The following is a 40,640-nucleotide window of genomic DNA, read 5'->3' on the forward strand; positions in this document are numbered from 1 at the left end:
AGCTCGCCGACGGTTTATCGTCCTGTGCTGAAGGCGATTGATTTTGAAGGCGTCACCGGGAAGATTTCGTTTGATAATACCGGCGCGTTGAAGAGCGGTGCCTCCACGCTGTATCAGGTTAAAAGTGGGGGCTGGGTGCCGGTTGTAACCAAGAGCGGGAGTTAAGGTCTTTTTGCGTGCGCGGCGCCAGGTTGCGCCGCGTGCGTATCTACTTCAAAACCTTAACGATAACCACGGCATCCAGATCCCTCTGAATCCGGACCAGATCGGACTTCAAATCGGCAAACTCATCAGGGGAACACATCTGATGCCCAAATCCGGCCAGAAGGTGCCGCCTGATCTGCAATACCCGCGCCGCGGCATCCAACACATAGTGCGAAGAAAAATCTAAAAACCGATCCTTCACCACCGCATCAGGCGGCACATCCGTCACCTGGCCAAACCCTGGCAGCGTCATCTCCAGAATCTCATCGAACTGCCCGCCGATACACGCCCACGGCTGGGTCCGTGAAGGCTCCGCAAGCCACGCCTGCACCTGACTCTCCATGCCGCCAGACAAGCTGGTCAAAGCCGGCACAGCCGTCGTCCCGTCCTTCCAGACGAAATGCTCCACCCGTCCCTGCATCGAAGTAAAAAATGGCCCATTCGTAGCGGCCACAGCGCCCGTGCGCAATTGCGCAGTGCCATGCAATCCCGCCTGCAATAGACGGCTCGCGGCAATCTGCTGGGTCCGCTGCCGCGTCGCCCGGCGAAACATATTGCGCTCCAATTCAGCCGTCGAACCGGCATCCTCCACGCGATAAGCGTAATCAGCCGCCCCGCCCTCATCGATATCGATCTGCAAGCGCGCAGTCCGCTCACGCATCTGCGTGGCCGGCGTGCGCGACAGCACACCCTCGTCGACCAGCAACACGGGCCGGTCCATCACGCTCGGCGGCAAATAGCCAAAACCGACGCCGCCCGCGCTCGTGTCGGCATACAAGGACAACTCAGGAATCCAGACGATCGCATGATTGATCGCGCTCCCGCCATACCCCGGCACATCCGGCAAACTATAGTACGGGCCGAGATTGAGCAGCACGGCTTCACTGCGGATGCCGACCGCGGCCAGCAACGCGCCGTACAACGCAACGTGATCCTTGCAGTCGCCGTAGCGGTTGCGCAGGATGTCGACCGCCTTGTGCGGGATCGCCGCCGTCTCGCCGAGAAACAACGCGACGTAGCGAATATTCAAGCGCATCCAGTCGTACAGCACCTGCGCTTTCGCGCGCGGATCGGCGGCCTGTGCGGTCAGACCCTGCGCGAGCCGCACGATCGCCGGATCGCTCTTCGTCGGGTCGACGGCCGGGCCGCGATAGCGCGCCGCGAAACTCGCGAAGTCGGGCACCGTCGATACCATCAGCCGGTCACCCCAGTTCGCGTAGCCGACCGCGCCCGCTTCGAGCGGTGCATACGGGCCGTGCTGGTAATCGAACTCATAGCGGGTGCGGCCGTTCTCCGTGACCGGCGGCAGCGCGACATAGCCACGCGCGTCGGCATGAAACGGCACGTCGGCGGGCAAATCGAAGATCAGGCGCTGCATCTCGACCGGCTCGCGTGTCGGTTCGACCAGGTACGCAAAAGTGCCGGCTTGCAGAGGTTGGGTGCGTGTCTTGCGAAACGACAGATGCACGCGTGAGCCGGGTTCGACGCCCGGAAAGATCACCGTGCGCAATACGGCGTCTTCGAAACTCGGCGCACCCGCCGAGCGCGGCTCCTGCACGTCGCGGATCGCTTCCGGCCCGACCGGGTGCGCCACGCCGTTCGGGTCGATCGTTTCCGCGCCCAGCAATTGCACCTGCTCGATGTCCTTGTTGAACCACACGTAGCGTTGCGCGATATCGTCGACGCCGCTCGTCGTGTTGGCGCGCAAGATCGTATCGTCGTGTTCTTCGACGGAGCCGTCTTTCTGGATCACGAAGAGGTGGACGTCGCGCTCCATCGTCGACGGCGCGAGGTCATCGCCGGAAGGGCCGTCGCCGGCGTGCACGGCGGCGACGGCCGCACCGAGCGCTAACGCGGCGGCCAGCCTCATGAACGAGAAACACCGGGTCATGCGCGGCGCGCCCTGCCCCGCGCGCGCCATGTCCGCGGATTCGAAGCGAACTCCGCGCGAAACGCGTGATTGAAATTCGACAGATCGTTGAAGCCGCAATCCAGCGCGACGTCGACAATCTTCGCGCTGTCGTCGTGAAGACGCAGCGCCGCCGCTCGCAAACGCGCGCGTAGAAGATATTGATGCGGCGTCACGCCGGTCACCCGCTGGAAGGTCCGCAGGAAGTAGAACTCGCTCAGGCCTGCCGCGGCGGCGAGGCTCGCGAGCGTATGCGGCGCGCCAGGCGCGTCGTCGATCAGACGCACGGTCTGCGCCACGCGCGACCATGCCGCGGCGCTGGCCGGCTGCGCTGCACGCGTCAATGCACCGGTCGCATCCAGGGCCGCGACGGCCAGTTCGACAACGAGTTCATCCCACACCGGTTCGCCCACCTCCGAGGCCCCGGCGCAAGCTAGCGCGATCAACGGCGACAGCGAACGCAGTGACGGCACCCGCGCGCGCCTGAAGTTCAGATTGCCGTTCGAGATGCCTGCATCGGCGGCGATGTGCTCGAAGTAAGCCGGCGCATAACGGAACGCGATGCAGCGATCGCCTGCCCCATGCCGATGCCCGCACTCGAAACAGTCGCCGTTGTTGCCGAGCAGCAGCGCACCCGGCGTCAGCAGTTCGCGCCCCGCCGCTGCCCGGTAGCCGAACGAGCCGGCGACCACCATCGCGATGCACACGCCGCCGTGCCGTTCCTCGAACGGCTGGTCGCGTGGTCCGAACGTGCACAGAATGTCCGCGACGTCCCAGCCCGCGCCCTGCGCCAACGGGCGCGCGGCTGTGCTGCCGCGCGTGCCTTCGCGTGCGCGTTGCGCGAGCGCCTGCTGCAGAGTGACGGCAATTTTCCCCAAGATGCACCTCGGCTGAGTCCGTATTCTGTTTTTAGCACATCGGCGGCGCCTGCGGTTTTCCCGCTTTCGACGCCGCCGACTCGCTCAACACCCAAAGGAGGACACGCGATGAACATGCTGGACAACGAGATGGCGCGCGGTTTCCAGGACGCGCTGGGCGCGCCCGCGCGCGCCGCCGACATCGACGCCGCCGACGACGTCTATGGCTGGCTGATCGGCAGTTGGGACATGGACGTGGTGCACTATCGCGTCGACCTCGGCAGCGAACGCCGACGCGGCGAGATTCATTTCGGCTGGGTGCTGGAGGGCCGCGCCGTGCAGGACGTGTGGATCATGCCGCCGCGCGGCGAGCGCCACGCGGGGCTCGCCGCCATCGACAACATGTACGGCACCACGCTGCGCGTGTGGGATCCGGCGCTGCGCGCGTGGCGGGTCACCTATATCAATCCGCTGACTGGCCAGCGGGATGAACTGGTCGGCAGGCGTGTCGGCGACGATCTCGTGCAGATCGGCAGGCATGCCGACGGCACGCCGATTCGATGGAGCTTTACGGATATCACGCGGGATACGTTCCGGTGGCGTGGCATGGCGCTCGCGGAAGATGGCGTGACCTGGCGGCTGGAGGCGGAGTTCCATGCGCGGCGCCGGCGCGCCTGAATACCTGGGGTGTGTTCACATTTACGACTGGCCCAAGCGCGCAGGCAAGCGATGCAAACACGAGATAGCTCTTGGCGAGCTTGTCATATCGAGTGGAGGCGCGGCGAAAATACTTGATGCGCTTGGGCAAGCCTCAACCTGCTGATTCTACGGCCCGGTTCGTTGCTCTCCTGCAACATAGAATCTAGCCAGCACACGGCCCTTTTCATGGGGGAGTCACGGCGCTGCTGCCCGAATGGTTCGAAAAGTCGCTGTCAGGTTGCCTGGATTTCGAGAGATTCAAACTCGACGACCAGTTCGGCTCCAACGGTCGCCGCCACGAAGGCGATGTGACGTCCGGGCTTTTCGGAATACCTATCGGCCTTCGCCAACGCCGCCTGCGCCTCGCCGTAACGCCTATCTCCCGGTTGGATGATTGCGATGTCATACACGATGTTCAACTGGCCAAAGTGTTCGACCACGCATCGACGTGTGCCGACGAACTTCACGGTAGCGCGGCGATCTTGCAACTTAAGCCCTAAGGTCAGGCTGTCGCCGTCATCCGTCACGGCAAGGATGTCGATATACCAGTCGTGAAAATGTTGAAACGTCTTTAGTTCATTCATGATCGAAGCCTGTCAGTAAGGCAGGAGAGAAAAGGCATTCCCAAGATCACGGGTGTTGCCGTCCCAATTGTGCGAGTGAGGTGCCCCGAAACCGTGATCGTGGTCGAAGTCAAAATCGACTGCGGCGTTTCCGTTTGCATCATAGAGCCGCATCTGACCGCTTCCTGATGGGTTGACGACCCACGTATTAGCCGGGCCTCCCGTACGGGGCAACCATGCCAGCTTGCTATCGCCGCTTGGCAATGAGCGACCATCACCATATTCAAACGGTTGCGCGTCACCTAACAGCGACTGAGGTGCGTCGGTGGTGTTTGCGTATTTGCCTGTCCATCCCGCCGCGTTTCAGGGGCTAACCGGGCGACCGTGGAGATCCTTGCCGCCGAGGAGTTGGGCGCGATAGCCGTCCACTCAATACGGCAAGCTCGCCGAGAGCTATCTCGTGTTTGCATCGCTTGCCTGCGCGTTTGGGCCAGTCGTAAATGTGAACACGGCTTGGGGTGTCGGCCGGTTTCAATCCCCGATTTGTCCCAGCAGGGCCTGCAACTTCTCCACATGCCGCAACAACAAATGCCGATGCTTCTCAATCTGCTCGAGCCGCCCGGCAAGATCAGCCTGAATCGGGTCATCCAGATCAGCAGCGGCAATTACCTCTTCCACTTTCGACCGCATCGCCGCCAACTCCACCGGCGCATGGCTCAAATGCCGCTCAAAGCGCCGTACGTCCTGCACCGCCAGGTCGCGGACCTTGCGGAAATGCGCCTGGCGCCGATGCGCTTCGGCGTCGAGCGTCTCCTCTTCCACGCGCCTGGCCGGCCCCGCCTGACCGAAAATCGGTTCGGGCGGACGTAACACCGTTTTCTTGCGCACCGGATGCGCGGTGCCGCGAAACCGCGCGAGCGGCATTTCGTTGTCGATCGCCTCGCGCGCATTGGCCGGTATCTCCTGCTCCGTGTGCGGCGCGTTCATCCAGCCGTTCGGCAGGCCCGTGACCGCCTCGATGCCGCGCACGAATTCCTCGCTGAATTCACGCTGGCCGGACAATATCAATTTCAGGTAGCTCGCGGAGAAGGTCATCATGCGCGCGAGACGGGTCGCCGCGCCAACCTCACGGGTCAGCAGCACCAGGTTCGCTCGCCAGACCGGGAGCAACAATTCGTCGGAATCTTCCATCGCTGGGTCTTCCATCTCGTTTGCCCGAGGTACGGATGATGCGCTCGCACGCTCCATCGTCCTGAAAGGGTAGCCGCTTCACCGCATCGCGCGCAATCGCGGCGCACTTAGTTGGCGGCTGTCGATGTGCCGGGGTAACACGCGCCGGCGTACCGCCGTGCTTCGCCCGCCGGCACTGCCTCGTGCACCACTACCCCATAGACCTAAGGATTTTGTAATAAAAGGTCACCGGCAAATGTTGCGGCGCGCTATCCGGCCCTATACGTTCTGCGCGAAACCGGCGGCATGCAATCACGGACACACGCTGTTACACCTTTGCCGCGTAACTTGCCGCGTAACTTGCCGCGTAACTTGCCGCGTAACTTGCCGCGTAACTTGCCGCGTAACTTGCCGCGTAACGGCGGTCAGGTGATCAAGGCGGATGCTAGCAAACCGCGGACCAACGTAATCAATGCGCTGGCGGAGATGATACGAACGCTGACGCGGCGCCGGGGGTTGGCGCCGCTCGAAGGATACGCGTGTTGTGAGGCGCGTTGTGCGCCGCAGCGTAAATCGTCAGGCCGAGCCGACCCGCTCCAACGCGGTCGTCACCAATTTTTCCAGCAAAGGCTCGACCTTCGCGGCCAGCGTTTCGTCATACGCGTACGGCATCTGTTCTTCCATATACGTAATCTGCGACAACTCGAGCTGCACCGCGTGCACGCCCTGCGCCGGCTGCCCGTACTGGCGCGTGATATAGCCGCCTTTGAAGCGCCCGTTCGCGACCGCCGAATAACCGCCATGCCGCTCTACTACAGCGGCCAACTCCTCGCCCAGTCCCGCCGCCGCACTCGCCCCGTTGGACGTGCCAAAGTTGAAGTCCGGCAGACGTCCCTCGAAAAAGCGCGGCACGTGCGAGCGGATCGAATGCGCTTCCCACAGCAGCACCTTGCCGTGCCTCGCCTTCAACGCGGCAAGTTCGCCTTGCAGCGCCTCGTGATACGGCTTCCAGTACGCATCGCGCCGGCGCGCGACTTCGACTTCGGTCGGCAAATGGCCTTCGCGGTACAACGGTTCCTTGTCGAAGGTATCGACCGGCAGCAAACCGGTGGTGTCCTGGCCCGGATAGAGATTCGCGCCATCGGGCGGACGGTTCAGGTCGATCACATAACGCGCGTACGACGGCGACAGGATCGACGCGCCCATGCGCTTCGCGAACGCATACAGACGGTCGAGATGCCAGTCGCAGTCGTCGGTGCGCTGCGCGACGGGCGTCATCGTTGCGGCAATGTCGGCGGGAATCTGCGTGCCCAGATGCGGGATCGAAATCAGCAGCGGCAGGCTTCCTCGATGCAGCGTGACAACCGGCGCAATAGCCGGAGTAGTTTGAGTAGACGAAGCAGTCATGTCAGTCCGGAATCAATGGGATCGAAGGCTCAATCACTCTGTAACTCATTTCTATAGTTCACTTCTGTAGTTCACTCCTATAACTCGCTTCTATAACTCGCTTCAGCAATTCATCTCAGGAATTCACTTCAGCAAGCCGGCAAGCGCCACGCGATAGCGCGCATAGGCGCCCTCTTCGTCGCGATGCCGGCGGTTATCGACGACCTTGTCGCCGCCCGCGTAGACGTCGCGAATCGGCGTCTCGCCGTGCTCGCAGAATACAACGCCAGAAAACCAGGCGTGGGGGGCGTGCTCGGCGATGCTCGAATGATCCGCGTCGAGCACCAGCCAGTCGGCGCGCCGGCCGGCCCGCAAGGCGCCAACCGCGCGGCCCGTCGCGTGCGCGCCGCCTTCAAGGGCGGCGTCGAACAGGCGGTCGGCCACATGCGAGGCTTGCGCCGACGCCAGCACATTGCGTTGACGGCGCGTGAGGCGCTGGCCGTATTCGAGCAACCGCAACTCGGCGCGCCAATCGACGCCGATATGGCTGTCCGAGCCGACGCCGATACGTCCCTGCGCTTCGAGATACTCCTGCGCCGGGAAGATGCCGTCGCCGAGATTAGCTTCGGTAGTCAAACACAATCCGGCGACCGCGCCGCTTCTTGCGAGCGCCGGCGTTTCGTTCGCATCGACGTGCGTGGCATGCACGAGACACCATCGGCTATCGACATCGAAACGATCGAGCAGCCATTGCACCGGCCGCGCGCCTTCTGTTTCCAGACAGGCGTCGACTTCGGCGGTTTGCTCGGCGATATGAATATGAACCGGCGCGCTCGCCTCGATGCCGCCCAGCAGCGCGCGCATCGAATCCTCGGATACCGCGCGCAGCGAATGCGGCGCCACGCCGTAACGCAACGCGGCGCTTTCAGGGCGCGCCGCGCGCAACGTGCCGAGCAGTTCGAGCAGACTGTCGGGCGTATTGATGAAGCGCTGCTGATCTTCACGCGGCGCGCGCGAGCCGAAACCGCTGTACTGATACAGCACCGGCAGCATCGTCATGCCGATGCCGCTCGCCGATGCGGCGTCCACCACACGCTGCGCGAGTTCCGCCTGATTTGCATAGCGGCCGCCATCCGGCGTGTGATGCACATAGTGAAACTCGCAGACCGACGTATAGCCCGCTTTCAGCATTTCGATGTAGAGCCACTGCGCGACGGACGCAAGCCCTTCCGGCGTGATCTTTGCCGCGAAGCGATACATCAGATCGCGCCAGCTCCAGAAATTGTCGGTAGCCGCGGCGCCGAAAGCAGCGCGATATTCGGTGAGGCCTGCCATCGCGCGCTGGAACGCATGCGAGTGAAGGTTCGGCATGCCAGGCAGTACGGGACCGGCGGCCTTTTGCACGCCGGCAGGCACGGCCGCCGTATCGGGCGTGACCGACGTCAAGGTGCCGGTTGCGTCCCACTCCAGCAGCACGTTGCGGCGCCAGCCATCCGGCAGGTACGCATGGTCGGCGAATAACGATTGCTTCGATTGCGTCATCTTCAGGCCTTAGCTCAATTCACGCCGCGTATAAACCGTCTCGCCCGAGCGCACGACCCGCGCGCACAACGGACGCCCAATCCAGTAAGCCAACTCCGCGAGCGACTCGACCGACCACACCGCGAAGTCCGCTGCGCGCCCCGCTTCCAGCGAGCCGTGCGAATCCGCCTTGCCGAGCGCGCGCGCCGCGTGCGACGTTACGCCCTGCAGCACTTCGGGCACGGTCATGCGGAACAGCGTGGCCGCCATGTTCATCATCAGCAGCAGCGAGGTGGCGGGCGACGTGCCGGGGTTGCTGTCGGTGGAAATCGCGATCGGCACTCGATAGCGCCGCAGCAAGTCGAGCGGCGGCAATTGCGTCTCGCGGATGAAGTAGTACGCGCCGGGCAATAGCACGGCAACCGTGCCCGCTTCTTTCATCGCCGCGACGCCGGCTTCGTCGAGGAATTCGAGGTGATCCGCGGACAGCGCATGGTGACGCGCGGCCAAGGCCGTGCCGCCGCCATTCGACAACTGCTCCGCATGCATCTTCACCGGCAGCTTGTAGCGCCCGGCGGCTTCGAACACGCGCTCGCTTTGTTCAAGCGAAAAACCGATGCGCTCGCAGAACACGTCGACCGCATCGACGAGGCCTTCGTCAGCGAGCGCCGGCAGCATCGTGTCGCAGACTTCGTCGATGTACGCATCGGCGCGGCCTGCAAATTCAGGCGGCAATGCATGCGCGCCGAGAAAGGTCGTGTAGACCGACACCGGATAGTGTTCGCCCAGGCGGCGCGCGACGCGCAGCATCTTGCGTTCGCTCGCGAGGTCGAGGCCGTAGCCGGATTTGATTTCGACAGTGGTCACGCCTTCGGCGAGCAGCGGTTCGAGCCGCGCGGCGGATTGACGGAACAGCGAATCTTCGTCGGCGGCACGCGTGGCGCGCACCGTGGAAACGATGCCGCCGCCCTGCCGCGCAATCTCTTCGTAGCTGACGCCGGCCAGACGCTGCGCGAATTCGTCGGCGCGCTGGCCGCCGTACACCAGATGCGTATGGCAATCGACGAGACCCGGCGTCACCCACGCGCCGTGCAGATCTTCGCGCGGCCACGCGGCGTATTCGGCGGGTAGTCCGGAGGCTGCGCCGAGCCACGCGATCTTGCCGTCTTGCACAGCAATCGCGGCGTCGGGCAACGTGTGTTGGGGATCGCCCTGGGGGCAGAGTTTGAGGTGATGCCAGACGGTTTGCTTCATCGCGTGCTCTTTGCAGCTCGTTGCGTGTCTGTAGTGGTTCGCGGCGCGCTATCTCTTCCAGCGTGACCGCGCACCGTCGTCATCGTTGCGCGTAACGCAGGCTGATCGCGAGCAAGGCGCCCGCGCCTTCGACCGTGCATGACAGCGCGTTCGGCGTGTCGATGCGCAGCGTGTCGCCGGTATCGAGCGCGAACGGCTGAACCCCGGCGCCGGGCGAAATTTCAACCGGCCCGCTCGCGCAGAACAGCAGCACGACGTCGGCGGACAAGTCGCGCTGCGTATCGCCGCGCCATACTTCGACCTCGCTCGCCGCCGCGCCACGCCGCACCATCAGGTTGAAGTCGCGCGTCGCACCGTCGACCAGACGCGCGTCGATGTGCGCTTCGCCCGCGAACCGCGCGATATCGAGCGGTTGTGTCAACGCATGCGTATTCAGCACGCTCGCGTTATCCCTCGCGTTATCCGATTCATCGAGCAACATGCCCGCGCCGGACAACAGCACGAGCGTGCGGTCGATGCCCGCGAAACGCGAGAACGGCCCGGCCTGAGCCACGTCGGCCACGCTCACGCGCCACACGAACGTGTCGAGTCCGGCGCCTTCGGGAAACGCCGCCACTTCGCGCGTGATGCCGCCGCCGTTCTTCCACGGCGTCGCCACGAGGCCGGCGCCGCGGATCAGCGTGGTGCTGGCCGGCTGCGCCGTCGCGCTGTCACGCGTGCTGTCATGCGTGCCGTGAAGCGTGCTATGAAGCGTCATGATCAACGGCCCAGCATCGGCAACTTCAAGCCTGCCTCGCGCGCCGTTTCCTGCGCGAGTTCATAGCCCGCATCCGCGTGGCGCATCACGCCGGTCGCCGGGTCGTTGAACAGCACGCGGCCGAGACGCTCTTTTGCCGCATCCGTGCCGTCAGCCACGATCACGACGCCCGAGTGCTGGCTGAAGCCCATGCCGACGCCGCCGCCATGATGAAGCGAGACCCACGATGCGCCGCCTGCCGTGTTCAACAGTGCGTTGAGCAGCGGCCAGTCGCTCACTGCGTCCGAGCCGTCCTTCATCGATTCGGTTTCCCGATTCGGGCTCGCCACCGAACCGGTATCGAGGTGATCGCGGCCGATCACGATCGGCGCCTTCAGCTCGCCGTTCCTGACCATTTCGTTGAACGCCTGGCCCAGACGATAACGATCCTTCACGCCGACCCAGCAGATCCGCGCCGGCAGACCCTGGAACGCGATACGTTCGCGCGCCATGTCGAGCCAGTTGTGCAGATGAGGATCGTCGGGGATCAGTTCCTTGACCTTCGCATCGGTCTTGTAGATGTCCTCCGGATCGCCCGACAGCGCGACCCAGCGGAACGGACCCTTGCCTTCGCAGAACAACGGGCGGATATACGCCGGCACGAAGCCCGGGAAATCGAACGCGTTTTCGACGCCCATTTCCAGCGCCATCTGGCGGATGTTGTTGCCGTAATCGAGCGTGGCCGCGCCGCGTTCCTGCAGCGCCAGCATCGCCTGCACTTGCCTCGCCATCGACTGCCTGGCGGGCGTGACGATCGAATCCGGCGCGGTCTTCTGGCGCTCGCGCCAGTCTTCGACGCTCCAGCCTTGCGGCAGGTAGCCGTGAATCGGATCGTGCGCGCTGGTCTGGTCGGTCACGCAATCCGGCGTGATGCCGCGTGCGACGCATTCAGCGAACACGTCGGCTGCATTGCCCAGCAGGCCGACCGACACCGGCTTGCCGGCCTGCTTCGCTTCTTCCAGCATGGCGAGCGCTTCGTCGAGCGTCTTCGCCTTCTTGTCGACGTAACGCGTCTTCAGACGGAAATCGATGCGCGTCTCGTCGCATTCGACGGCAATCATCGAGAAGCCTGCCATCGTCGCGGCGAGCGGCTGCGCGCCGCCCATCCCGCCGAGGCCGCCCGTCAGGATCCAGCGGCCTTTCGGGTCGCCCTTGAAATGCTGGTTCGCCACCGCGAAGAACGTCTCGTAGGTGCCCTGCACGATGCCCTGGCTGCCGATGTAGATCCAGCTGCCCGCGGTCATCTGGCCATACATCATCAGGCCCTTGCGATCGAGTTCATGGAAGTGTTCCCATGTCGCCCAATGCGGCACCAGATTCGAATTTGCCAGCAGCACGCGCGGCGCGTCTGCATGCGTGCGGAACACGCCGACCGGCTTGCCCGATTGAATCAGCAGCGTTTCGTCTTCGTTCAGCTCCTTCAGCGACGTGAGGATCTGGTCGAAGCAATCCCAGTTACGCGCGGCACGGCCGATGCCGCCGTACACGACCAGCGCATGCGGATGCTCGGCGACTTCCGGGTCCAGATTGTTCTGGATCATCCGGTACGCGGCTTCCGCGATCCAGGTCTTGCAGGTCCTTTCCGCGCCGCGCGGTGCGCGGATCGTGCGGGTCGGGTCCAGACGCGGGTCGATGTGCTTCGGGTTGTTCATGATGGCCCTCGGAATGCTTGAAGATGTTCGGGAAATGTGCGGAAAAGGTCTGGAAAATGCGGCGAAATCAGAAATGTCCGGTGAAGCGATAACGGCTGCCGGGATGCCAGAGATTGGCGACCGAGGCGACCTGGCTTTGCGACCACGTGCGCCGATGCAGCACGAGGCAAGGCTCGGTGTCGTCCATCGTCAGCAACTGGCGCGTATCGGCGTCGGCGGCGAGCGCTTCGATGCGGTACTCCACGCGCTGCAACGGCGCCACTCTCACCAGATACTGATTCGGCGTGGTGTTCGTGAAGTCCTGCAACGCATACTCGGGCGCGACCGCCGGATTGACCCAGCGCTCTTCGAGCTGCACCGGCTCGTCGTTTTCGGAATGCAGCACGCGCGAATGAAACACCGGGCTGCCCTCGCTCACCTGCATTTCTTCGGCGAGCGCTTCGTCCGCGATGGTCGCGCCGATGTGCAGCACCTTCGCCTGATAACGATGACCGCGCGCGACGATTTCGTCGGAAATGCTGCGGATCGCCACCAGCGTCGATTCGTACTTGGGCCGGGCCACGAAGGTGCCCGAACCCTGCACACGCGTGAGGACCTGCTCCGAGGTCAGCTCGCGCAGCGCGCGGTTGACCGTCATGCGCGCGACGTTGAATTCGCGCGCGAGCTCGTTCTCGGAGGGCACCTGGTCGCCTTCAGCCCATTCGCCCGCATGGATGCGCGCGAGGATGAAGTCCTTGATGCCCTGGTAGGCCGGTGCGTTCATTGGCGTGTTCTGCCTGACTGTGTGCTGGGTGTGCGCTTACTGTTCGGACACGAACGAGAACGGGCTCAGCTTCGCGATGGTGCCGTCCTGCACGAGACGCGCAACGGCCGCGATGTCCGGCGCGAAGTAGTGATCGAGCTCGTAGTGCGCGACGTCCTTGCGCACCGCTTCCATCACCTTCTGCAGGCTCGGGCTGGTCTTGTGCGGCGCGCGCAGATCCACACCTTGCGCGGCGGCGAGCAGTTCGATCGACAGGATGTTCGCGGTGTTCTCAGCGATGTCGCCAAGCTTGCGCGCGGCGAAGGTCGCCATCGACACGTGGTCTTCCTGGTTCGCGGAAGTCGGCAGCGAATCGACCGAAGCCGGATGCGCGAGCGTCTTGTTCTCCGACGCGAGCGCCGCAGCCGTCACGTGAGCGATCATGAAGCCGGAGTTCACACCGCCGTCGCGCACGAGGAACGGCGGCAGGCCCGACAACGTCGCGTCGATCAGCAGCGCGATGCGGCGTTCGGCCAGCGCGCCGATTTCGGCGGCGGCAAGCGCGAGATTGTCCGCTGCGAACGCCACCGGTTCAGCGTGGAAGTTGCCGCCCGACAGCACTTCGCCGGTGTCCGGGAAAATCAGCGGATTGTCCGACACGGCATTCGCTTCCAGCAGCAGCACGTCGGCCGCATGGCGCATCTGGTCCAGACACGCGCCCATCACTTGCGGCTGGCAGCGCAGGCTGTACGGGTCCTGCACCTTGTCGCAATCGGCATGCGAGACGTTGATGCCCGAGCCTTGCAGCAGCGAACGGTAAGCGGCTGCCGCTTCGATCTGACCTTGATGGCCGCGCAGTTCGTGAATGCGCGCGTCGAACGGCTTGACCGAGCCTTCCGCGGCGTCCACCGACAAGGCGCCCGCCACCAGCGCGGTGCGGTACAGGTCTTCGATCGCGAACATGTTGTAGAGCGCGAGCGCGGTGGAGGCTTGCGTACCGTTCAGCAGCGCGAGACCTTCCTTGGCTTGCAGCGTGAGCGGCTTGAGGCCGACCAGCGCGAGGCCTTCGGTAGCCGGCATGCGCTCGCCCTTCGCGAACACTTCGCCGACGCCGAGCAACGCTGCCGACATATGCGCGAGCGGCGCGAGGTCGCCCGATGCGCCGACCGAGCCCTTGACCGGAATCACCGGCAGCACGTCGGCGTTGTACAGCGAAATCAGCGCTTCCATCACTTCGCGGCGGATGCCCGAATGACCGCGGCCGAGGCTCGACAGCTTCAGCGCGATCAACAGACGCACCACCGGACGCGACATCGGCTCACCCACGCCGACCGCGTGCGACAGCACCAGATTGCGCTGCAGCAGTTCGAGCTGGTCGTGCGGGATGTGCGTGCTGGCGAGGCGCCCGAAGCCCGTGTTGATGCCGTAGGCCGGTTCGCCCTTGGCGGCGATATCGGCCACGGCTTTCGCGCAGGCGTCGATGGCGGCGTGGCTGGCGGGATCGAGTTGCAGCGCGACATGTTCGCGGGCGATCTGGCGCAGTTGCGGAAGGGTCAGGTAGCCGGGCTTCAGAATCATCATGGTTTTGTGTCCTGTCTATACAATTTGAGAGAAGTCTAGCGGCACCACCTTGTATATACAACTTGTTTTTGCAGGTTTCGGCCCAGGGCTTTCCATTAGGGCGGGATGCTTGCGTGGCGCTTGGGCGGCGCCTGTTTGGCGCTTACCTGACAGCTTGCGTGGCTCTTGCGTAGCTGGAGTCGCCTGAACCCGGATTGCGCGCGCCGGGAGCACCCGGCACAGCATTCGGCCCCTCACGAACATTAACTTGTCTATACACGTTACACGTTCAAAATGTCCCCCGGCAAGCGGACAAAAAGATTTCGCTCGCCCGGCGCAACCCGCTCGAACTTCGCCCGCGCCGCCACGAGACAGGGTCCAGGCGCGGTGGCTGGCCCCTTGTGGGACTTCCTTCGGGGCGCCCCCCAAGGGGACTTCCTTCGGGGCGTAAGCTGTGTCAGCGGCGGCGTTGCGAATCCGTAAGCTCGGCTCGTTAGAATCGCGCCCAGTTAATAGTGCGCTTCGATCATCCGGGTCGCGCGCGAGCCCGGATTTGATCGATGAACTTGGCGCTGAACTTCGACTGGCTGACCAATCTTCTGGCGATTCTTTTCGTCGTGGCGTGCCTGTACGATGCACGCTACGACGAATACGGCACGCTGACACTGTCGGCGGCCGCAATGGGCCTCGCCGTGATGGCGATCGAAGTCTTCCTCAAGCCCGCGTTCGAGATGGCGCTATAAGCATCAAACCGCGACTTCCGGCGGCGCCCGGCGAAAGCCGCGCGTGAGCCAGCCGAGATAGCGGGGTGAATGCGAGAAACGCGCCGGGAGCGGGCAAAAAAGATACGCGGCGCATCGCAGACAAACACTGCAAGGCGCCGCGTCAAGGTGGAGAACAACCGACTACACGTTCGAGCAAAGCAGCTGGAGCAGCTGGAAGGGACCGCCCCGCTCTCGCGCGACAGCAAAATTCAGCACACTCAGATCGCCCAGCCGCCGAGATAGAAACCGACCAGCACGATCGCGATCGCGACGGTGCCGACGTTCAGCTTGCGATACTCGCCGCTCACCACGCGGCCGATCACCAGTGTCGCGAAGCCGAGCATGATGCCCGTCACGATATTGGCCGTCAGCACGATGAACACCGCGCACATGAGGCCCGACATCGCGTCGACCATGTCGTCCATATGCAGCTTGCTGACGTTGGACAGCATCAGGAGACCCACGTACATCAGCGCCGGCGCGGTCGCATACGAAGGCACCAGGCCGGCGAGCGGCGAGAAGAACATCACCACCAGAAACAGCAGACCGACCACCGCCGCCGCCATCCCCGTCTTCGCGCCGGCTGCAACGCCAACCGTCGATTCGATGTACGCAGCCGCCGGTGCGCCGCCGAGCAGCCCCGAGAAAATCGAGCTCAGCGAGTCGGCCGTCAAGGCGCGGCCACCGTTGATGATGCGACCGTTTTCGTCGAGCTGGCCTGCTTGTCCGGCGACGGCGCGGATCGTGCCGGTGGCGTCGAACACCGCGGTCATCACCAGAGCCAGCACGCTGGGCAAGACCGCCATCGACAGCGCGCCCTTGATGTCCATCGCGCCGATCAGCGAAGCATGGCCCGGCGCGCTCAGCGACGGCAGCGCGAATACGCCACGAAACGCCACCGCAGGATCGACCAGCAAGGCGATCGCCGAGATCGCGACGATCACGATCAGGATCGAGCCCGGCACGCGACGGCGCACCAGACCGAAGATCGCGGCCAGACCCGCCACGGACATCAGCGCCGGCAACGCCGTGATATTGCCGAGCGACACCGGCAAACCGGCGCCCGGATTCTTGACGACGAGACCGACGTCGTTCGCGGCGATCAGCAGCAGGAACAGGCCGATACCAATGCCCGTGCCGTGCGCGATGCCCGACGGCAGATTGCGCAGGATCCACGAACGCACGCCCGTCACCGAAATCGCGGTGAAGACGACGCCCATCAGGAACACCGCGCCGAGCGCGACGTTCGGATGCAGGCCTTTGCCGAGCACGAGACCGAACGCGGTGAACGCGGTCAGCGAGATCGCGCAGCCGATTGCGATCGGCAGACGCGCCCACGCGCCCATCAGCAGCGAGCCGAACGCAGTGGTCAGGCACACGGCGACGAACACCGCGCTGGTATCGAAGCCCGCTTTGCCGAACATGCCCGGCACGACGAACACGGAATAGACCATCGCGAGGAAGGTCGTAATGCCTGCGACGATTTCCTGACGCTGCGAACTGCCGCGCGAGGAGATTTCGAAGTAGCGGTCGAGAAAGCCCTTTCCGTCGAATGATTCGGCGCCGACTTCGGAAATCGGTTGGGCGTGGGGTTCCATCATGATGAGTGCCTCCTTTATCAGCGTACTGAAACGGCCGTGGATCCGGCCGCCATCAGGTTCGTCTCGTTACGTTTGTCTAATCTTCTTTTGCTGTCCCGAAATGTAGGGCAACACAAATATGTCTCCCATCGCATGAATGGCATGCTCGACATGTCACGATGCTTATATCGTTTAAGCGACGGCAGATCACGCGCACGGTCCGCGCGTTTACACCTACGGTTTGTCATCGAACGGTGAGGCGGTTTTTTTGGGTTTCTCGCCGTTTTTCTTGCGGTTTTGAGGGGCTGAACGACGCGCGAAGCCACGAACGGCGGCACGGAGCCTGCGTGCAGCGGACCTGCCGGATGGCCTGCAAAACCGGTCGGTCCGGCGTCGCGGGTTACACTCTGGCCCGTAACGGTCTTGATTGCGCGCCTTAGCCGCGCGCCTTAATTGCGGCGGTCCACAGCGCCCGTCCGCACTGGTCCATGGAGTCCTTCTTGATGAGTGGCGGTTTCGCACGTCCTGCCTGGCGTCTTCTGATCCTTGCTGTGTTCGCCATGCTCGCGCTGTCCGGTTGCAGCCTGCTGTGGGGTCCGGTGCAGGCGCCGATCGTCGAAGCGACGGTCATGCCCGTCGAACCCGCGAGCGCGCCGGCGGCCGCCTCCGAACCGGAACCGGCCGAGACCGAAGCGGCCGGGCCCGAGCAGCCGAGAAAGCCGAAGAAGCCGGTCGTCAAGCCTCACAAGGCCGAACCTCCGCCGCCGGTCGCCGCGCCCGCGCCGCCGCCTCCGCCGCCCCCGCCGCTGATCGTGTTGCGCACGATCGAGCGCAACGAAGCGCACGGACTGCTCGATAGCCCGGTGCAGAAAGCCGACGGCAAGGTGGTCGGCCGCGCGGTCGACATGCTCACGGACGCGGGCGGCAAGCCACGCGAGATGGTGGTCAACCTGCAGGGTTTCCTTGGCGTCGGCGATCGCAAGGTGAATTTCCCGTGGAGCGCGTTCCGCTTCACGCCGACCGCGAAGACCGCGCCGATCACGCTCACCGCACCGGCCGTGCCGACGCCCGCGGTCAAGTCCAACGTCGCGCAGTTGCCGTTGCTCGACGCGACCGTCGAGCGTTCGAATGGCGCGAAAGTCGGCCGCGTGATCGACGTGCTGATCGACGGCAACGCGCAACCGCAGGCCGTCGTGCTCGACGTCAACGGGATGGTCAGCACGGAGCGGCGCACGATTGCCGCGAACTGGTCGGCGCTGCGCTTCGTCACCAAAGACAAGGAACTGCATCCGCTGATCGATCTGAGCGACGCGCAGATCAACGCGACGCCGCCTTACGCCAGCGACAAGCCGATCCGCGCGGTGTCGCCCGCGCCGCCGCCCGCACCTGCGCCGCCCGCGGCGCCCGCTGCCGCTGCCGCGGCGGCCACTGCCACGGCGGTTTCCAGCGCACGGGTGGCCCGATGACAGGCCGCACTCTGGTCACTGCGCGCAGCCTGCGCGCGCTCGATTGGCTGAACTTTTTCGTCGCCAATGTGCAGACGGGTTTTGGGCCGTTCATCGCGTCGTACCTTGCGTCGCACAAGTGGACGCAGGGCGAGATCGGCATGGCGCTTTCGGTCGGCACCATCAGTGCGATGGTGAGCCAGGTGCCGGGCGGCGCCGCGGTCGACGCATTGCGCAACAAGAAAGGCGCTGCCGCCTGGGCGATTTTCGCGATCATCTTCAGCGCGGTGCTGCTGGCCGCGAGTCCGACCGTGCTGCCCGTGATCGCCGCCGAGGTATTCCACGGCTTTGCCAGTTGCATGCTGACGCCGGCGCTCGCGGCGATCTCGTTCGCGCTGGTCGGACGTGCGAATCTTGGCGACCGGCTCGGGCGCAACGCGCGCTGGGCGTCGATCGGCAGCGCGGTCGCGGCCGGGCTGATGGGCGTATTCGGCGAATACTATTCGCCGCGGGCCGTCTTCTGGCTGACTGCGGCGCTCGCGGTCCCTGCTCTCTTTGCGTTGACGATGATCCAGCGCACCGACACGGTGGATCTGCCGAAGTCCGCGCCCACGCCGGAGCAGATCGAACGGCGTGAGAGCTTGCGCGAGTTGCTGCGCGACAAGCGAATGCTGCTGTTCGCTGCGTGCATCGTGCTGTTCCATTTGTCGAATGCGGCGATGTTGAACCTTGCCGCCGGCGAGGTGACGGCCGGCATGGGGGACAACGTGCAGCTCGTGATTGCTGCCTGCATCATCCTGCCGCAGGCGATTGTGGCGATGATGTCGCCGTGGGTCGGGCGTTCCGCCGAGCGATGGGGACGCAGGCCTATTCTGCTGCTCGGGTTTTCTGCGCTGCCGATACGGGCGTTGTTGTTTGCAGGGATCAGCAGCCCTTATTTGCTCGTGCCGGTGCAGATGCTGGACGGCTTGAGCGCCGCCGTGTTCGGCGTGATGCTGCCGCTGATTGCCGCCGATGTGGCCGGCGGGAAGGGGCGGTATAACCTCTGTATTGGGCTGTTCGGACTGGCTGCGGGGATTGGGGCCACGTTGAGCACAACGGCTGCTGGGTTCATTGCCGATCACTTTGGCAATGCTGTGAGCTTTTTTGCCTTGGCGACGGCCGGCGCGATGGCCGTGCTGCTGGTTTGGGCAGCGATGCCCGAGACGCGCGATGCCGCGGCCGACGAGGAAAAGGCCGACAAGGAAAAGGCCGCTGTGCCTGATGGAGGGAAGCCAGCAAAAGGTTAGGTTTGTTTTTTGCCTTTGGCGGCGAGGGTGTAATCAGTTTCCCGTCAAAGGCAAAAACAAGCCTCAATCAATAGCTTTTCCGGCGGTCTCCCGCATAAACGGAAGCGGCAACAACGACACCGCCCCACATCCAATCAAATACCACGCAGGCGCCAGATTATTCCCGGAAACCTGAATCAACCAGGTGGCGAAAAACTGCGCAAACCCGCCAAAAATCGACACGCCCAAACAGTAAACAGTCGACATCCCCGTAGCGCGAATCTCACGCGGAAACATCTCCGGCAGCATGACGATATTGGGCACCGCGGTAAAAGCAACAAACACCGCCAGCACGGCAACAACCGACAACAGCACAGGCACCGTCGGCGACGCATTGATGATCATGAACGCGGGATACACCGCCACAATCAACAGCGCGCGAGACACCCACAAAACCCGCTTACGTCCGACGCGATCGGACAACGCCCCCGCGAACGGCGAGCAGATCACCGTAACAACCGCCGCGGTCCAGGCGGCCCACAACGCCGACGACATCGGCAAATGCAAAATCCGGATCGCGTAAGTAGAAAGATAAAACAGCACGATATAGTTCGCCGCCGTCCCGCCGATAGTCGTCAGCACGCCCGTCGTAATCACGCTCGTATGCTCGCGAAACAACTTGCGCACCGGTTGCGCGGCAGGCATCGGGTCCGCCTGAACAGTACCGTCTTCGACGCCCGGCAGCGTCTCATCCAGATGCCGCCGGATATAGATGCCAATCGGCCCCATCGCCATGCCGATCACGAACGGCACCCGCCAACCCCAGCTTTCGAGCGCGGCCGTCGACAACGCCGCCGCCAGCGCAACGCCGAGCAACGAGCCGCAGACCGTGTTCAACCCCTGGCTCACGAACTGCCAGCTGCCATAAAAACCGCGCGTCCTGTCGCTGCCGTATTCGAGCAGCAGCGAAGTCGATGCGCCAATCTCGCCGCCCAGCGCAAAACCCTGAATCAGCCGCGCGAGAATCACCAGCAGCGGCGCTGCCACGCCGATCGCCGCGTACGTCGGCGCGAACGCGATGATCGCCGAGCCGAGCGTCATCAGCCACAGCGTCAGACTCATCGCGGCCTTGCGGCCCGCGCGGTCCGCATACGCGCCAAGCACGATGCCGCCCACCGGCCGCATGATGAAACCCACGCCGAATGTGCCGACCGCCAGCATCAGTTGCGCAAGCTGCCCTTCAACCGGGAAATACAGTTTGCCGATGATGGTCGCAAAGAAACTGTAGATCGTGAAATCGAAGAACTCGAGTCCGTTGCCGAGCGTGATCGCGGCGATCGCTTTCGCGTGGCTCGTGCGCTGAACGGGCTGCGCGGCCAACGTATTCTGCATGTTCAACATGTCGGCGCCTGTGGGTTGCGGTGCAGCGGAACGAGGAACGTCTGCGCGAGCCGCACCCAATAGGCCGCGCCGGTGGCGAGGCAAGCATCGTTGAAGTCGTAACCGGGGTTATGCACCATGCAACCGCCCTCGCCGTCGCCATTGCCGATGATCAGGTAGCTGCCGGGGCAACGCTCCAGCAGGAACGCGAAGTCCTCGCTGCCGGTCAGCGGCTGCATATCGGCAATCAGGCCGTCTTCACCGAGCCAGTCGAGTGCGACTTGCCGCGCGAGGCCGGTCATTTCCGCGTCGTTGACGAGCACCGGGTAGCGGCGCTGATAGTCGACGTGCGCCCGCGCGCCGAACACCGCGGCCTGTCCGCACGCAACCGCCGTGATGCGCTCCTGCAAATAATCGCGAACCTCGGGCTTGAGCGCGCGCACCGACAAACGCATCTCCGCGGTTTCAGGAATCACGTTGGGCGCTTCGCCTGCGTGAATCGCGCCGACGGTGATGATCGCCATGTCGAGCGGCGCGATGTTGCGCGACACGATGGCCTGCAACGCCAGCACGATCTGCGCGCACACCACCACCGGATCGACGGCCTTATGCGGCATCGCGCCGTGACCGCCGCGGCCGGTCACGGTGATGATCACCGTATCGGACGACGCCATGAACGAGCCCGGCAGGAAGCCGAACTTGCCCGTAGGAAATCCCGGCATGTTGTGCATCGCAAAGACGGCGTCGCACGGAAACTGGTCGAACAGGCCGTCTTCGAGCATTTTCTTCGCGCCGGCCTGGCCTTCTTCGGCGGGCTGGAAAATCAGATTGAGCGTGCCGTCAAAGCACTTTTCCTGCGCGAGATGTTTGGCTGCGGCCAGTAGCATCGCCGTGTGGCCGTCATGGCCGCAAGCGTGCATCTTGCCGGGCACCTTGCTCGCATACGGCAGGCCGGTGGTTTCGTGGATGGGCAGCGCGTCCATGTCGGCGCGCAAGCCGAGTTTGCGCGTGCCGTTGCCGACTTTCAGCTGCCCGAGCACACCGGTCCGGCCCAGCCCGCGATGCACGGTGTAGCCCCACGCCTGCAGGCGCTCCGCCACCAGGTCGCCGGTGGCGAACTCTTCATAGGCCAGCTCCGGCTGCGCATGGATGCGATGGCGCAGCGCGATCATTTCGTCTTCGAGTTCGGCAATGCCCGCCGGGATGGCCATGGTGTTCACGATGTCGTCTCCGTCTATGAAAGCGTGAACCGAGCATAGCGACGCCGATTTTCCAGCGGCAGGCGTAGAATCGTTGCGGCGGCAACCTATGGTTGCCACCCTCCTAACACTTTGTCAGATGAAACTGCATCAGCTCAGTACCTTAGCGGCGATCGCGGATACCGGTAGTATCCGGGCGGCAGCCCGCTTGCTCGATCTGTCGCCGGCCGCCGTCACCAAGGCGATGCGCGAACTGGAGGCCGATCTGCACGCGCCGCTGCTGGTGCGCGGCGCAAGCGGCGTCGCGTTCACCGAGTTCGGCCGCGCGCTGGTCGTGCACGCGCGGCTCGTGCTGGGTCAATTGCAGCGCGCCGCAGCGGAGATCGAAGCGCTGCGCGGCGCGGCGGCCGGCAAACTGTCGATCGGCGTCACGCCGTGGGTCGCGCTGACGTTTCTGCCGCCTACCGTGCAGCGGTTCCGGCAGCGCATGCCGGAAGTGCAACTGGAATTTTTCGAAGGCTTGCTGGCGGTCGTGCAGCCGCGCTTGCGCGACGGCAGCCTCGATTTTTCGATCGGGCGACCGCCCCCTGCATCGCCGCAGTCGGAATTTCACAACGTGCCGCTCTTTTCCACGCATTCGGCCGTGGTCGCGCGCCGCGATCATCCGCAGGCCGGTTGCCGCACGCTGCTCGAACTGGAAGACGCGGAATGGGTGCTGAACTGGGACCCGGCGAGCCGCGAGTCGATTGCGGACAATCTGTTCCGCAAGCGCGGCATGAAAGTGCCGCAGACGATTCATCTCGCGCATTCGCTCGCGATCGTGCTCGGCTTGCTCGCGCAAACGGACATGCTCAGCATCTTCCCGTGGCCGCTCGTCGAGGTGAGCATCGCGAAGGAGAATTTGTGGGCGCTGCCGCTGCGCGAAACGGTCGATGAAACCACTGTCAGCATCACGTCACGCCGCGGTGCGCCGACGAGTCCCGCGGCCACGTGTTTTCTCGATTGCCTGCGTGAAGTGATCGACGAAGGGGCGCGCTCGCAAGACCCCGAGCAGCGCCGCCTGTTTCATTCGATCGAACTGCTGCTTTAGGCGAGGCGCTGGCGCCGACGCTTTGCCGCCGCCAGGGTGGGCAGCGGAATCGGCACTGCGCCGGACACGCCCTGCTCGATCAGAAAATCGCGGAACAGGCTGGCGACATGCGGCAAGCGTTTATCGGACACGTGCATCACATACCAGTCGCGCTCGATCGGATTGGCGGGCAACGGCAGCAACGCGAGCAAGCCGGCCTGAAACTCCAGCGAACAGGCATGCAGCGACAGAAACGCGATGCCCAATCCCGCTTCGACCAGTTGCTTGATCGCCTCGTTGCTCGACAGTTCAGAACCGATATGCAGTTTGTGACCGGCTTGCCGAAACAGATTCTCGACAGTCGAGCGCGTGCCCGAGCCCCGCTCCCGCACGAATAGATTCGCGGATTGCAGGTCGTCGAGCGACAGGCGCTTTTTCTTCATCAGCGCATGCGCGGGCGAGGCGACGAACGCCATCGGATGCTTCGCGAACGCGGTGGCCACCGTGCGCAATTCGCGCGGCGCGCTGCCCATCACCGCGAGATCGATCTCGTGCGTGGCGAGCATGCGGATGATGTCGGCGCGATTGCCGACCTTGAACTGCACCTTCACTTGCGGGCGCAATTCGGTGAAGCGCACCAGAAACGGCGGGATCAGATATTCCGCGGTGGTGATCGCGCCGATCCGCAAGGTGCCGCCCTGCTCTCCGTGCAACGCGGCCAGATCGTCCGCCGCGCCGTTCCATAAATCGAGAATCTCCAGCGCGTAGCGCGCGAGGATTTCGCCCGCCGCCGTCAATTGCACGCCACGGCCGACCCGCTGCAATAGCGGCGCGCCGGCGGCGTCTTCGAGCAGACGCACCTGGAGCGATACCGCCGGCTGCGTGAGGCGCAATTCTTCCGCCGCGCGCGACACGCTGCCGAGTTTCGCGACGGTATGCAAGGCCTTCAATTGGCGGAACGTGGCTGCCTTTAGCATAAGTCCTGACCTATATGTTCTTCATAAACATTAAATTGTGCTGCTGATTAGGCCGATTCTATACTGGCCCTGACAGATGAGACCTGTGCATGTTTTGTATGGCGCGCTGACACGTTGACGCCGTCTCCGGCTCATTGTGCTCATTGTGAATAACCAGTGCGGATAAGCAGCTCGGATAACTTCGGGAGGATACGGATCATGGGCGCAGTCGATCGGCAGGCAAGCTCTACAGCATCAGACGCCACGCGACGCGCGGCACACAGGATCGTGATCGTCGGCGGTGGCGTCGGCGGCCTTGGGCTCGCTACGCGTCTGTCCGAAACGCTCGGTCGCGAGGGGCTCGCGAAGATCGTGCTGGTCGACCGCTGGCCGACGCATTTCTGGAAGCCGTTGCTGCACGAAGCCGCTTCCGGCCAGCTCGATCCGGCCACGCATCAACTGCAATACGCAGTGCAGGCGCAGCGGTACGGTTTCGAATTCGAACAGGGTGAACTCGCGGCGCTCGATCGCGCGCAACAGCACATCACCGTGAACGCGCTGCACGACGCCGACGGCCGCGAAATCCTGCCCGCGCGTCAGCTTGGGTTCGATACGCTGGTGCTGGCAATGGGCAGCGTCACGCAATATTTCGGCGTGCCCGGCGCGGCAGAACACGCGTTGCCGCTCGAATCGGTCGCGCATGCGGAAGCGTTCCGCCGCAAGCTGCTCGACACCTGTCTTCGCGCGAACCATGCGCGCCGCGCTCGCACTTCGCAGGCGGACACGCCCGTGTCGATCAACATCGTCGGCGCGGGCGCAACCGGCGTCGAACTCGCCGCGGCCCTGCGCGACACTGTGCGTCTGCTGAAGCGCTATAGCCCGTTCGCACTCGATCCGGTGCATGACTTTCGCGTCCGTCTGATCGAAAGCGGCGAGCGCGTGCTGCCTGCGTTGTCCGACACGATTTCGACTCGTGCACAACGGATGCTCGAGAACCTCGGCGTCGAAGTATTGAACGCGACGCGCGTCACCGAAGTGCGGGCCGACGCCGTGTTGACGAACGACGGCGCACCGCTCGCGAGCGACATCGCGATCTGGACCGCGGGTATCGCGGGGCCGCCGGTGTTGCGCACGCTGGACGGCATCGCGGTCAATCGCAACGCCCAGGTGCTGGTGAACCGCACACTGCAGTGCACGAATGACGCGAACATATTCGGGCTAGGCGATTGCGCGGCCTGCCCTTCTGAAACCGCGGGTGCGTTTCTGGCGCCGCGCGCCCAGGTCGCGCATCAGCAGGCGCTGTTCCTCGCGCGTGCTTTGAAGTGCCGGGTGGCCGGCGAGACATTGCCCGAGTTCGCGTATCGCGATGCTGGCACGCTGGTCGGTTTCGGCCGTGAAGGCACGATCGGCAGCCTGAGCAGCAGCTTGCTGACGCGGCCGGTGTTCGTCGACGGCTGGCTGGCAACGGCCGTCTACAAGCTCATCTACCGCCGCCACGTGATGACGCTGACCGGCTTCGCGCGCATGGCGCTCGATACGGCGAGCCACTGGTTGCGCAGGCGCGTGCATCCGGTGATCCGACTTCACTGAAGCCGGCAAGCATCGAAAAGCGCCGCGGATCTTCTTCGAAAGATCCGCGGGCGGCCTCAGTCGAGAAACTCGGCCGCCCGCTTGCGCAGCACCACGCCGAAATCGTCGAGCCAGCCGATCGAGAGGCGCCAGCTCTGCCAATACAGATCGATGTCGAGATGCTTGCCGGGCGCCATGTCGACCAGTTCGCCGCTGGCCAGATGCGGCGCGATCATCCGTTCCGGGCACATGCCCCAGCCGAGCCCGGTCACGCAGGCGCGCAAGAAGCCGGCAACGTGCGGAATCCAGTGCAGCGGCGGATCGAGTTCCGCCCGTGTGATGCGGCGCATGAAGCGCTTTTGCAACTGATCCTTCGGATTGAAATCGACGCACGGTGCGCGCCGCAAGGTCTCGCGTGTGATGCCGCCGGCAAAATGGCGCGCCAGAAAGTCGGGCGAACAGACCGCCAGATAGCGCATCCGGCCGAGGCGCGTCGAGCGGCAGCCCTGCACCGGCTCGGCTTGCGTCGTGACCGCGCCCTGCACGCTGCCGTCGCGAATCCGCTCGGCCGTGTGGTCCTGATCGTCGATCACCAGATCGAGCAGCATTTCCCGCTCGGCACAGAAACCCGCCACCGCATCGATAAACCAGGTGCCCACACTGTCGTCGTTGACGGCCACGCGCAGCGCCGGCCACGGCTCGACCAGCGCGCCGGGCAGCGCCGGCAGCCGGCCGGTCAGCTCCGCCTCCAGTAACTGCACGCGTTCGGTATGGCGGCACAGCAGCGCGCCCGAGGTGGTCGCGACGCACGGCTGACCACGCTTGACGAGCACGCTGCCCACCCGCTCCTCCAGCAGCTTGACCCGTTGCGATACCGCGGACGGCGTCACATTCAGCTCGCTGGCCGCGCGGTCGAACGAACCGTGACGCACCACGGCGGCCAGCGCATCGAGCAGTGCATAGTCGAGCATTAGCGTTCCTTAATCTGCATTAAGTAAATTAGCTTCTCTTAGGCGAAGCAAAACCGCAGACTAGCCCTGTTCGTTTCTCCCGTCTACTGGATCGATTATGAATTGGCTGTCTTTTTCCCACGGTGCGGCGCTGTGCGCGTCGCTGATCGTGACGATCGGCGCGCAGAATGCGTTCGTGCTGCGGCAAGGGATCATGCGCTCGCACGTCGGCAAGATTGTCGCGTTGTGCGTGCTCTCGGACTTCATCCTGATCGGCGCGGGCGTCGGCGGCGCGTCGGTGCTGGTCGAGCGCTATCCGGTGTTCGTGCACGCCATGCTGTACGTGGGGCTCGCCTATCTGGCGTGGTTCGGCATCAATGCGCTGCGGCGCGCGCTGCGGCCGGGGCATGCCGTTCTGGACGCGAACGCGAATGGCACGGTTACGCCTCCCGTGCAACGCGCGATGCCGATCATCCTGATGACGCTGGCCTTCACGTGGCTCAATCCGCACGTGTATCTCGACACGTTCCTGCTGATCGGCACGGCCGGTGCGCGTGAACCGGAAGGCGCACGCGTGGCGTTCGCGCTCGGCGCGATGGCCGTGAGCGGGATCTGGTTTCTCGCCCTGGGTTACGGTGCGCGAGCGTTGGCGCCGCTGTTTCGCCGCGCAACCGCGTGGCGCGTGCTGGACGGTGCGATCGGCAGCATGGTGTTGCTGCTCGCGGTGACGCAGCTTCGTTGAGCCGTTCGGATGGGTTGCTGCTTCGTTGCACGTCGCCCGCGCCTGGCGCCGCCTGGCCGTAATCCGTCGCCGCCTGCGGTTGCATGAACTTGCATGAAGTTGCCTTCGCTGCTTCGGGTTGCCGCGAGCCGCCGTCAGGCGATGTTGTCCGCTTCGTAGAGCCGCCGGCCCGCTGCATCCTTCGCGCCGAGGGTCGGCGTGAAATCGATCGGCCACTCGATGCCGATGTCCGGATCTCTCCACAAAATGCAGCGCTCGAGTTCGGGGAACCAGTATTCGGTGGTCTTCCACAGGCATTCGGCGCTGTCGGACAACACCACGAAGCCGTGCGCGAAGCCCGGCGGCACCCATATCTGCCGATGGTTGGCCGCGCTCAGATACACGCCGCACCATTTGCCGAAGCTCGACGAACGAAGCCGTACGTCCACGACGACGTCGAATACCTCGCCCACCACCACCCGCACGAGCCGCCCTTGCGGGCGCTGCACCTGATAATGCAAACCGCGCAGGACGCCACGCACCGCACGCAGATGACGGTCCTGCACGAAGCTGAATCCGTGCGCCACGTCGTCGGTAAACTCGTCCGCGCTAAAGCTCTCGAAGCAGAAGCCAAATTCGTCGCTGAACACCTCGGGCTCGATGACCTTCACATCCGGCAATGCCGTCGCGGTTACCTTGTTGCCCATTGCCACTGTGCCCGTAAGAAGCCAGCCCGGCGAAAGCACGGCCGGCAATTCAGCCATGTCAAACGGTTTGAACGGTTTGAACGGTTTTTTTACCCTGCGTCGTCGGCCCGGCGCCGGCGCATGTCTACGCCTCGCTCGCTACCCGGCTGCGCGCACGATATTCGGTGGGCGACAACGCCATGCGCTTGCGAAAGATCTTCGCCAGACGATCGCCGTTGCCGGTGCCGCTGCGCCGCGCGATCTTGTCGACCGGCAATTCGGTTTCGGTCAGGAAGTTGCAGGCAATGCGCAGCCGCACCTGCAGCAGATAGTCGGATGGCGTCACCTGCATTTCATGCTTGAAGCGGCGCAGGAAATTGCGCTCGCTCATGGCCGCCACCTGCGCGGCATCGGCAACCGACACCGGACGGTCGCAGTTCGCTTCCATCCATCGCGCGGCGGCGCGGATTTTTTCGGCCACGCTGAGCGTGCCGCCTTCAGCCGGCAGCGGCACCCATGTGGCGGCCATGCCCGGCATCACACGATCGGCGACGCTGCGCGCGAGTTCCGCGCCGAGATCGCGCTTGATGAACATCAGGGCGCTGCGCGCGCAGTCGTGGCGGTCGTCGGCGGCGTTGAGCGCGGCCTCGGCCGCAACGTGGCCCAAATGACGGCTCGCCTCCTGGCCGTCATGCTCGAACGGGCCGGCGGCTTCGAGCACGAGACGGCCCTCGCCGATCGTTTCGATCGTGCGGGTGCGCGTTTGCACCGATCGCAGCCAGCTCAACAGCCGCTCGTCGCGCGCGGCCACATGCGCGCCGTAGCCTCCCGCGATGAACAGCACGTCGAAACCGGCGCCGTAGCGCGCATCGATACGGTCGGTCCAGATGCGCACCGACGAAGAACTGGTGACGCTGCCGCCGTCCATCGATAGAAACTGCACTTCATACGGCGGGTATTCTCCGGCCCTTGAACCGGCGAGTTCGTTGGCGGTCTGGAACATCTCAACCACCGTGCCGGGTCCGAGCAGCCAGAAACCGTCGAACAGCAATACGCCGATGCGCCGCGCGGCAGAACGCACGTTCAGGTTCGGCGTGTGCAACCAGGTGATCCTCGCAGTATCGATGCTCATGTGCGGCATGATCTTTCCCCAAAGCGGTAATGCATTGCGGACCCCGTTGAACCGTCAGGCCGGCCGATATGCGTGCGTTTATTATGGCTGCTTAAATCCTCCGGCAACGTTGTTTGGCGGATTATGCGAGATGTTAGCGGAATGCACCGCTATAGTAAATTTGAAAAACAGTCAGTCAGTGCGAATCCGAAGGTATGAAGAAAACCATTTGCTGCGCGCGTTTCATATGAGAATAAGGAGATAAGCTCGCGAAACCGCAGACTACGACGGATTCGCGGCAAAGCGCGCCTCGCTTCAATCTCGCAGACACGCATGTACATTACCTTTCAAGCCGAGTCAGACAACCGCCCAGCTTATTCCCACACTGTGAATTCGTCGATTCGACTCGCGATTCCGGCGGACAAAAGTGTTTCAAACCTGAAATACAAACCTCGCAGATAATACACATTCAATCCGGTTTTCAATTCGCAAACCGGGAATTTATTGACTCGACCAGCGCGGTAATCCGCGCATTATATTGCTTCATGCCGGATTAAGTAATTCGGTGCCAGATTTGAAACGAGCAAAATCGTTTCATTATTGAAACATCAGAGACCTTAATATCTTACATAACTTGACAATCTTGCATCGCAAAATCGAAAACATCAGACGATTGAGCGGTCCGAATATCCCTTCGCGCTCCCGTGCTTAAACAGAGTTTCATCCGCGGATCGCGCCCTTCAAGACTTCGCGCCGGCTGGCGGCGCCATCATTTGCGCATCGTGAGAGCCGGAAGGGCTTCACCGACGACCGGCGGGTCGAACCGTGCGTTCAACCCCGCGGCCGCACGGGTTCATGCTTCCACGCTGTCACCGGCCATTGGTCAGGCGGCCGGCTTCGCTTTCCGCGCGGCGCTCACGCCGCTCGATGCGCCTGCGATTCAGCTCCGCGAGCCGCCGCCTGCCATGCGTGAGCGACACGACCGCATGAAACGCAACAGGCGCGAACACGAGCCCGAACAGCGTGGCAGCGAGCACCCCGCCGAACACGCCGGTACCGATCGAGCGGCGGCTTTCGGCACCCGCGCCGCTCGACACCACCAGCGGCACGACGCCGAGCAAAAACGCCGCCGAGGTCATCACGATTGGCCGGAAGCGCGCGGCGGCGGCCTCGGTCACGGCACGCGTCAACGGCAAGCCGCGCTGGTGCAGATCGCGGGCGAACTGCACGATCAGAATCGCGTTCTTCGCTGCGAGGCCGATCACGGTAATCATGCCGACCTTGAAGTAGACGTCGTTGGGCATGCCGCGCAACAGCACCGCGGCGACCGCGCCGATCACGCCGAGCGGCACCACCATCAAGACCGAAAGCGGAATCGTCCAGCTTTCATAGAGCGCGGCCAGCGCCATGAACACCGCCAGCAGCGACAAACCGATCAGCAGCGGCGTGAGCCGCGCCGCCGCGGTTTCCTCGCGTGCCGCGTCGACCCAGTCATAACCGACGCCCACCGGCAGCGCCGCCGCGAGCCGTTCCATCTCGGCCATCGCCGCACCTGAGCTATAACCCGGCGCCGCGCGGCCGCTGACGTCGAGCGACGGATAACCGTTGTAGCGGCTCAGCATCACCGGGCCGATGCTCCAGTGGCGCGTCGCAATCGCCGACAGCGGCACCATCCCGCCCGTGGCGTTGGGCACCGCGAGCGCCATCAGATCGTCGTCGGTCATGCGGGCGGCCGCGTCGGCGGCGATCATCACGCGGCGCATGCGGCCGCCTGCCGGAAAATCGTCGATGTAGGTCGCGCCGAACGTGCTGCCCAGCACTTCGGCAATGCGCTCGAACGGCACACCGAGCGCGTACGCTTTCGCGCGGTCGATATCGAGTTCGACGCGCGGCGCGTCCGGCAAATCTTCGGAGTGCACCGAGGCCAGCACCGGGCTTGCCTTGGCCTGCGCAAACAGCTGCTCGCGTGCCGCCTTCAGCGCATCCAGACCGACCCCGCCGCGATCTTCGAGCCGGAACACGAAACCGTCCGAATGCCCGAGACCCGGCACCGAAGGCGGCAATTGTGCTTCCACATTGCCGTCGAGGATCTTCCCGAACTGCTCGTTGAGCTTGTCGCGCAACGCCAGCGCACCGGTGTCGCGCTTGTCCCAGTCCTTCAGTTCGACGAATGCCATCGCCACGTTCTGGCCGCTGCCGGTAAAGCTCCAGCCGATCACACTGGTGACGTTCGAAATGGCCGGCTCGGCGTGCAGAATCTTTTCCATGCGCTCGACCGCCGCCAGCGTGCGCGCCTGGGTCGCGCCGGCGGGCAACTGCACCATCACCTGCAACTGGCCTTCGTCCTCGCTCGGCAGAAAGCCGCCGGGCATCTGCCAATACAGCACGCCGCACACGCCGACCAGCACCGCGTAAATCGCCAGCATCGGCGCGACGCGGCGCAGAATGCGCGCCGCGAGCCCCCGATAACCGCTCGCGGCGCGCTCGAAGCCGGACGTGAAACGGCTCGCCGCGCGTGCCGCCAAACCGGGCAAGCCGCGGCGCGCATTGCGCTGACGGACCGAGTGCTTGTGCGCCTTCAGCAAGTTGGCGCACAACGCGGGCGTCAATGAAAGCGCCATGAACGACGACACCAGCATCGACGCGATCATCGCCACCGCGAACTGCCGGTAGATTCCGCCGACGCCGCCGGGAAAAAACGCCATCGGCACGAACACCGCCGTCAACACCGCGGTCACGCCGACGATCGCGCCGCCGATCTGCGTCATGGCTTTGCGCGTAGCCTCGCGCGGCGGCAGGCCCTCCTCTTCCATCACGCGATGCACGCTTTCGACCACCACGATCGCATCGTCGACGAGAATGCCGATCGCCAGCACCAGGCCGAACATCGTGAACACGTTGATCGACAGACCGCACACATACATCGCGAAAAACGCGCCCATCAGCGTGACCGGGATCACCACGGTCGGCACCAGCGTGTAGCGCAGATCGCGCAGGAACAGCCACATCACGAAGAACACCAGCACCACGGCTTCGAGCAGCGTCACGAGCACTTCGTGAATCGCGATCTGCACGAAATGCGCGTTGTCGAAGGGAATGTCGACGGCGACGCCAGGCGGCAAACGTTTCGACAATTCGGCGAGCCGCGCGCGGATCGCGGTGGACGTTTCGAGCGCATTGCCGCGCGGGCCGAGTTGAATGCCGACGGTGGCCGCAGCTTTTCCGTTCAGGCGCGACCAGTACGAATAGTTGTCGCGGCCGAGCTCGACGCGCGCGACATCGCGCAGGCGCACCGCCGAGCCATCGGGATTCGCCTTCAACACGATCTCGCCGAATTCGGCGGGCGAGATCAGTTGGCCCTTCACGCTCACCGAAGCGGTCAATTGCTGACCCGCGACGAACGGCGCGTCGCCCAACGTGCCCGCCGTCACCGTGGCGTTTTGCGCGGCGATCGCGGCGTTCACTTCGGCGGCGCCCAGGCCGTACTCGCGCAGCTTCATCGGGTCGAGCCAGATGCGCAGCGCTTCGTCGGCGTCCCACAACTGGGCCGAGCCCACGCCGGGCGCGCGCTTCAGTTCGCGCATCACGTAGCGGCTCAGATAGTCGCTCAACTGCACGGAGTCTCGCGTGCCGTCGGTGGAGGTGAGCGCGACCAGCATCAGGAAGGTGTTGGCCGCCTTGAACACGCTGATGCCCTGCTGCACGACCTGCTGCGGCAGGCGCGACTCGATCTGCTTCAGGCGGTTCTGCACGTCGACCATCGCGAGATCGGGATTGGTGCCCGGTGCGAAGGTCACGGCGATTTCGAGTTCGCCGAGGTTGTCGCTGGTCGTTTCGTAGTACAGCATGTTGTCGGCGCCATCGAGACTCTCCTCGATGATGCTGCCGACGTTCGCGTCCACGACTTCAGTCGACGCGCCTGGATAGGTGGCGCTGATGACGACGCGCGGCGGCGCGAGGCGCGGATACTGCGCGACCGGCAGTTGCGGGATCGCGAGCGCGCCCGCCACGACGATGGCGAGCGCGACGATCCACGCGAAGACCGGGCGGTCGATGAAAAAAAATGGCACGCAAAAGTCCGTTCAAGTGGCAAGAAAGCGCGGCGCGTCGACCAGACGGGCCATATGCAGCACATCGGCCAGCACGCCGTCGCGCATCGCATAACCACGCGAGCGGCCTTCTTCGACGAAACCGAACTTGCGATACAGCGCTATTGCCGGCGCATTGTCGGTGAACACGGTGAGTTCGATGCGGCGCAAACCGAGCGACGCATCTGCGCATTCAGTCAGCGCCTGCATGAGCGCCGTGCCGACACCGCGCCCATGATACGCGTCGTGCACCGCCAATCCTAACTCTGCGCCGTGTGCACGGCACGGCCGAAATACCGTAAGTCCGGCGTGCCCCACCATGCGGCCGTCCAGCCACGCACACACGCTCACACTGCCTTTGAGGAGTCGCTCGTGCCACGCGGCGATTTTTTCGGCGTTCCGGTAGCCAACTGACAGCGTGCCGCGCCGCACGCCGGGCAGGCTCATGATCTCGGCAAACGATTCCATGTCGGACTGTTCAAGCGCTTTGACCGTGATGCGGCTCCCGACTGCCGGGCCGCTGTGCAAGGTTTGATCGTTCATGGTTCTATTCAGCTGCGAAACTCGGGGCGGGCTGCGTTGCCGCCAACGGCGCCGGCTCATGCAGCCGCGCCATGAAATAGCAGTCGATCAGCACACCGCCGCGCAACACCGCGCCGCGTTGCCGCGCCTCGATCTCGAAGCCGAACTTGCGATACAACGCAAGCGCCGCGTGGTTATCGGCGAACACGTGCAACTCGACACGGCGCAGGCCGAGCCAGTTGTCGGCCAGATCGAGCAGTTCGGTCATCAGCGCATTGCCGATGCCGCGCCGATGCCATGCGTCGTGCACGCAAATGCCGATCGAGCCGGCATGCGCGCGGCGCCCTTTGGCGGGCGTCAATTCCGCTTCACCGACCAGCGTGTCGCCGATCGCCGCCGCGATCGCGATCTCGCCGGGCTCGAGTTTTTCGATGTACTCGCGGGTGCTGGCGAGCGTTCGATACGGCGCGTGCGGATTGCCGTGCACCACCACCGGCAGTTGCTGCATCGCGTGGGATTGCTCGGCGTCGGACACGCGCAACGCGCGCAGCGTCAGTCTCTCGGGCAAGCTCTCAGGTTTAGATTTTGTTTTTATGTGTTGATCCATAGGCTCATAAGGTCAATTCAAAAGATCGCGCCAGAATGCCGGGCAATTGCACGCCGCCGGTTGCGCGCTCGCCCCATGTCGAATCGCTCAGCAGCAACTCGGGTTGCGCGCCGAGCTGTTCGAGTTCGCCGCCGAGAAGCCGGTACAGGCTGTCGTCGAAACGCATCGCTTCGAGCGGCGCGACGATCTGCCCATGTTCGACCCAGAAGGTCGCGAAGCGCGTCATGCCGGTCAGGCGGCAATTCATCCGGTCCGAGAAATTCACGTACCAGAGATTGCCGATGTAGAGGCCGGTATCGAGTTTCGCCAGCACGTCCTGTTCCGCCAGATCGCCGGCTTCCATCGAGAGCGCCGCCGGCGATTCGTTCGCCAGCGCGCCGTTGGGCGTCAAACCGTACTCGCGTGCGCTGCGGGCATTGGTCAAGCGCGCGGCGCTTCGCCCCGCCTGGATCAGCGGCACGCTTTCGCGCAGGTAGCCGTCGTCGTTAAAGCCCGGCGTGATGCCGAGATCGAGGTCTTCGCTCAAGCTCACGCGCGGATCGAGCGCGACTTCGCCGGTGTGCAGTTTGTACAACTCGCTGCGTGAGCTCGCCTGGGCTCGCGCGGAGAAACCGCTCCATGCGCTCACACCGAGCAATTCCGCAAGCGCCGCGGGCGCCAGATACGAGCGGTAACGCCCCGGCGCCAACGCACGCGGCATGCGCGCGAGCACGGCAAGGCGGCCCGCCGCCTGCTCGACTTTGCGCGCGAAGATGGCGTCGCTCCAGTCGTCGCCGGCGTAGGTCGTTTTGATCGCGCGGCCGCTCGGGTCGTACAGCGACCAGCTGAAATTGAAGTTGTCGACCTCGTACCAGCCGCGGCTGCCGCCAGTGGACGCAAAGCCGCGCACGATCGTGCCGCCCGCGTAAAAGCCGACGAAATCCAGCCCTTGCGCGCATTCGGCGACGGTGCGCAACAACGCTTGCGGGTCCGGCAGCTTGCCGGAACGCTGCGTGGCGCGCTGCCATCGCGATGTATCGAACAGCAGATGCGGATCGTCCGCCGCATTGCGCAGGCCGTCGCGCAAGGTGGCGAGCGCCGCGCTCACCTCGTCCAGATCCTGTTGCAGGTCGCCGCATACGGTCAGCGTCGAATAGGCCTGGCGCGCGCCGTCGATCAGCCGCAAGGTCAGCTTGCCTTGCGACACGCTGCCGATCTGCCGCACCTTGCCGGCATTGAAGCGGATGAAGTCGGACTGCTCGCCGGCAAACGAACTCAGCGTGATTTCACTACCCTGCTGCAAGTGCTCGATCGCGTCGGCCAACGCCGTAAAATGCCGCTGCCAGTCGAGCGACGCACCGGTTCGCGAGGACATGAATTGGCTCATCAGGCGCCTCCGAACACGTCGACGTTGCTGAACACGCAAGCCGGCGATGCATGACCGACGCGAATGAGCTGCGCCGGTTCGCCCTTGCCGCACATCGAGGTGCCGTACACCTCGCGCGTGCCCGCATTGCCCACTGCGCTCAGGCTGCGCCAGAAATTCGCCGAGATGCCGCGATAGTTCGGCTGCTTGACGACCTGGGTGAGCTTGCCGTTTTCGATCAACTGCCCGAACTCGCAGCCGAACTGGAATTTGTTGCGATGGTCGTCGATCGACCAGGAGGTGTTGGTTCGCATCAGAATGCCGCGTTCGATGTTGCCGATCATTTCGTCTAGCGAACTATGGCCGGGCTCGACGTTCAGATTCGCCATGCGGTCGATCGGCGGCCGGTTCCAGTTCGACGCTCGCGAATTGGCGACGCCCGGCATATGCGCGCGTTGCTGCGAGAGCGCGCCGCCAAGCGGCCGTTCGAGCACGCCGTCGCGAATCAGATACTGCTTGCGCGCTTCGGTGCCGTCGTCGTCGAACGCGTACGCGGCGGCTTCCTCGCGCAGTTCCGGGTCGAAGGTGACGTTCAGCAGCGCCGAACCGTAGCGGTACGAACCGAACATCTCCTGCTTGACGAAGCTCCAGCCCGCGAAGTTGCGCTCGTCGCCGAGAATTCGGTCGAGTTCGAGCGGATGGCCGATCGACTCGTGAATCTGCAGCATCATCTGATCGGGCATCAGCAGCAGATCGCGCTTGCCCGAAGGGCAATTCGGCGCGGCCAGCAACTGCACTGCTTCATGGGCGACCCGTACGCCCGCGCCTTCGAAGCCGAAGCGCGCCAGCACTTCGATGCCGCCCTGACCGAGCGTGCCGTAGTTGCCACCGAGCGTGCGCACCTGGGTGTCGCCGTTCGCATGAGCGGCCACGCTCAATTGGGGCATGACAAAGCGGAACTGCTGATCGATCCGCACACCGTCGCCAGTGATGTAAAGCTGATCGGTATGCGTGATCTGCACAGCCGCCACACGCTCGACAATACGGGCATCGAGATTCGCGCTCGCGCATTCCACGCCCAACAGGTCGAGCCATTCGGCGCGGCCGGGTAACGCGTGCTGCGCATTCGGCGACACATAGCGGCCGCTCGCAGCCGGACGCACCACCTCGCGATGATCGATCAGCGATAGCGCGGCGCTCGCTTCCGCGCGCGCGGTCGCGATGTCGAGCGCGGCCTGCAAACCGGCGGCGGACAGATTCGCCGTGGCCGCATAGCCCGCTCCCGCGCCAGCCCATGCGATCAGCATCGCACCGCGATCGCGCACCGTGCGCAGCGGCTGGGCAATGTCGTTGCGGACTTCATGGTCGTCGATCTGTTCGTCGACAATGCGCAGCGACCAGAACGCCGCGCGGCTCGTCAGCGACCGGGCGGCTTGCGCCCAACGTTCGTCAATCATTCGAGGTTCCCGTATGAGTCGGTGCTCAGCCCGGCGCCGGCAGAACCAGCGACGACGCCAGCAGCGACTGGGTATAAGGATGCGAAGGCGCGCGCAGCACGTCGAGTGTGTCGCCGGCTTCCACGATGCGTCCCGACTTCATCACGATCACGCGATGCGCCATAGCTCGCATCACCGCCAGATCGTGCGTGATGAACAAGTAGCTAAGCTTGTACTTTTTCTGCAGGTTTGTCAGCAGGTTCAGCACCTGCTTCTGGATCGACACGTCGAGTGCGCTGGTCGGCTCGTCGAGCACCAGCAACTCGGGCTCGACCGCCAGTGCGCGCGCAATCGCAATGCGCTGGCGCTGCCCGCCGGAAAACTCATGCGGATAGCGCAGCATCGCGTCGGCGTGCATGCCGACCTCTTCGAGCAGACCGGCCACGCGCGCGCGCCGCGCCTTCGCATCCACTTCCGGCCGATGCATCGCGAGGCCCTCGCCGACGATCTGCTCCACCGTCATGCGCGGCGACAGCGAACCGAACGGGTCCTGGAACACGACCTGCATGCGCGCATACAGCGCGCGGCGTGAGGTGGCGGTCTTCAGCGTCGACAACGGCATGCCGTCGATGTGGATATGGCCCGCGGCCGGCTGCTGCAAACCGAGCACGGTGGCCGCCAGCGTCGACTTGCCCGAACCCGATTCGCCGACGATGCCGAGCGTCTCGCCGCGCCGCACGCTCAAATCGACCTCCTGCACCGCGCGAAACGTGGAGCGCTGGAACAGCGAACGCCAGCCTTTCGCGGACGTGCGGTAATCGACCGCGAGCCCCTGCACTTCGAGCAGGCGCCGCGCGCCGGCTTCGACCGGCTCGACCGCGCGTTGCGGCTCGCTGTCGAGCAGGCGCTTCGTGTACGGATGCTGCGGATCGGCGAACAAGGCTTCGGTCGTATTGGTTTCGACCAGCACGCCCTTCTCCATCACCGCGACGCGCTGCGCGAAGCGCCTGACCAGATTCAGGTCATGCGTGATCAGCAGCACGGCCATGCCGCGCTCGGCCGCCTCCTGTTCCTGCAACGCAATCAGCAGATCGACGATTTGCTGGCGCACAGTGACGTCGAGCGCGGTAGTGGGTTCGTCGGCGAGCAGCAGGCGCGGACGGCACGCGAGCGCCATCGCGATCATCGCGCGCTGCCGCTGGCCGCCGGACAGTTGATGCGGAAAGCTGTCGATGTGCCGCTCCGGCTCGGGAATGCCGGTCCGTCTGAGCAGTTCGATGCCACGCTCGCGCGCTGCGTTCGGCCGCAGGCCCTCGTGCAGGCTCAAGCTCTCGGCGATCTGCTTGCCGATCGTGAAGAGCGGATTGAGCGCCGTCATCGGTTCCTGAAACACCATCGCGACGTCGGCGCCGCGAATCCCGCGCATCTGCTGTTCGGTTTTTTGCAGCAGATCTTCGCCGTCGAGCAGCATGCGGCCGCTCAACCCGGCATGCTCGACGAGGCGCAGAATCGACAATGCGGTGACGCTCTTGCCCGACCCCGATTCGCCGACCAGCGCGACCCGCTCGCCGCGCGCGATCGAAAGGCTCAGTTCGTGCACCGCGACCTTCTCGCCGAAACGCACGGAGAAGCGGTCGATTTCCAGCAAGGGTGGGTTCAGCTTCGAGTCGCTCATCGCGGACCTCCGCCGAAGGCCGAGCCGCGCGAGCGCGTATCCAGCGCGTTGCGCAGCGCGTCGCCCATGAAGGTCAGCAGCAGCAGCGTCATCACCAGCGCCGCAAACGCCGACATCGAAATCCACCAGGCGTCGAGATTGTTCTTGCCCTCCTGAAGCAGCTCGCCGAGGCTCGGCGTCGGCGGCGGCACGCCCAGGCCGAGAAAGTCGAGACTCGTCAGCGAGAGGATCGCCGCGCTCATGCGAAACGGCAGAAACGTAATCACTGGCGTCAGGCTATTGGGCAGTACATGACGCCACATGATCTGCCAGTTCGACAGCCCCATCGTGCGCGCTGCCTTCACGTAATCGAGCGAACGGTTGCGCAGGAATTCGGCGCGCACGTAGTCGGACAGCACGAGCCAGCCGAACATCGAAAGAAGAATGAACAGCAGCCAAAGAGTCGGCTCGAAAATCGACGCGAAGATGATGAGCAGATACAGATCCGGCATCGAGCTCCATATTTCGATCAGGCGTTGCCCGATCAGATCGGTGCGTCCGCCATAAAAACCCTGCACCGCGCCGGTCAACACGCCGATCAGCACGCCGGACACGGTCAGTGCGAACGCCATCAGCACGGACAAACGGAAACCGTACAGGAGCCGCGAGAGTACATCGCGGCCGTACTGATCGGTGCCGAGCCAGTTGGTCGTCGTCGGCGGTGCCGGATACGGATGCGCGGCGAAGTAATCGATCGTGTCATAGTGAAAATGATTCGGCGGATATATCGCGAAGTTGCCGTTCGATTCGAGCCGCGAACGGATATACGGGTCCAGGTAGTTCGCGCGGGCCGGAAAATCACCGCCGAACAAGGTCTCCGGATAGTCCTTCACGATCGGGAAGTAATAGTGGCCTTCGTATCGGACCACCAACGGGCGATCGTTGGACAGCACCTCGCCGAGCAGGCTGATGACGAACAGCGATATGAAGATCAGGAGGCTCCAGTAACCGAGCCGCTGACGCTTGAAGCGCAGCCACGTGCGCCGCCACGGCGACGGCGACGCCGCGTGCGCGACGCCCGCCGCGTCAGCGGTCCAGGCGGTTGAATTGGATGCGGGGGTCGACGAGGACATAGCAGACGTCAGCAATGAGTTTGGTTACGAGGCCGATCAGCGTGAACAGAAAGAGCGAGCCGAGCACGACCGGATAGTCCCGGCGAATCACCGAGTCGTACGAGAGTTGGCCCATGCCGTCGAGCGAGAACAGCGTTTCGATCAACAGGTTGCCGTTCAGGAAAGCGCCGACAAACGCGGCGGGCAGGCCTGTCAGCAACGGAATCGCCGCATTGCGCAGCACGTGTTTCCACAGCACGTCGCGCTCGGGAGCGCCCTTCGAGCGCGCGGTCAACACATACTGACGGCCGATCTCTTCGAGGAACGTGTTCTTGGTGAGAATCGTGACGATCGCGAAGTTGCCGACCACCGAGGCCGTCACCGGCAGCACGATGTGCCACAGATAATCGAGCACTTTGCCGAAGGTGCTCAGCTCGCCGAAGTTATCCGACGTGAGACCGCGCATCGGAAACACCTGCCAGAAGGTGCCGCCGCCGAACAGCATCAGCAACAGCACGCCGAGCACGAAGCCGGGAATCGCGTAGCCGGCCAGCACCAGCACACTCGTTACCGTATCGAAGCGCGAGCCGTTGCGCACCGCTTTCGTAATGCCCAACGGCACCGATATCAGATACGTGAGCAGCACCGTCCATAGGCCGAGCGTGATCGACACCGGCAGCTTCGAACGGATCACGTCCCACACGCTGTCGTGCCGGAAGTACGACTGACCGAGGTCGAAGGTCGCGTAGCGCCGGAGCATCAGCAGATAGCGTTCGAGCGGCGGCTTGTCGAAGCCGAACTGTTTCTTGATCTGTTCGATCTGCTGCGGATCGACACCCTGGCTGCCGTGATACCCGCCCGATCC

General features: G+C 64.1%; 34 protein-coding genes and 2 pseudogenes (1 of these 36 only partly in view). 9 read left to right on the forward strand and 27 right to left on the reverse strand.

From position 1 onward, the window contains the following. Positions 1–165: the 3' portion of a branched-chain amino acid ABC transporter substrate-binding protein gene (locus AC3WLT_RS20925; protein WP_492593596.1), read on the forward strand. The gene continues 987 nt to the left of window position 1, outside the view; only the last 165 of its 1,152 coding nucleotides appear in the window; its start codon lies beyond the left edge, outside the window; the stop codon is at positions 163–165. Between the two features lie 43 nt (positions 166–208). Here AC3WLT_RS20925 and AC3WLT_RS20930 read toward each other — a convergent pair whose 3' ends face one another. Both AC3WLT_RS20930 and AC3WLT_RS20935 read right to left on the reverse strand, forming a co-directional pair. Continuing rightward, on the reverse strand, positions 209–2,095 hold the full coding sequence (locus AC3WLT_RS20930) for a DUF3857 domain-containing transglutaminase family protein (protein ID WP_492593597.1): 1,887 nt from the start codon (positions 2,093–2,095) through the stop codon (positions 209–211). Further along, a complete protein-coding gene (locus tag AC3WLT_RS20935; protein WP_492593598.1) occupies positions 2,092–2,991 on the reverse strand; it encodes a helix-turn-helix domain-containing protein in 900 nt (299 codons plus the stop codon). The genes AC3WLT_RS20930 and AC3WLT_RS20935 overlap by 4 nt, the downstream gene beginning before the upstream one ends. A 108-nt stretch (positions 2,992–3,099) precedes the next feature. On the opposite strand from AC3WLT_RS20935, the gene AC3WLT_RS20940 reads away from it, so the two are divergent. Then, entirely contained in the window at positions 3,100–3,648 is a 549-nt protein-coding gene (locus AC3WLT_RS20940) for a hypothetical protein (protein WP_492593599.1), read from the forward strand. A gap of 10 nt (positions 3,649–3,658) precedes the next feature. Here the strand turns inward: AC3WLT_RS20940 and AC3WLT_RS20945 are convergent. Beyond that, positions 3,659–3,769 (reverse strand): annotated as a pseudogene (locus AC3WLT_RS20945) (IS5/IS1182 family transposase); the annotation flags it as partial. Between the two features lie 133 nt (positions 3,770–3,902). Beyond that, the gene (locus AC3WLT_RS20950; RefSeq protein WP_492593600.1) at positions 3,903–4,253 is read right to left on the reverse strand and encodes a hypothetical protein; all 351 of its coding nucleotides are present in this window, start codon (positions 4,251–4,253) and stop codon (positions 3,903–3,905) included. A gap of 403 nt (positions 4,254–4,656) precedes the next feature. Here AC3WLT_RS20950 and AC3WLT_RS20955 point away from each other — a divergent pair. Further along, positions 4,657–4,746: pseudogene (locus AC3WLT_RS20955) on the forward strand (IS5/IS1182 family transposase); the annotation flags it as partial. A 17-nt stretch (positions 4,747–4,763) separates the two neighbouring features. Here AC3WLT_RS20955 and AC3WLT_RS20960 read toward each other — a convergent pair. From AC3WLT_RS20960 to hutH, 8 genes are all read right to left on the reverse strand, one after another. Next, on the reverse strand, positions 4,764–5,423 hold the full coding sequence (locus AC3WLT_RS20960; protein WP_492593629.1) for a hypothetical protein: 660 nt from the start codon (positions 5,421–5,423) through the stop codon (positions 4,764–4,766). Positions 5,424–5,978: 555 nt separating this feature from the next. After that, positions 5,979–6,809 (reverse strand): N-formylglutamate deformylase, encoded by an 831-nt coding sequence (gene hutG, locus AC3WLT_RS20965; protein ID WP_492593601.1) that lies wholly within the window; start codon positions 6,807–6,809, stop codon positions 5,979–5,981. A 123-nt stretch (positions 6,810–6,932) separates the two neighbouring features. Next, a complete protein-coding gene (locus tag AC3WLT_RS20970) occupies positions 6,933–8,330 on the reverse strand; it encodes a formimidoylglutamate deiminase (protein ID WP_492593602.1) in 1,398 nt (465 codons plus the stop codon). A 9-nt stretch (positions 8,331–8,339) separates the two neighbouring features. Further along, positions 8,340–9,563: an imidazolonepropionase gene (hutI, locus tag AC3WLT_RS20975; RefSeq protein WP_492593603.1), complete on the reverse strand. Its 1,224-nt coding sequence runs from the start codon at positions 9,561–9,563 to the stop codon at positions 8,340–8,342. Between the two features lie 79 nt (positions 9,564–9,642). Further along, the gene (locus tag AC3WLT_RS20980) at positions 9,643–10,320 is read right to left on the reverse strand and encodes a HutD/Ves family protein (RefSeq protein ID WP_492593604.1); all 678 of its coding nucleotides are present in this window, start codon (positions 10,318–10,320) and stop codon (positions 9,643–9,645) included. Positions 10,321–10,322: 2 nt separating this feature from the next. After that, the gene (gene hutU, locus AC3WLT_RS20985; protein WP_492593605.1) at positions 10,323–12,011 is read right to left on the reverse strand and encodes a urocanate hydratase; all 1,689 of its coding nucleotides are present in this window, start codon (positions 12,009–12,011) and stop codon (positions 10,323–10,325) included. Between the two features lie 67 nt (positions 12,012–12,078). Continuing rightward, positions 12,079–12,774 carry a histidine utilization transcriptional repressor HutC gene (gene hutC / locus AC3WLT_RS20990; RefSeq protein WP_492593606.1) on the reverse strand — a complete coding sequence of 232 codons (696 nt, stop codon included), beginning with the start codon at positions 12,772–12,774 and terminating at the stop codon, positions 12,079–12,081. A 36-nt stretch (positions 12,775–12,810) separates the two neighbouring features. Further along, a complete protein-coding gene (gene hutH / locus AC3WLT_RS20995) occupies positions 12,811–14,334 on the reverse strand; it encodes a histidine ammonia-lyase (RefSeq protein WP_492593607.1) in 1,524 nt (507 codons plus the stop codon). 539 nt (positions 14,335–14,873) lie between these two features. On the opposite strand from hutH, the gene AC3WLT_RS21000 reads away from it, so the two are divergent. Next, a complete protein-coding gene (locus tag AC3WLT_RS21000) occupies positions 14,874–15,056 on the forward strand; it encodes a hypothetical protein (RefSeq protein WP_492593608.1) in 183 nt (60 codons plus the stop codon). Positions 15,057–15,295: 239 nt separating this feature from the next. On the opposite strand, the gene AC3WLT_RS21005 is transcribed toward AC3WLT_RS21000, so the two are convergent. Further along, the gene (locus AC3WLT_RS21005; RefSeq protein WP_492593609.1) at positions 15,296–16,678 is read right to left on the reverse strand and encodes an NCS2 family permease; all 1,383 of its coding nucleotides are present in this window, start codon (positions 16,676–16,678) and stop codon (positions 15,296–15,298) included. A 482-nt stretch (positions 16,679–17,160) separates the two neighbouring features. On the opposite strand from AC3WLT_RS21005, the gene AC3WLT_RS21010 reads away from it, so the two are divergent. Together AC3WLT_RS21010 and AC3WLT_RS21015 are read left to right on the forward strand one after the other, a co-directional pair. Next, on the forward strand, positions 17,161–18,123 hold the full coding sequence (locus AC3WLT_RS21010) for a PRC-barrel domain-containing protein (RefSeq protein WP_492593610.1): 963 nt from the start codon (positions 17,161–17,163) through the stop codon (positions 18,121–18,123). Beyond that, positions 18,120–19,391 carry an MFS transporter gene (locus AC3WLT_RS21015; protein WP_492593611.1) on the forward strand — a complete coding sequence of 424 codons (1,272 nt, stop codon included), beginning with the start codon at positions 18,120–18,122 and terminating at the stop codon, positions 19,389–19,391. The genes AC3WLT_RS21010 and AC3WLT_RS21015 overlap by 4 nt, the downstream gene beginning before the upstream one ends. 63 nt (positions 19,392–19,454) lie before the next feature. Here the strand turns inward: AC3WLT_RS21015 and AC3WLT_RS21020 are convergent, their stop codons facing one another. Then, the gene (locus AC3WLT_RS21020; RefSeq protein WP_492593612.1) at positions 19,455–20,771 is read right to left on the reverse strand and encodes an MFS transporter; all 1,317 of its coding nucleotides are present in this window, start codon (positions 20,769–20,771) and stop codon (positions 19,455–19,457) included. Beyond that, positions 20,765–21,970, reverse strand: a complete 1,206-nt coding sequence (locus AC3WLT_RS21025; RefSeq protein ID WP_492593613.1) for a M20 aminoacylase family protein — start codon at positions 21,968–21,970, stop codon at positions 20,765–20,767. Before AC3WLT_RS21025 ends, AC3WLT_RS21020 begins: the two co-directional genes overlap by 7 nt. A gap of 118 nt (positions 21,971–22,088) precedes the next feature. Here AC3WLT_RS21025 and AC3WLT_RS21030 point away from each other — a divergent pair, with 118 nt between their 5' ends. Next, positions 22,089–23,039: a LysR substrate-binding domain-containing protein gene (locus AC3WLT_RS21030; RefSeq protein WP_492593614.1), complete on the forward strand. Its 951-nt coding sequence runs from the start codon at positions 22,089–22,091 to the stop codon at positions 23,037–23,039. Here the strand turns inward: AC3WLT_RS21030 and AC3WLT_RS21035 are convergent. Further along, on the reverse strand, positions 23,036–23,995 hold the full coding sequence (locus tag AC3WLT_RS21035) for a LysR family transcriptional regulator (protein ID WP_492593615.1): 960 nt from the start codon (positions 23,993–23,995) through the stop codon (positions 23,036–23,038). The two genes, AC3WLT_RS21030 and AC3WLT_RS21035, sit on opposite strands and share 4 nt — an antisense overlap. A gap of 198 nt (positions 23,996–24,193) precedes the next feature. On the opposite strand from AC3WLT_RS21035, the gene AC3WLT_RS21040 reads away from it, so the two are divergent. Continuing rightward, on the forward strand, positions 24,194–25,564 hold the full coding sequence (locus AC3WLT_RS21040) for an NAD(P)/FAD-dependent oxidoreductase (RefSeq protein WP_492593616.1): 1,371 nt from the start codon (positions 24,194–24,196) through the stop codon (positions 25,562–25,564). Between the two features lie 56 nt (positions 25,565–25,620). On the opposite strand, the gene AC3WLT_RS21045 is transcribed toward AC3WLT_RS21040, so the two are convergent. Further along, the gene (locus AC3WLT_RS21045; protein ID WP_492593617.1) at positions 25,621–26,514 is read right to left on the reverse strand and encodes a LysR family transcriptional regulator ArgP; all 894 of its coding nucleotides are present in this window, start codon (positions 26,512–26,514) and stop codon (positions 25,621–25,623) included. Between the two features lie 97 nt (positions 26,515–26,611). Between AC3WLT_RS21045 and AC3WLT_RS21050 the strand changes: the two genes are divergently transcribed. Further along, positions 26,612–27,235 (forward strand): LysE/ArgO family amino acid transporter, encoded by a 624-nt coding sequence (locus AC3WLT_RS21050; protein ID WP_492593618.1) that lies wholly within the window; start codon positions 26,612–26,614, stop codon positions 27,233–27,235. A 134-nt stretch (positions 27,236–27,369) separates the two neighbouring features. Here AC3WLT_RS21050 and rfbC read toward each other — a convergent pair whose 3' ends face one another. From rfbC to AC3WLT_RS21100, 10 genes are all read right to left on the reverse strand, one after another. Continuing rightward, the gene (gene rfbC, locus AC3WLT_RS21055) at positions 27,370–27,921 is read right to left on the reverse strand and encodes a dTDP-4-dehydrorhamnose 3,5-epimerase (protein ID WP_492593630.1); all 552 of its coding nucleotides are present in this window, start codon (positions 27,919–27,921) and stop codon (positions 27,370–27,372) included. Between the two features lie 124 nt (positions 27,922–28,045). Continuing rightward, on the reverse strand, positions 28,046–29,041 hold the full coding sequence (locus tag AC3WLT_RS21060; RefSeq protein WP_492593619.1) for a GlxA family transcriptional regulator: 996 nt from the start codon (positions 29,039–29,041) through the stop codon (positions 28,046–28,048). An 839-nt stretch (positions 29,042–29,880) separates the two neighbouring features. Then, complete coding sequence (locus AC3WLT_RS21065; protein WP_492593620.1) at positions 29,881–33,081, reverse strand: multidrug efflux RND transporter permease subunit; 3,201 nt, start codon at positions 33,079–33,081, stop codon at positions 29,881–29,883. Between the two features lie 12 nt (positions 33,082–33,093). Continuing rightward, a complete protein-coding gene (locus tag AC3WLT_RS21070) occupies positions 33,094–33,642 on the reverse strand; it encodes a GNAT family N-acetyltransferase (protein WP_492593621.1) in 549 nt (182 codons plus the stop codon). A gap of 4 nt (positions 33,643–33,646) precedes the next feature. After that, positions 33,647–34,228 carry a GNAT family N-acetyltransferase gene (locus AC3WLT_RS21075; RefSeq protein WP_492593622.1) on the reverse strand — a complete coding sequence of 194 codons (582 nt, stop codon included), beginning with the start codon at positions 34,226–34,228 and terminating at the stop codon, positions 33,647–33,649. Positions 34,229–34,232: 4 nt separating this feature from the next. Next, positions 34,233–35,594 carry a TldD/PmbA family protein gene (locus tag AC3WLT_RS21080; RefSeq protein ID WP_492593623.1) on the reverse strand — a complete coding sequence of 454 codons (1,362 nt, stop codon included), beginning with the start codon at positions 35,592–35,594 and terminating at the stop codon, positions 34,233–34,235. After that, positions 35,594–37,030 carry a TldD/PmbA family protein gene (locus tag AC3WLT_RS21085; RefSeq protein ID WP_492593624.1) on the reverse strand — a complete coding sequence of 479 codons (1,437 nt, stop codon included), beginning with the start codon at positions 37,028–37,030 and terminating at the stop codon, positions 35,594–35,596. Before AC3WLT_RS21085 ends, AC3WLT_RS21080 begins: the two co-directional genes overlap by 1 nt. A gap of 25 nt (positions 37,031–37,055) precedes the next feature. Next, the gene (locus tag AC3WLT_RS21090) at positions 37,056–38,684 is read right to left on the reverse strand and encodes an ABC transporter ATP-binding protein (protein WP_492593625.1); all 1,629 of its coding nucleotides are present in this window, start codon (positions 38,682–38,684) and stop codon (positions 37,056–37,058) included. Continuing rightward, on the reverse strand, positions 38,681–39,796 hold the full coding sequence (locus AC3WLT_RS21095) for an ABC transporter permease (protein ID WP_492593626.1): 1,116 nt from the start codon (positions 39,794–39,796) through the stop codon (positions 38,681–38,683). Before AC3WLT_RS21095 ends, AC3WLT_RS21090 begins: the two co-directional genes overlap by 4 nt. After that, positions 39,750–40,640: ABC transporter permease subunit (locus AC3WLT_RS21100; RefSeq protein WP_492593627.1), on the reverse strand; the 891-nt coding region annotated here is incomplete at its 5' end. The genes AC3WLT_RS21100 and AC3WLT_RS21095, both read right to left, overlap by 47 nt.

It is taken from the genome of Paraburkholderia sp. FW306-2-2C-D06C (assembly GCF_058781505.1).

Coding starts and splice junctions, on each gene's coding strand:
- AC3WLT_RS20930 (WP_492593597.1), bottom strand. CDS start 2,095: ATGACCCGGTGTTTCTCGTTCATGAGGCTGGCCGCCGCGTTAGCGCTC.
- AC3WLT_RS20940 (WP_492593599.1), top strand. CDS start 3,100: ATGAACATGCTGGACAACGAGATGGCGCGCGGTTTCCAGGACGCGCTG.
- AC3WLT_RS20950 (WP_492593600.1), bottom strand. CDS start 4,253: ATGAATGAACTAAAGACGTTTCAACATTTTCACGACTGGTATATCGAC.
- AC3WLT_RS20960 (WP_492593629.1), bottom strand. CDS start 5,423: ATGGAAGATTCCGACGAATTGTTGCTCCCGGTCTGGCGAGCGAACCTG.
- hutG (WP_492593601.1), bottom strand. CDS start 6,809: ATGACTGCTTCGTCTACTCAAACTACTCCGGCTATTGCGCCGGTTGTC.
- AC3WLT_RS20970 (WP_492593602.1), bottom strand. CDS start 8,330: ATGACGCAATCGAAGCAATCGTTATTCGCCGACCATGCGTACCTGCCG.
- hutI (WP_492593603.1), bottom strand. CDS start 9,563: ATGAAGCAAACCGTCTGGCATCACCTCAAACTCTGCCCCCAGGGCGAT.
- AC3WLT_RS20980 (WP_492593604.1), bottom strand. CDS start 10,320: ATGACGCTTCATAGCACGCTTCACGGCACGCATGACAGCACGCGTGAC.
- hutU (WP_492593605.1), bottom strand. CDS start 12,011: ATGAACAACCCGAAGCACATCGACCCGCGTCTGGACCCGACCCGCACG.
- hutC (WP_492593606.1), bottom strand. CDS start 12,774: ATGAACGCACCGGCCTACCAGGGCATCAAGGACTTCATCCTCGCGCGC.
- hutH (WP_492593607.1), bottom strand. CDS start 14,334: ATGATGATTCTGAAGCCCGGCTACCTGACCCTTCCGCAACTGCGCCAG.
- AC3WLT_RS21000 (WP_492593608.1), top strand. CDS start 14,874: ATGAACTTGGCGCTGAACTTCGACTGGCTGACCAATCTTCTGGCGATT.
- AC3WLT_RS21005 (WP_492593609.1), bottom strand. CDS start 16,678: ATGATGGAACCCCACGCCCAACCGATTTCCGAAGTCGGCGCCGAATCA.
- AC3WLT_RS21010 (WP_492593610.1), top strand. CDS start 17,161: ATGAGTGGCGGTTTCGCACGTCCTGCCTGGCGTCTTCTGATCCTTGCT.
- AC3WLT_RS21015 (WP_492593611.1), top strand. CDS start 18,120: ATGACAGGCCGCACTCTGGTCACTGCGCGCAGCCTGCGCGCGCTCGAT.
- AC3WLT_RS21020 (WP_492593612.1), bottom strand. CDS start 20,771: ATGTTGAACATGCAGAATACGTTGGCCGCGCAGCCCGTTCAGCGCACG.
- AC3WLT_RS21030 (WP_492593614.1), top strand. CDS start 22,089: ATGAAACTGCATCAGCTCAGTACCTTAGCGGCGATCGCGGATACCGGT.
- AC3WLT_RS21035 (WP_492593615.1), bottom strand. CDS start 23,995: ATGCTAAAGGCAGCCACGTTCCGCCAATTGAAGGCCTTGCATACCGTC.
- AC3WLT_RS21040 (WP_492593616.1), top strand. CDS start 24,194: ATGGGCGCAGTCGATCGGCAGGCAAGCTCTACAGCATCAGACGCCACG.
- AC3WLT_RS21045 (WP_492593617.1), bottom strand. CDS start 26,514: ATGCTCGACTATGCACTGCTCGATGCGCTGGCCGCCGTGGTGCGTCAC.
- AC3WLT_RS21050 (WP_492593618.1), top strand. CDS start 26,612: ATGAATTGGCTGTCTTTTTCCCACGGTGCGGCGCTGTGCGCGTCGCTG.
- rfbC (WP_492593630.1), bottom strand. CDS start 27,921: ATGGGCAACAAGGTAACCGCGACGGCATTGCCGGATGTGAAGGTCATC.
- AC3WLT_RS21060 (WP_492593619.1), bottom strand. CDS start 29,041: ATGCCGCACATGAGCATCGATACTGCGAGGATCACCTGGTTGCACACG.
- AC3WLT_RS21070 (WP_492593621.1), bottom strand. CDS start 33,642: ATGAACGATCAAACCTTGCACAGCGGCCCGGCAGTCGGGAGCCGCATC.
- AC3WLT_RS21075 (WP_492593622.1), bottom strand. CDS start 34,228: ATGGATCAACACATAAAAACAAAATCTAAACCTGAGAGCTTGCCCGAG.
- AC3WLT_RS21080 (WP_492593623.1), bottom strand. CDS start 35,594: ATGAGCCAATTCATGTCCTCGCGAACCGGTGCGTCGCTCGACTGGCAG.
- AC3WLT_RS21085 (WP_492593624.1), bottom strand. CDS start 37,030: ATGATTGACGAACGTTGGGCGCAAGCCGCCCGGTCGCTGACGAGCCGC.
- AC3WLT_RS21090 (WP_492593625.1), bottom strand. CDS start 38,684: ATGAGCGACTCGAAGCTGAACCCACCCTTGCTGGAAATCGACCGCTTC.
- AC3WLT_RS21095 (WP_492593626.1), bottom strand. CDS start 39,796: ATGTCCTCGTCGACCCCCGCATCCAATTCAACCGCCTGGACCGCTGAC.